The 57,671-nt window shown below is 26.3% G+C and carries 41 protein-coding genes, 2 tRNA genes and 1 other RNA gene (1 of these 44 only partly in view); 13 read left to right on the top strand and 31 right to left on the bottom strand.

Features of this window, described 5'->3' with window-relative positions:
• Positions 1-721: 721 nt before the first annotated feature.
• The 10 genes from FD727_RS01890 to hldE all read right to left on the bottom strand — a co-directional run bounded on the left by FD727_RS01890 (position 722) and on the right by hldE (position 14,868).
• Complete coding sequence (locus FD727_RS01890; RefSeq protein ID WP_159938478.1) at positions 722-2,011, bottom strand: dicarboxylate/amino acid:cation symporter; 1,290 nt, start codon at positions 2,009-2,011, stop codon at positions 722-724.
• 282 nt (positions 2,012-2,293) lie between these two features.
• Positions 2,294-3,304, bottom strand: a complete 1,011-nt coding sequence (locus tag FD727_RS01885; RefSeq protein ID WP_159938477.1) for a peptide ABC transporter ATP-binding protein — start codon at positions 3,302-3,304, stop codon at positions 2,294-2,296.
• The gene (gene dppD / locus FD727_RS01880; protein ID WP_159938476.1) at positions 3,294-4,280 is read right to left on the bottom strand and encodes a dipeptide ABC transporter ATP-binding protein; all 987 of its coding nucleotides are present in this window, start codon (positions 4,278-4,280) and stop codon (positions 3,294-3,296) included. The genes FD727_RS01885 and dppD overlap by 11 nt, the downstream gene beginning before the upstream one ends.
• A 13-nt stretch (positions 4,281-4,293) precedes the next feature.
• Complete coding sequence (gene dppC, locus FD727_RS01875) at positions 4,294-5,196, bottom strand: dipeptide ABC transporter permease DppC (protein ID WP_159938475.1); 903 nt, start codon at positions 5,194-5,196, stop codon at positions 4,294-4,296.
• 10 nt (positions 5,197-5,206) lie between these two features.
• Entirely contained in the window at positions 5,207-6,226 is a 1,020-nt protein-coding gene (gene dppB, locus FD727_RS01870) for a dipeptide ABC transporter permease DppB (RefSeq protein WP_159938474.1), read from the bottom strand.
• 184 nt (positions 6,227-6,410) lie between these two features.
• On the bottom strand, positions 6,411-7,991 hold the full coding sequence (locus tag FD727_RS01865) for an ABC transporter substrate-binding protein (protein ID WP_370515958.1): 1,581 nt from the start codon (positions 7,989-7,991) through the stop codon (positions 6,411-6,413).
• A 925-nt stretch (positions 7,992-8,916) separates the two neighbouring features.
• Complete coding sequence (locus FD727_RS01860; protein WP_236393562.1) at positions 8,917-9,813, bottom strand: VirK/YbjX family protein; 897 nt, start codon at positions 9,811-9,813, stop codon at positions 8,917-8,919.
• Between the two features lie 180 nt (positions 9,814-9,993).
• On the bottom strand, positions 9,994-10,614 hold the full coding sequence (locus FD727_RS01855) for a Fe-Mn family superoxide dismutase (RefSeq protein WP_236393561.1): 621 nt from the start codon (positions 10,612-10,614) through the stop codon (positions 9,994-9,996).
• Positions 10,615-12,323: 1,709 nt separating this feature from the next.
• Positions 12,324-13,028: a 3,4-dihydroxy-2-butanone-4-phosphate synthase gene (gene ribB, locus FD727_RS01850; RefSeq protein ID WP_159938470.1), complete on the bottom strand. Its 705-nt coding sequence runs from the start codon at positions 13,026-13,028 to the stop codon at positions 12,324-12,326.
• 415 nt (positions 13,029-13,443) lie between these two features.
• Positions 13,444-14,868 (bottom strand): bifunctional D-glycero-beta-D-manno-heptose-7-phosphate kinase/D-glycero-beta-D-manno-heptose 1-phosphate adenylyltransferase HldE, encoded by a 1,425-nt coding sequence (gene hldE / locus FD727_RS01845; protein WP_159938469.1) that lies wholly within the window; start codon positions 14,866-14,868, stop codon positions 13,444-13,446.
• Positions 14,869-15,701: 833 nt separating this feature from the next.
• Between hldE and FD727_RS01840 the strand changes: the two genes are divergently transcribed.
• Complete coding sequence (locus FD727_RS01840; RefSeq protein WP_159938468.1) at positions 15,702-16,931, top strand: multifunctional CCA addition/repair protein; 1,230 nt, start codon at positions 15,702-15,704, stop codon at positions 16,929-16,931.
• A gap of 200 nt (positions 16,932-17,131) precedes the next feature.
• Here the strand turns inward: FD727_RS01840 and folB are convergent, their stop codons facing one another.
• Both folB and tsaD read right to left on the bottom strand, forming a co-directional pair.
• Complete coding sequence (gene folB / locus FD727_RS01835) at positions 17,132-17,491, bottom strand: dihydroneopterin aldolase (protein ID WP_159938467.1); 360 nt, start codon at positions 17,489-17,491, stop codon at positions 17,132-17,134.
• 354 nt (positions 17,492-17,845) lie between these two features.
• Entirely contained in the window at positions 17,846-18,865 is a 1,020-nt protein-coding gene (gene tsaD, locus FD727_RS01830; RefSeq protein ID WP_159938466.1) for a tRNA (adenosine(37)-N6)-threonylcarbamoyltransferase complex transferase subunit TsaD, read from the bottom strand.
• A 213-nt stretch (positions 18,866-19,078) separates the two neighbouring features.
• On the opposite strand from tsaD, the gene rpsU reads away from it, so the two are divergent.
• The 8 genes from rpsU to FD727_RS01790 all read left to right on the top strand — a co-directional run bounded on the left by rpsU (position 19,079) and on the right by FD727_RS01790 (position 26,405).
• Positions 19,079-19,294, top strand: a complete 216-nt coding sequence (gene rpsU, locus FD727_RS01825; RefSeq protein WP_159938465.1) for a 30S ribosomal protein S21 — start codon at positions 19,079-19,081, stop codon at positions 19,292-19,294.
• A gap of 82 nt (positions 19,295-19,376) precedes the next feature.
• A complete protein-coding gene (gene dnaG / locus FD727_RS01820) occupies positions 19,377-21,128 on the top strand; it encodes a DNA primase (RefSeq protein ID WP_159938464.1) in 1,752 nt (583 codons plus the stop codon).
• Positions 21,129-21,429: 301 nt separating this feature from the next.
• On the top strand, positions 21,430-23,262 hold the full coding sequence (rpoD, locus tag FD727_RS01815; protein WP_159938463.1) for an RNA polymerase sigma factor RpoD: 1,833 nt from the start codon (positions 21,430-21,432) through the stop codon (positions 23,260-23,262).
• A gap of 246 nt (positions 23,263-23,508) precedes the next feature.
• Positions 23,509-23,581 (top strand) — tRNA-Ile (locus FD727_RS01810).
• A gap of 232 nt (positions 23,582-23,813) precedes the next feature.
• Positions 23,814-24,914, top strand: a complete 1,101-nt coding sequence (ddlA, locus tag FD727_RS01805; RefSeq protein ID WP_159938462.1) for a D-alanine--D-alanine ligase — start codon at positions 23,814-23,816, stop codon at positions 24,912-24,914.
• 545 nt (positions 24,915-25,459) lie between these two features.
• Positions 25,460-25,714 carry a DUF883 family protein gene (locus tag FD727_RS01800; protein ID WP_159938461.1) on the top strand — a complete coding sequence of 85 codons (255 nt, stop codon included), beginning with the start codon at positions 25,460-25,462 and terminating at the stop codon, positions 25,712-25,714.
• On the top strand, positions 25,714-26,118 hold the full coding sequence (locus FD727_RS01795; protein WP_159938460.1) for a phage holin family protein: 405 nt from the start codon (positions 25,714-25,716) through the stop codon (positions 26,116-26,118). Before FD727_RS01800 ends, FD727_RS01795 begins: the two co-directional genes overlap by 1 nt.
• Positions 26,115-26,405, top strand: coding sequence for a YqjK family protein (locus tag FD727_RS01790; protein ID WP_236393559.1), 291 nt, complete (start codon positions 26,115-26,117; stop codon positions 26,403-26,405). Before FD727_RS01795 ends, FD727_RS01790 begins: the two co-directional genes overlap by 4 nt.
• A 194-nt stretch (positions 26,406-26,599) precedes the next feature.
• Here FD727_RS01790 and rnpB read toward each other — a convergent pair.
• Positions 26,600-26,984, bottom strand: an RNA gene (gene rnpB, locus FD727_RS01785) — RNase P RNA component class A.
• 33 nt (positions 26,985-27,017) lie between these two features.
• Complete coding sequence (rsmI, locus tag FD727_RS01780; protein ID WP_159938459.1) at positions 27,018-27,908, bottom strand: 16S rRNA (cytidine(1402)-2'-O)-methyltransferase; 891 nt, start codon at positions 27,906-27,908, stop codon at positions 27,018-27,020.
• Positions 27,909-28,593: 685 nt separating this feature from the next.
• On the opposite strand from rsmI, the gene dolP reads away from it, so the two are divergent.
• The gene (gene dolP, locus FD727_RS01775) at positions 28,594-29,169 is read left to right on the top strand and encodes a division/outer membrane stress-associated lipid-binding lipoprotein (RefSeq protein WP_159938458.1); all 576 of its coding nucleotides are present in this window, start codon (positions 28,594-28,596) and stop codon (positions 29,167-29,169) included.
• A 179-nt stretch (positions 29,170-29,348) separates the two neighbouring features.
• Here the strand turns inward: dolP and pmbA are convergent, their stop codons facing one another.
• Positions 29,349-30,689: a metalloprotease PmbA gene (pmbA, locus tag FD727_RS01770; RefSeq protein ID WP_159938457.1), complete on the bottom strand. Its 1,341-nt coding sequence runs from the start codon at positions 30,687-30,689 to the stop codon at positions 29,349-29,351.
• A 607-nt stretch (positions 30,690-31,296) separates the two neighbouring features.
• On the opposite strand from pmbA, the gene FD727_RS01765 reads away from it, so the two are divergent.
• Together FD727_RS01765 and ppa are read left to right on the top strand one after the other, a co-directional pair.
• Positions 31,297-31,746 carry a DUF441 family protein gene (locus FD727_RS01765; protein WP_159938456.1) on the top strand — a complete coding sequence of 150 codons (450 nt, stop codon included), beginning with the start codon at positions 31,297-31,299 and terminating at the stop codon, positions 31,744-31,746.
• A gap of 98 nt (positions 31,747-31,844) precedes the next feature.
• Positions 31,845-32,375, top strand: coding sequence for an inorganic diphosphatase (gene ppa, locus FD727_RS01760; protein ID WP_159938455.1), 531 nt, complete (start codon positions 31,845-31,847; stop codon positions 32,373-32,375).
• Positions 32,376-32,528: 153 nt separating this feature from the next.
• On the opposite strand, the gene FD727_RS01755 is transcribed toward ppa, so the two are convergent.
• The 16 genes from FD727_RS01755 to orn form a co-directional block, all read right to left on the bottom strand.
• Positions 32,529-36,305 carry a translocation/assembly module TamB domain-containing protein gene (locus FD727_RS01755; protein ID WP_159938454.1) on the bottom strand — a complete coding sequence of 1,259 codons (3,777 nt, stop codon included), beginning with the start codon at positions 36,303-36,305 and terminating at the stop codon, positions 32,529-32,531.
• Positions 36,302-38,071: an autotransporter assembly complex family protein gene (locus FD727_RS01750; RefSeq protein ID WP_159938453.1), complete on the bottom strand. Its 1,770-nt coding sequence runs from the start codon at positions 38,069-38,071 to the stop codon at positions 36,302-36,304. Before FD727_RS01750 ends, FD727_RS01755 begins: the two co-directional genes overlap by 4 nt.
• A 531-nt stretch (positions 38,072-38,602) precedes the next feature.
• Positions 38,603-39,349 carry a 3'(2'),5'-bisphosphate nucleotidase CysQ gene (gene cysQ / locus FD727_RS01745; protein WP_159938452.1) on the bottom strand — a complete coding sequence of 249 codons (747 nt, stop codon included), beginning with the start codon at positions 39,347-39,349 and terminating at the stop codon, positions 38,603-38,605.
• Positions 39,350-39,437: 88 nt separating this feature from the next.
• Complete coding sequence (gene rplI / locus FD727_RS01740; protein ID WP_159938451.1) at positions 39,438-39,887, bottom strand: 50S ribosomal protein L9; 450 nt, start codon at positions 39,885-39,887, stop codon at positions 39,438-39,440.
• A gap of 41 nt (positions 39,888-39,928) precedes the next feature.
• Positions 39,929-40,156 (bottom strand): 30S ribosomal protein S18, encoded by a 228-nt coding sequence (gene rpsR, locus FD727_RS01735; protein ID WP_159938450.1) that lies wholly within the window; start codon positions 40,154-40,156, stop codon positions 39,929-39,931.
• Positions 40,157-40,342: 186 nt separating this feature from the next.
• Positions 40,343-40,738: a 30S ribosomal protein S6 gene (gene rpsF, locus FD727_RS01730; RefSeq protein ID WP_159938449.1), complete on the bottom strand. Its 396-nt coding sequence runs from the start codon at positions 40,736-40,738 to the stop codon at positions 40,343-40,345.
• 719 nt (positions 40,739-41,457) lie between these two features.
• Positions 41,458-42,216 (bottom strand): 23S rRNA (guanosine(2251)-2'-O)-methyltransferase RlmB, encoded by a 759-nt coding sequence (rlmB, locus tag FD727_RS01725; protein WP_159938448.1) that lies wholly within the window; start codon positions 42,214-42,216, stop codon positions 41,458-41,460.
• Between the two features lie 49 nt (positions 42,217-42,265).
• Entirely contained in the window at positions 42,266-44,479 is a 2,214-nt protein-coding gene (rnr, locus tag FD727_RS01720; RefSeq protein ID WP_159938447.1) for a ribonuclease R, read from the bottom strand.
• Positions 44,480-44,950: 471 nt separating this feature from the next.
• Positions 44,951-46,252, bottom strand: coding sequence for an adenylosuccinate synthase (locus FD727_RS01715; RefSeq protein WP_159938446.1), 1,302 nt, complete (start codon positions 46,250-46,252; stop codon positions 44,951-44,953).
• Positions 46,253-48,086: 1,834 nt separating this feature from the next.
• A complete protein-coding gene (hflX, locus tag FD727_RS01710; RefSeq protein ID WP_159938445.1) occupies positions 48,087-49,370 on the bottom strand; it encodes a ribosome rescue GTPase HflX in 1,284 nt (427 codons plus the stop codon).
• Positions 49,371-49,804: 434 nt separating this feature from the next.
• Positions 49,805-50,761 (bottom strand): tRNA (adenosine(37)-N6)-dimethylallyltransferase MiaA, encoded by a 957-nt coding sequence (gene miaA / locus FD727_RS01705; RefSeq protein WP_159938444.1) that lies wholly within the window; start codon positions 50,759-50,761, stop codon positions 49,805-49,807.
• A complete protein-coding gene (gene mutL / locus FD727_RS01700) occupies positions 50,739-52,556 on the bottom strand; it encodes a DNA mismatch repair endonuclease MutL (protein ID WP_159938443.1) in 1,818 nt (605 codons plus the stop codon). Before mutL ends, miaA begins: the two co-directional genes overlap by 23 nt.
• Positions 52,557-54,133: 1,577 nt before the next feature.
• Positions 54,134-54,616, bottom strand: a complete 483-nt coding sequence (gene tsaE, locus FD727_RS01695) for a tRNA (adenosine(37)-N6)-threonylcarbamoyltransferase complex ATPase subunit type 1 TsaE (protein ID WP_159938442.1) — start codon at positions 54,614-54,616, stop codon at positions 54,134-54,136.
• Between the two features lie 3 nt (positions 54,617-54,619).
• Entirely contained in the window at positions 54,620-56,143 is a 1,524-nt protein-coding gene (locus tag FD727_RS01690) for an NAD(P)H-hydrate dehydratase (RefSeq protein ID WP_204162634.1), read from the bottom strand.
• Between the two features lie 300 nt (positions 56,144-56,443).
• A tRNA-Gly gene (locus FD727_RS01685) sits at positions 56,444-56,519 on the bottom strand.
• 144 nt (positions 56,520-56,663) lie between these two features.
• The gene (gene orn / locus FD727_RS01680; protein ID WP_159938441.1) at positions 56,664-57,209 is read right to left on the bottom strand and encodes an oligoribonuclease; all 546 of its coding nucleotides are present in this window, start codon (positions 57,207-57,209) and stop codon (positions 56,664-56,666) included.
• 330 nt (positions 57,210-57,539) lie between these two features.
• Between orn and asd the strand changes: the two genes are divergently transcribed.
• Positions 57,540-57,671, top strand: partial view of an archaetidylserine decarboxylase gene (asd, locus tag FD727_RS01675; protein WP_159938440.1) — the beginning only. 774 nt of this gene lie beyond the right edge of the window; the window shows 132 of its 906 coding nt (coding positions 1-132); it begins with the start codon at positions 57,540-57,542; its stop codon lies beyond the right edge, outside the window.

Below are 57,671 nucleotides of genomic sequence, written 5' to 3'. Positions count from 1 at the left end.
ATTATTAAAACATTTATATATCTATTAAATAAATTTTACTTATTTATAAACATTTAAATTTTATAAATTAATTATATTCTTATAATAATTATTTTTATATTATACTATATATAATTAACTATTTAGATTAAATCTGATTCTTATTTAAATTAATTTACTTCTTTAAATAAGTAAAATTTTATCTAAATATTTTAATACATTAATAAATCAATAGATTTTTAATAAATATTAAATTTTGATAAAATACTAGATATGATTCCTACGTTAATGATTTACTTAATCATTAGTGATACTTTATATATCATCTTTAACGACTTAACTATATTATTAAGTATATAACTAAATTACACAAATAATATTTAATTTTAATATATTATTAATCGCAATACATTTATGAGTCTAATAGACTTTATTATATCAATAATATTATTTATTAATAAATAATAATCTATTTTAGCTAATAATATAAATTATATAATTTATATTATTAGCTCATGTTAATAATATAAATTATTATTAATATATACTAATACACTTGATACTGAACACAAAATTGAATTATTGTGTTCAGTATAAATATTTTATTTAAAGAAAGTAATGTACTAAAATTTTTTTAGATAATACATAATAATTATTGGCTCATTCATAACTGAGCTTTCTATTAGTAATCATTTAAATATCATAATTTATAAAGTTTAAATAAAACTTATTAAGTTTTATTTTATAAAGCTGTATATTTTGATGGATTATTCATTTGTTTTGCAGAATAAAGTATCTTTTTCATTTTTTTTTCATCCAACTGACCAACACATTTAGCTATAACTACAGTAGCTACACCATTACCAATTAAATTAGTCAAAGCACGTGCTTCAGACATAAAACGATCAATTCCTAAAACTAATGACAAACCAGCTACAGGTAAATGGCCTACAGTAGAAAGAGTCGCTGCTAACACAATAAATCCACTACCAGTTACCCCTGCAGCACCCTTAGATGAAAGTAATAACACTAATAATAGTGTTATTTGATGAGTAATATCCATATGTGCATTAGTTGCCTGAGCAATAAATATTGCTGTCATAGTAAGATAAATGGAAGTACCATCTAAATTAAAAGAATAACTAGTCGGAATAACTAAATTAACGAGTGATTTCTTGCAACCTAAATTTTCCATTTTTTTCAATATACGTGGTAATACAGCTTCAGAAGAAGATGTTCCGAGTACAATCAGTAATTCTTCTTTTATATAGTTAATAAATTTAAATATATTAAAACCAGCAATACGAGCGATGATACCAAGTATCAATACTATAAATAGTATACATGTAATATAAAAACATATCATTAATTGACCAAGTTGAACTAGAGATCCTATACCATATTTACCAATAGTAAAAGCCATTGACCCAAAAGCTCCAAAAGGAGCTAAACGCATAATTACATTGATAATCTCAAAAATTATCTTTGATAAACTTTCGATAATATTTAAAATTAAAGTACCAGCGGTATTAAGTCGATATAATGCGAAACCAAATAAAATTGCAAATAAAAGTACTTGTAATATATTACCACTAGAAAAAGCACTAACTATGTTGTTAGGAATTATATCCATTAAAAATATAATAGGATTAAATTGTTTACTTTGTTGACTATAAACTGCTACAGATTTTGCATCAAGTGTAGATGGATCTACATTCATACCCACACCTGGTTGAAGAACATTTACTACAATTATGCCGATAATTAATGCAAGAGTACTAACTATTTCAAAATATATTAACGCAATAGCTCCAGTACGACCAGTTATCTTCAAACTTTCCATACCGGCAATACCAGTTACTATCGTACAAAAAATTACTAATGTAATAATCATTTTGATTAATTTTATAAAACCATCTCCCAGAGGTTTCATTTGTATAGCTAATTCAGGATAATAATGACCTAATAAGATACCAATAGTAATAGCAATTAATACCTGAATATATAGAGTTTTAAAAAATGAGATTTTCATAATATATCCATTATTTTTATAAAGTGAACTACACGATAGAATCTGTGTTAAAGAACAGTATTACCGATAGTAAAAAAATACTGCTTTATTAAAAATATAAATATAGTCTGATATTTTCTATAAAATCTCTATTCATAACTAAAAATTATAACACTAAAACATAAAATAGTTATTAACTATATAAAATATCTAATAATTTATTCTATATTTTAAAAGTTAAATATATATATATTTCTTTATATTATCAATAATTACATATCTTATCTATATAAGCAAAGATTTTTAATATTCCCTAATATTTAATTCTTCGCGATCTATAGCAAAACAAGCAATTTGCCTATCATCATATTGCTTTAATTTAGGTGATAAATTTAGACATTGATCAAAGCAACGATGACAACGCGTGTTAAAAACACATCCTTTTGGAGGAGATAAGGGACTAGGTAACTCTCCGAACAATTTAATGCGTTTACGACGTTTATCTACATTAAGATAAGGAACTGCAGATAGTAATGCTTGGGTATAAGGATGCCGAGGATTGCTAAAAATTACTTCTTTACTGCCTTTTTCAATACAATATCCCAGATATATTACAATTATCTCATCCGCAATATGCTGTACAACTGAAAGATCGTGTGAAATAAATATATAAGACAGATCTAAGCTTTGTTGTAAATCCATCATTAAATTAAGGACTTGAGCGCGTACAGATACATCAAGCGCAGATACAGGCTCATCAGCTACTAATACTTCTGGATTAAGCATTAATCCACGTGCAATAGCAATACGTTGTCGTTGACCTCCAGAAAACATATGTGGGTAACGATTATAATATTCTATTTTCAGTCCAACTTTAGACATCATGGACAAAATCTTTTCTCGACGATCAAATTTGTTTAAAGTAGTATTAATTAGTAATGGTTCTTCTAGAATCTGACTAATTTTTTTACATGGATTAAGTGAAGCATATGGATTTTGAAAAATAATCTGAATTTTTTGCCGTCTTAATTTTTGTGCATTTCGATCATACCGTAAAAGATCTTGACCATGCCAATAAAGTTTACCTTCAGTTGGTTTTTCAATCATAGTGAGTAAACGTCCTAATGTAGATTTACCACAACCTGATTCACCTACTACTGCTAATGTTCTGCCAGAGTCAAGACAAAATGATATGCCATTTAAAGCATTAACTATTTTTTTTGGACTAAAAAAACTTTTTTGAACCACATAATGTTTCTTTAGATTAATTGCTTGAAGTAAATGATTATGCTCATTTGTATGATCAAAATGCATAACTTGGTACTCCAATATCATCTAATGGGAAATGGCATTTAGATTGACCATCTTGAATATTTTGTAATTTTGGTTCTTCATGACGACAACGATCAATTACATAAGGACAACGAGGATTTAATAAACAACCAGTTGGACGATCATATTTACCAGGTACCATACCAGGTAACGAAAATAACTGCATTTTATTAAAAGAAAATTCAGGTAATGATCGTAATAATGCTTGAGTATATGGATGTCTTGGTGTTTTAAAGATATTAATAGTTTTACCAATTTCCATAATTTGACCAGCATATAATACAATAATATAATGTGCTACTTCAGCCACTAATGCTAAGTCATGGGTAATAAATATTAATGACATATTTTCCTGCTTTTGGAAATTAAGTAATAAGTCAATAATTTGTGATTGAATAGTCACATCAAGAGCGGTAGTGGGTTCATCAGCAATTAATAACTTAGGCTTACACGCTAGTGCCATTGCTATCATTATGCGCTGACTCATACCACCTGATAACTGATGCGGATAGACAGAAAAACGTGATATTGGATCGGGAATACCAACTTGTGTAAGTAATTCAATAGTACGCTGTCGTCGAGTATATTTACTACCTCCTTGATGTATTTTTAAAGTTTCCATAATTTGAAATCCTACTGAAAAACAAGGGTTAAGACTACTTATGGGATCTTGAAAAATCATTGCAACTTCAGCACCAATTAATTTACTTCTTTCTTTTTTAGAAAGATTTGTTAAATCATATTGATCAAATTTTAATTTTTCTACTTCGACTCGACCAGGAAAATTAATTAGGTCCATAATTGCTAATGAACTAACTGATTTACCAGAGCCAGATTCACCAACAATCCCTACTACTTCCCCTTGATTGACATCATAACTAATACGATCAACAGCACGAAATGACGAATTATAATCTCCAAAATATACCGATAAGTTTTTTACCTTTAATAATGTCATATCGGTTCTCCTTTTATTGCTTGAGAGTTGGATCAATTGAATCACGTAAAAGATCACCCATAAGATTAAATAATATCACTGTTAGTAAAATACTTAATCCAGGAAAGGTTACAACCCACCAAGCATTTTGCGCATACTGTAATACATCAGAAAGCATAGTACCCCACTCTGGAATTGGGGGTTGTGCCCCCATACCCAAAAAACCTAGAGCAGCCATGTCAAGAATAGCATTAGAAAAACCTAAAGATGCTTGGACAATAATTGGTGCTAAACAGTTAGGCAAAATATTAATAAACATTTGTCGAAATGTACCAGCACCAACCACGCTGGAAGCGATAACATAATCTTGATGTACTTCTATCATTACTTTTGCACGAGTTAAACGAATATAGTTTGGTAAAGCCACAAAAATCAATGCTAATGAAGCATTAACAATAGATGGACCAAAAATAGCGACTAATACCAACGCTAATAACAAACTTGGTAAAGCGAGCATAATATCAACTAAACGCATAATAATAATATCTATTATACCACCAAAATAGCCAGATATTAAACCAAGAATCACGCCTAATGTAACTGAAAATAATACAACTAAACAACCAACGAGTAGTGATAAACGTGCACCAAACATCAAACGCGATAATATGTCTCTTCCCAAATCATCAGTACCTAGTATATAGCTCCAACTTCCGTTGTGTTCCCATACTGGAGGTAGCAATAACGCATTACGATATTGTTCTGCTGGAGGATGAGGTGCTAATACATCAGCAAAAATAGCAGTAAATATCATTAAAACTATACAAATTAAAGTAATAATAGATTTTTTATTACGTATAATATAATTCAATAATTTTCGTGTTGGAGAAGATTGTTTAAATATAAAATTTATGCTTTTAAAAGCAAAAAAAGACATGAGTTCACTCTTATTTTTTATAATATATGCATGGATTAATAATGCTATATAAAATATCAATTATTAAGTTAACCATAATAATCAAGATTGCAACTAATAACACACCACCTTGCACTACTGGATAATCGCGACTTTGTAGCGCTTCAATTAGCCAACGCCCTAAACCAGGCCAAGAAAAAATCGTTTCTGTTAAAATTGCGCCAGCTAGCAATGTGCCAACTTGTAAACCAATAATCGTTATTACTGGTATTATGGCATTTCGTAATGCATGTACTAAAATTATACGTACACACGTAAGTCCTTTAGCACGTGCAGTACGTATGTAATCTTTATTTAATATTTCTAACATCGATGAACGCATTATTTGGACTATCACTGCTAATGGTATTGTACCAAGTACAATAGCAGGTAAAATCATATGCATAACTGCATCTTTAAAATTACCTTTTTCCCCCCAAAATAAAGTATCAATTAGCATAAAACCAGTAAGAGGTTTTTGATTATCGAGAAAAACAATATCACTAATACGCCCAGAAACTGGAGTTAAATCAAGATGTACTGACACAAGCATAATAAGCATTATTCCCCACCAGAAAATAGGCATTGAATAACCAATCAGTGAGACTGCTATAGCAGTATGATCAAACATTGAACCACGCTTTACTGCTGCTAAGATTCCCATTGGAATACCAATGATAATAGCAAATAACATAGCGCAGCTACTTAATTCGATAGTAGCTTTAAAATGTGGTACAAATTCATTCCAAACTGGAATATGACTTTTAAGAGATACACCTAAATCACCACATAATATTCCACGAATATAAATGATATATTGTTTCCATAGTGGTTGATCCAGACCAAGCTGAGACATTAATTGAGCATGACGTTCAATCGAAATACCATGTTCTCCTGCCATAACAAGAATTGGATCGCTTGGAGTCCAATGGACAAATGTAAAAGTCAATAACGTAATACCAATAAATGTCGGAATGATAAAACTCAGACGTCGCAATAGAAATTGCAGCATAAGCTAAATTCTCAATCATATTCATACCTTGTCACCAAGGATTGTGTAGCTCGATAATACTTATCCACAAATGTTCGAAGAACAATATAAAATTACTTTTTTAAAAAAAGTAATTTTAAAGTGGATTATATGCTAAAGAGCATAAAAACTTTAAATATCATACTTAAATGATATAATCTTTCAATTATGATTGAATATCAACATCTTCAAAATGATGTTTACCTAATGGATCTACCATATAGTTGAGTACTTTCTTACTCACTGGTTCATAAACAGTAGAATGAGCAATAATTAAAGCAGGCACCTGTTCATGCATTATAATTTGAGCTTGTTTATAAAATTTAATACGTTTATTTTGATCAGATTCTGCACTTGCTAGTTTAATTTGTTTTTCAAATGGTTGATAACACCAGCGAGAATAGTTAGATCCATCTTTTGCAGCAGAGCAACTGAATAGATTATTAAAAAAATTATCTGGATCCCCACTATCTCCTGTCCAACCCGCCATAATAGCTTGATGTTCTCCATCTCTAGCACGTTTTAAAAATTCACCCCATTCAAAAGTAACAATCTTAGTCTTTACACCAATTTTACCCCAATCAGCCTGAATCATTTCAGCCATACGACGTGCATTAGGGTTATAAGGACGTTGCACTGGGATAGCCCATAAATCAATTGAAAAACCATTAGCTAATCCTATATCTTTAAGCATTTTTTTTGCTTTAATAGGATTATATTCATAATCCTTAACATCATCATTATAGCTCCACATGGTAGGTGGAATTAAATTTTTTGCTATTTGACCAGATCCTTGATAAATAGCGTCAATAATAGCTTGTTTATTTACTGCCATTGCCAATGCTTGGCGCACTTTTACTTGATCTAATGGTTTTTTTTGAATATTAAATGATATATATCCTACACTTAAACTAGCTTCATGTAATACATTAATTTTATTATTTTTTTTCATAGCAGCAATATCGGCTGGATTTGGATATGCCATAACTTGACACTCACCTTTTTGCAGCTTAGCATAGCGTACAGACGCATCAGGAGTAATTGAAAATACCAAATGATCAATCTTTGGTTTTTTTCCCCAAAAGTTTGGATTTGCTTTATACAGAATGCGAGAATCTTTTTGGTACTCTTCTAATATAAAAGGTCCAGTACCTACCGGATTAAGATCTAGTTTCTCCGGCACTTTTAGTTTTAATAAATTATCTGCATATTCCTTCGAAAGAATAGACGCGAAATCCATTCCTAGATCTGCAAGAAATGGTGCCTCTGCATGATTTAGATGAAATCTGACCGTGAGATCATTAATTTTTTCTATTCTATTAATTAATTTTGGCATATCCGTGCTATTAAAATACTCATAATTTCCACCAGAAATATAATGATACTTGTTATTTTTATCTAATTGTCTTTCAAAAGAAAAAATTACATCTTCTGCATTAAAATAGCGAGTTGGTTTAAAATATTTAGTGGTTTGCCATTTAACCTTTTTACGAAGATAGAATGTATAAATTTTACCGTCTTTACTTATATCCCATCTTTCTGCTAAACCTGGTTCTAACTTAATTGTGCCGGTTTTAAATTCAACTAAGCGATTATAAATTGGCACTGAACTAGCATCATAGGTAGTACCTGAGCTAAATAGTTGTGGATTAAACCCTTCAGGCGAGCCTTCCGAACAATAAACAAGTGTTTTTGCTTCAGCATTCATGCTATTAATAATAATTAAACTTATAAAGATGAATGACATTCTAAATTTAGTTAATATATTCATATACTTATCCATTGGATATTTTGTATAATCCATTTGAGTTAAAGATAATAATATACAGATATTTAAATAACTGTATATTATTATTAAATAAGCTAACTATATTAGGTACATTCGATTAATGACCTATATATCTTTCACTACATTAATTTATTAACAGCTATTAAAAAACACCAATCTAACTTTAAATTATTATACAACTTATGAATTTTAATAAACAAAGATAATAAATATATTTATTATCAATATTGTGTGTTGAAAGCGATATAAATTATATCGCTAAATCATGATGAGATATTAAATATCGAGATAATTTCCTTTGGAATCGTCGTAAAATTAGCCCATTAAGTGCAATGTACTTATAAAAACAATCATACCAAATAATACACAATTTTTATAATAAACTTTAAATAAAAAACCCAATTAGATCAATTATGATCTATTACTTAATAGTTTAATAAATGTAAATTTAATCATATTGTATAAATATTATATTAAATAATATAATAAACTCAGTTATAACAACTTTGGAAAATAAAATTATGCTTAAAATTTTTAATACTTAAATATTGAAATTTCTATGTACTTACTAAATTTTATTAAAATAGGGTATTTTATAAATCTTAAAGTATAATAAATTAATTTAATTATATATTTCATTAAATTAATTTTTATTTCTCTAAAACTTTTTAAGTGTACACTACTTACCTGTTCTTATGCAAGTCAGAAAATAGAATTTAATGATTAGAAACACTACATATGCGTCTATAATATATCATAATAAATAGATAATGTTTAGCTCATTTACTATATATAATATTTTCTTGTATTATTTTGTGTAATTGTTTATTTAATTAATTAAATATCATATTCTTATATTCAAAAATAATTTTTGAATATAATGTTATTTATCATTAAGTATAATACATACTTGATCATTTAAACTATCTAACAATTTATATCGACGGCGATATTCAGAACGTTTTTTACTGACAATTGACTGTAAATTTTTACGTTCTATACATAAGGGTAATGCAAAAAGATTATCTTTACGCATTAATCCACCCAAGGAAAACCAAAACTTATTATAACTAGCAAAAAATTGATCTTTTTTACTATATTGATATCGTAAACTACGAAAAATATGGGTAGTATCACTTACTGCTATAATTTTATTTATCTTACATAATTTAGCTAACAAAAACACAGCTTCCATAACTAAACGTTTTGGAAACAAACCATGTGCTGCCTTGGTAGCATCATGTATAACATTGTTAGATATATTTTTATTTGGTCCTTGTAAACCTCCAATTAATAAGATTCGATCTTCTTTTTCATTTAGCATAGAAAATGAAAATGAAAGTGAAGTAATTAATAATGATTCAAAATGTAGTTCAATTGTAACTTCTCCCTCTCGATCAAATCGACCTGGACAACAATAAAATAGAAAACTCTCTTCTTTTTTTCCATTTAAACTAGCTAATAAATTTCTATTAGAAGTTTGCAAACAATTACGCAAATTATAATTTTCTAATTGATTTACTAAATTATAATGATCAATAATTACTTGAGCACGTTGTATTACATTAAAATTAGTACATAAATACGGTCGATGAAGCTTTATAGGTAATAATCCCTGTGTAGATAAAATCTGTTTTATATTTGGTAATTTTAATAGTTGATTAAGATAATTAAAAGTACATAATGGAAAAATCAATGTTCTTAACACAAATTTAAGACGAAAACCCTTTTTATTCCATAATTTATTTGGTTTATATTTACCAAAAATCAAAGATAACATTAGAGATATTAATGAATAATTATTTGAATTTAGCAATCTATCAACAATCATATAAGTTATTTAACTAAATAAAAATTAATATAAAAATATGCATATTTTATTTATTAATGTTATTTTAATAATGGATATACATACAGTTAATCTAAAATAACTTACTTAATATTCTAGTGCTATTCAATTTTATTTTTCATTTAGAGCAAAACGTGTTGCAGCTTCATCCCAATTTAAAACTTTCCAAAATGCTTTGATATAATCTAATCTTCTATTATGATATTTTAAATAATAAGCATGTTCCCAAATATCTAAACCAAAAATCGGATATCCAGATACACCTGTTATATCATCTCCCATTAATGGATTATCTTGATTAGCAGTGGAAACTATATACAGTTTATTATTTTTTTTAACTAACCAAGCCCAACCAGAGCCAAAACGATTCATTGCTATTTTTTCAAATTCTTCTTGAAAGTTTACCAAGTTTCCAAAATTTTCTTCGATAGCAACTTTTAAATCACCTTTTAATATAGTACCTATTTTTAATCCTTGCCACAATAAACTATGATTAAAATGTCCACCTGCATTATTACGTAATAAATTTCTTTTCTGTTCAGGTAAACTAAAAAGTTTAGTAATCAATACTTCTACAGGCAAATCTACAAATTCAGTGTTTTTTAATATTATATTAGCATTATTAATGTACGCTTGGTGATGCTTAGTATAATGTAACTCCATTGTTTGTTTATCAAAATAAGGTTCTAAAGCATCATATGAATATGGAAGAGGAGGCAATGAATAACTCACAATTATTTTCTCCATTAGATATTATCTAATTAATATATTGATTAAATTACTTAATTTATGTTTAAACACTTTTAATAATAGTTCAATTAATTATAGTAAAACCATATTATTAACAGTAATGAATGATTAAATTTTAATAAAATTTAATAATTTTTAAGTATTAAAACAAAAACTATAATTGTAATGATAGCATCATAGACCAATAATTATACGAAGTAATCGTAAAAAATTATATTTTTTCCAACAGTTTAATTTAAATAAATTACATTATGATTTGAAAAATATTCAATAGTTATTTTAACTATAATATATTGGTCTATAAAAAACAAGAATTAAATATTTACAATTGCTCTTATATAAATTACTATATAAAATAAATATACCAATATGATTAAGATATTAATCTTAATTAATTATGTTATTTATAATTAAATTAATTTTTATTTATATTATTTATTATTTTTAACTCTATTTAAAATAGATTGTGTATGTATATTAGAAAATATAGATAATTATTTAATTATCTAATTAAATAATTTAACATAGAATACTATTATTTATAGTGTCAATATATTTTAAACTTAAAATACGTCATTATGCTTAAATACATTAAGAATACAAATAGATATATTATAAATATTTTATAAAAATTAGTTAATTATAATATTAATCTATATTAATTACTGTAAACATAGATATTATCTTCTATATAAATTATAATATATATAATGTAGATATAAATTTTACGAGTTGCATAATTAAATATGATGTTTATAAATTAAATACTTAGATTTAGATTCTAAATATTGGAGATTAATAACTCAATAGAAAATTAACAGTAGTTAATATTTTTACTTCATAAAAGCTTGTGTATCATTTATTGTACTTCTTTATTTACATTACTAATAATATCCTTAATATTTAGTTTTAATCAATTGTTATATAGCAAAATTCTACTATCTTAGAAAGATTCTAATTTTTTAACTAAGATCTACAATCTTTAAGATTTTTCTATTAGATAAAAAAATTTACTTTTTACTGAAACATACGATTTATTTCACAGTAAATTTTTTATTCAAAAAGTTACAAACTGTTATAATTTTTTGGATATGAATTTATTCAATTATAATGATTTTATCACTTTTAAAGTTATAAAATATTAATGTAGTTACTACATCAAGTTTAAAAAAAACATCAAGTAATTTTATGCATTATTTCAATATTATTTGCTTAAGATTTTCTATATTTTCTGCACAAGATAAAAAATCTATATTTACAGGATATCACGTACTCTCTTAATATTAATGCAAAGATATACATTGTATATTTGTATCTTTACATTAATAAATTATTATATGTATTAATGTAAACTTTATTTGTATAATGTAATCATAACGCATATTTTAAAATAAAAATAATTATACTTTCATTTAGTTATATTAATATTAGTAAGTAATTAATTATAAATATTAATTTAATCATTCAATTATAGAGAAAAATCACGAAAAAATTTTTTAAAATAAACGTGTACTTGCTTGTCACCAAAAAAGATATTTTAAAGTTGATAACTAATTACGTTATTCAATAAATAATATCAAAATTATTATTTTTGCTTTTTATGAAAATAAAGATTTCTTTTATATACAATACAGTTGATATATTACTTAATACTAAATTATTCATAATTATACTTTATTATAAGTTTTATATTAAACAGTCATATGATAATTATATAGATTTTTTGTAAAATTATATTGATTACCACCATACTTAAATTTTTTTATTTGTAAATATAGCAGTAAATCTGTAATAGTTACTATCGGCATATTTTGTTGTTTAGCGAATGCAATTACTTCAGGCGTACGTGCCATGCTACCATCCTTATTCGTTAATTCACATAATATACCAGCCGGCTTAAGACCAGCCAAAAAAAGCAAATCAATAGTTGCTTCAGTATGACCATTACGTTCTAATACTCCTCCTTTACGTGCACATAAAGGAAATACATGTCCTGGACAATTTAAATCAGAAGGTTTTACACCATCTGCAATAGCAGTATGTATAGTAGTGACGCGATCCTTAGCGGATACACCAGTCGTTACACCTTTTGCAGCTTCAATGGTAACTGTAAAAGCAGTAGTATAAGCGCTAGTATTATTATCTACCATCATCGGTAAAGCTAATCTTTGTCGATGATCATCGGTAATACAAAGACATACTATTCCACTACCATATCGAATACTTAATGCCATTTGTTCGACAGTTAGAGTTTCTGCTGCAAAAATTATATCACCTTCATTTTCACGATTTTCATCGTCTAATACCATTGCACCGTATCCATTACGTAATGCTTTAATAACCTGTTCTACACGCTGTATAGAGGTACCAAATTTAGAAAGTAATATATGATTCATGGTATACCTTGTTCTACCTATTACTTAAAATAAAGTTAAAATAATTAATTATTATCGAAATAATAATTAATTATTTTATATATATTTAATTTGCTAATTATAATGTAGCATATAATCATTAAAAATTAATAGCAGTTTTGAACAATTAATACAACTTAAATCAAGTTATTATTTCACATTTAATATTAAATATTTTAAATTTATTTTTATGACATAAATGTTTAATACTATTACTTAATAATAATTAATAAAAATTTAAAATTAAATAAACGTACTTATATTTTATAAAAATGGATTATAGATTTATAGTGGATATTATAGATTAAAGTTTAATTTTATTAAGATAAAAAATCTATATAACATTAAACAAAGCAAACAAATTATAAATTCTAATAAATTTATTTATTAACTTAGATTATTGATTACGAATATTTTCAATTATATTACTAGTTGAAATATGTGTTTTAAAATTAAGAACACGTACATCGCCTCCATTGTCCCAGATTTCTTTACTACCTACAATATCTTCAGGTTCATAATCACCTCCCTTAACTAAAACATCAGGTAATAATTCCATAATTAAGCGCTGTGGAGTATCTTCTTCAAAAGATACTATCCAATCAATTGATTTTAAAGCACTAAGTACACGCATTCGATTGTTTAAAGTATTTATGGGACGTTTTTTACCTTTAAGACGTTTAGTAGAATCATCGCTGTTTACAGCGACAATTAAACGATCACCAAGTTTTTTAGCTTCTTCTAAATAAGAAATATGTCCTATATGTAGAATGTCAAAAACACCATTGGTCATTACGATTTTTTCACCTCGTTGACGTGCTAACTCAATCATATTCTTAAGTTCTATTTGATTAAGTATACCGAAATTAATATTCGTATACATATGAATATTATTTTCTAACTCACTTTTATTAATAATCGATCCTCCTAATTTACCCACCACTATACCAGCTGCTATATTTGCAAAAAAACAAGATCGTTCAATACTTAATCCAGTTGCTAATATTGTTGCTAATACACTGATCACTGTATCTCCTGCACCTGTAACGTCAAATACTTCCTTTGCTTGAGTATGTAAATGTAATGGAGTTTTATATGGCTGCAGAAGTGTCATTCCTCTTTCTGATCGCGTTATAAGTAATGCTGAAAAATCATAATGTGAAATTAATTTCATACCACGATCAACAATTTCATTTTCAGTTTTACATTTCCCTACTACAGCTTCAAATTCAGTTAGATTAGGTGTTATTATAGTAGCTCCACGATATCTTTCAAAATCTATATTTTTAGGATCAATTAATATAGGTACTTTAAATTCATGAGCTAACTGAATTATAGATTGAATATAGTTTAAAGTACCTTTTGCATAATCTGAACATATCAAAACATTACTATCTACTAAATATTGACGTATACGATTATGTACTAATTGTGTAGCTACTTTTTCAAAAATTTTTTCAAAATCTATACGAATTAATTGTTGATTACATGATAATACTCGAAGTTTAGTAATAGTCGGGTAGTTTTTGACTACTATAAAATCACATTCCACTTGATTTTTACGTAATATTTTAGTTAGAGTACTTCCTTCATTATCATCTCCAATTAAACCAATTAATCGTGAATTAGCACCTAAGGCAGCAATATTAACAGCTACATTAGCTGCTCCACCTGGACGTTCTTCAACGGTATTTACTTTAACGATAGGCACAGGAGCTTCTGGTGAAATATGGTTAGTACATCCATGCCAATAACGATCTAACATTACATCGCCGACAACAAGCACTGTAATATTGCTAAATGAAGGCAACGTTAATGTCATTTAAAACTCCAAATTAAAATTTTGAATATTTATTAAATTTTATGTAATAAAAATCACCTATTATAATATAAGCTCTTGTTTACAAAGATTTATATAAAATATTAAATTAACTTAATTCATTAAATATTAATTAAAATCAATTAGATATTAATTTTGTGAAAAATTAGCTTACTTAAATAATCAAACTATTTATAGTTATATATATTTCATAGTAAAATTTTTAAAATTAGATATACTGGCTAGGTGTTTATTCATTTATTAAGTGATATTGATTTAATAATTTAACAAATTAACAGATATACATATCTTTTAATTTAGAAAATTTTATTCTTATTAACTTGAATGTTTCAAATTATTTATTTAAATACTTTATATAAAATCATATAGATGAATCATTAAATTGTAAAAAATAAGTAACTATTATATATTAAGTACAAAGTTAGATTTTTAATCAAAATCAAATATTAATTATATTTTATATATAACTATCTATTCGATAGAATACTTTTCTAATTGCATGATAAAATTTTTTTACGAAATTTTATTCTTAAAAAATTAAAAAAGTACATATATTTTAGTTTAAAAATGACTACCTTAGATCCAATTAAAATTTTAATAAAATAAATATATACATATATGTACTATAAGATCTATATATAATTTAAATTTAAAAGTTTATATTTTAATATAAATTAAAATATAATTTAAACTGTATAAATTTTACATTCTATGTATTTTATCCAAATAATTTATTTAAATAGATCATATAAAATTATTGTATTCACAGCATAATATTAATTATAATTTAATATTATAACTATTGGAATAGTAAATTGAAGATTTTTCTAGTTGGCGGGGCTGTACGAGATAAATTATTAAGTTTACCTGTAAGAGATAGAGATTGGGTTGTTATTGGTGCCACACCTGAATTAATGCTGAAAAATGGATTTCAACCAATTGGTCGTTATTTTCCAGTTTTTTTACATCCCACTACTCATGAAGAGTATGCGCTTGCACGTAGCGAACATAAAAATGGCAGAGGTTATACAGGTTTTTTAATAAAAACAACTCCTGATGTAACTCTTGAACAAGATTTGCAACGTCGAGATTTAACTATAAACGCTATTGCACAAGATGAAAATGGTGAACTATTTGATCCTTATGGAGGACGAAAAGATTTAGAAAATCGCATTTTGCGTCATGTATCTAGCTCTTTTAATGAAGATCCATTACGTGTGCTACGTGTAGCAAGATTTGCCGCACGTTTTGCTCATTTAAATTTCAATATTGCAAAAGAAACAGAAGTATTATTAGCTCAAATGACTAGTGATGGAGAATTAAAATATCTTACTGTCGAACGAGTATGGGAAGAAACAAAAAGAGCTCTTTTAACTGCTAATCCTCAGGTTTACTTTCAAGTATTAAATACTTGTAATGCATTAAAAGTATTATTCCCAGAACTTGATTATTTATACAAGATTTCATCTTCTTCTGTCAAATATAAATCTTATATTAATACCAATATACATACATTAATGAGTTTGACTATAGCTTCAAAATTTTCTAATTCTCTTGAGGTTAGATTTGCTACACTTTTTAGCCATATATCTATAAAGATGGTATCTTCAATAAAAATATATTCTAATTTGTATAATTTAGAATCCATAAATATTATCAAACAATTTTGCCAAAGATTACATATACCTAATAATCTTCGTGATTTAGCATTAATCATTACAAAATTTAATAATGTAATATTCAATATTGAACAACAATCCGCTAAAACATTAATCACTTTATTTAATCAAATCGATGCTTGGCGTAAGCCATCTCGCATAGAACACTTAGCACTACTAAGTGACGTAAATACATATAGCCGTTTTGAATTTAAAAATATAAAGTGTTGTACGCAAGGTAATTATTTACGTCAAGCTTTTAAATTAACTCAATCAATTTCAATAAAAGATGTAGTCGATATTGGTTTTAAAGGCGAAGAAATTCGAAAAGAATTAACAAAACGACGAGTTTATATTCTACAGAAAAAACTATTTAATCTTGATTAAATTTATTTAATTGTATCAATAATAAGATTAGTTATCAATATATTATGATTTTAATAAAGCTATATTTATAAATTTTATTTTATGTAAAAACATGGATTTTAGTGCTTAGACAATTGAATATATATATATATCTACAATGAAACTAGAATATTATATTTAATTAATATTAATTAAATATAATATTTGTTTGAAATCTCTATTCAAACAAAATAACCACGCTCAATTCGTACACCCACCATAGTAGCTTGAGCAATAGCACCAGGTTTACTGACTTTAATACGTACTCCAGAAGAGTGAAAACGGCTAATTAATAAATTAGCAAGTTTTTCTGCTACGTGCTCAATTAAAGTAAAATTTTGATTTTGAACATAAATTAAGATACTATCTGCAATTGTTTCATAATTTAAATATTGATTTATGTCATAATTATTTGTATTAGAACAGTATTTTTTCCATTCCATTTCAATATCAATTAATAATTTTTGTTTTATACGTTGTTCCCAATCATAAATTCCAATTTTAGTGAAAACAATAAGTTGTTCTATATATAAAATATCCATACTAAAATTTACCATCAATACATGCATGATCTCATGAACTAATTTTAATATTTTTATAAATGTAAAATGCTATATATTTATACATACTATAGAAATAACATGTTTATATTTATACCAATTGTTTTATATAAACAAGTGAAGTAATTAGATTAAATCTAATATACATATATGAAATTATAATTTGATCTTTGTACCAAATTATATAAAATGATAAATTAAGTTAAAATCTATCTTTTATATAAAATATCTTTAATATTGATATTAGTATTTATATTAATAAATACTAAATAATTCATATTGAATACACTTGATATATTTGAATATAAAGAATATAAGAATTATACTTTATTATATTTAAATAGCACTCAACTCTGTTAATGACCAATGTGGTTTAACGTTTATCTCTAGTTTTGTATCTATTTCTAATCCATTTATTAATCTAATCATTCCAACATAAGCAATCATTGCACCATTATCAGTACAAAATAATGGATGGGAATAAAATACTTCTATATTCTGAAATCTCATCATTTCAACCATACGCAAACGTAGAGTACGATTGGCGCTTACACCGCCAGCAAGGACTAATCTATTAAATCCTGTTTTTTTTAATGCACGTTTAGATTTAATTATTAAAGTATCAACTATTGCATCTTCAAATGCACGTGCAATATCGCTTCGAGTTTGCTCATCGAGATGATATTTACGAATAACATTTGCAGTAAAGGTTTTTAAACCAGAAAAACTAAAATCTAGTCCGGGACGATCAGTCATAGGTCTAGGAAAAATAAAACGTTCTGGTTTTCCTTGTTGAGCAATTTTTGATAACATAGCTCCACCTGGATATTCAATACCTAATAATTTTGCTATTTTATCAAATGCTTCTCCAGCTGCATCATCAAGTGATTCTCCTAACAAAGTATATACACCTATATCTTTAGCACTAATAAGTTGTGTATGTGCACCTGATACTAATAATACAATAAATGGAAAATTAGGAGGATTTATCTCCATTCTATGTGATAATAAATGTCCTTCTAGATGATTAACAGCTACTGAAGGTATATCCCAAGCAAATGCTAAAGCTTTACCTACAGAAGCTCCAACTAATAATGCACCTACCAAACCCGGTCCTGCAGTATAAGCTATACCATCGATCTGACATGGTTTAACATTAGCTTCTTGTAATGTTGATTTAATAAGCGGTATAATTTTACGCGCGTGATCACGAGATGCTAGTTCTGGTACTATACCGCCATAATCAGCATGTAATTTTACCTGACTATATAGCTGATTGGCTATTAATCCTAATTGAGAATCATAAATTGCAATGCCAGTTTCATCGCAAGATGTTTCAATACCTAATACCATCATAACATGAATTTAATATTATTATTCATAACATATTATATAAATTTGTACATATAATTGTACAACAAGCATTCTTTATAAACAAATTTTAAATTGAATAAAATTGATATAGCTTTTAAAGCTATATGTTTTTACTTATACTTTACAAGCTATCTAAGCTTGAACTATAATAATTAAAAGTAGATAGATTTAATATTTGAATTAAGAAGAGGTTACATGCCTGTAATTAAAGTACGTGAAAATGAACCATTTGACGTAGCTTTACGACGTTTTAAGCGCTCATGTGAAAAAGCGGGTATTTTATCTGAATTTCGTCGTCGGGAATTTTATGAAAAACCAACTACCGAACGTAAACGTGCTAAAGCTTCTGCGGTTAAACGTCATGCTAAAAAATTAGCTAGAGAAAACGCACGTCGTACTCGTCTATATTAAATATATATAAATACAAGTGAAATGCTGTGCTTCCTTGGGAAGGCACGGCTTGTCGCTGTTTATAAGATGATGAAATAGAATTATGGCTGGAAGAATTCCTAGCTTATTTATTCATGCTCTACTGAGCAGAACAAATATAGTAGAACTCATAAATAACAGAATAAAACTTAAAAAACAAGGTAAAAATTATTACGCATGTTGTCCATTCCATAATGAAAAGCATCCCTCTTTTACTGTTAGTAATGAAAAGCAGTTTTATTATTGTTTTGGATGCGGTGTTAAAGGAAATGCCATTGATTTTTTAATTCATTATGATCGACTAAATTTTGTAGAAAGCATTGAAGAACTTGCTATGCTTCATGGATTAAACGTACCAAATAAAATATCTAAAAAATATATATTGGGAACATATAATAATCTACATCAAAATTTTTATCAGATTATGGATGAATTAAATAAGTTTTATCAGTATAACTTACAACAATCAAAAGCTCAATTTGCAAAAAAATATTTACTTAACCGTGGACTTACATCAGATATAATTGATTATTTTTCTATTGGATATGCGCCTATTGGTTGGTGTAATATTTTAAAAAAATTTGGTTATAAAAAAGAAAATTTTGAATTATTAATAAAAATTGGTATGTTGGTTAGAAATAATAAAGAAAATGTTTACGACCGCTTTCGTAATCGATTGATGTTTCCAGTACGTGATAAACGTGGACGTGTAGTTGGATTTGGTGGTCGTGTACTTAATCAATCCAAACCTAAATATTTAAATTCACCAGAAACATTTATTTTTCATAAAAGTCGTCAATTATATGGATTATATGAAGTACAAAAATATTATAAACAACAACCTGCATGTTTATTAGTAGTTGAAGGATATATGGATGTAATAACATTGACACAATACGGAATTAATTATGCTGTATCATCATTTGGTACTTCAACCACTGTAGAACATATTCAATTATTATTTCGTATCACTGAACACGTTATATTTTGCTATGACGGTGATTATGCTGGACGTAAAGCAGCTTGGCGAGCACTTAAAATAGCATTACCTTATATGAATGATGGTCGTCAATTACGTTTTATGTTGTTACCTAATGGTGAAGATCCTGATACTTTAATACGTAAAGAGGGTAAAATAAATTTTGAAATACGTATAAAGTTAGCAAAATCATTATCAATTTTTCTATTTGAAAGACTTTTATCAGAAGTTAATTTAAGTACAAGTGATGGTAAAACAAAACTAGCTGTTTTAGCGTTACCATTAATTAATCAAATTCCTGGTAAAATATTACGTATTTATATGCGACAGACATTAGGTAGAAAACTAGGAATTCTTGATGATTATAAACTAGATCAAATAATACTAAAAACTAATAAAAATAAAAAATTTCCAATATCACTTTCATTAAAACCTACAAGAATGCGAATATTAATTTCATTACTGGTACAAAATCCTAGATTTGCAATTATTGTTCCTACTCTTGATGGATTTAATCAATCAAAGATAGCAGGTTTATCATTATTTATAGATTTAGTTACTTGTTGTATGAAATATCCTAATTTGTCTACTGGACAATTATTAGAATTATATCGCGGTACGAATTTAAGTCAGACCCTTGAAACATTAGCTACTTGGAACCACATGATAATAGACGAAGAAGCGGAAAGAGTTTTTCATGATTCCTTAACCAGCCTTTATGATTCTGCACTTGAACAGCGTCTTGAGGAACTTATTGCACTTGATCGAACTCAAGGTTTAAATGCTACTCAACGACGAGAATTTTGGTCTTTAAGGCAAATTTTAATAAAAAAATAAAATATATTTAATATCTAAAATATTAGATATCAATATAATAACAATTTAGCAAAATATTTTGTAATTATAATAATAGCTTATAACTATCTGTAGGATATGTATCAATTGATTTGTAATTTTAATATTAAATATACTTATTTACATAAGTAAGAGGTAAAAATAAGTTAGTGTTAATCATAAAAATGATCGAATATATTAAAACGTAACGAAGTCAGCGGACCAACATAAATTCTTCAATTATTATTGTTGGCTTATTGCTAACTGCTATCAATTAAATTAATAAAATTTTGGATATCGTCTTATGGAGCAAAACCCACAGTCACAGCTGAAGCTGCTTATTACTCACGGTAAAGAGCAAGGTTATCTGACTTATGCTGAGGTCAATGACCATCTGCCGCAAGATATCGTCGACTCAGATCAAATCGAAGACATTATCCAGATGATTAATGATATGGGTATTCAAGTAGTTGAAGAAGCTCCTGATGCAGATGATCTGATGCTAAATGAAAATACTAGTGATACGGATGAAGATGCCGTGGAAGCTGCTGCTCAAGTATTATCTGGCGTTGAAGCTGAAATTGGTCGTACTACTGATCCTGTACGCATGTACATGCGTGAAATGGGAACTGTTGAATTGCTTACACGTGAAGGTGAAATTGATATTGCTAAACGTATCGAAGATGGTATTAATCAAGTTCAGTGTTCTGTTGCTGAGTACCCAGAAGCAATTTCTTATTTGCTTGAACAATATGAATTAGTAGAAGCAGGTGAATCTAGATTATCTGACTTAATTACTGGTTTTGTTGATCTGAATGCTGAAGAAGAATTATTATTAACAGTAACTCATATTGGTTCTAATCTATCTGAGGAAATTCGTAGTAATGATGAAGAAAATGATGATGATAATTCTGAAGAGGATAATTCTATAGATCCAGAACTAGCACGTGAAAAATTTCTTGCCTTACGTAATCAATATGAAATAACACGCGATGTAATTAAAACAAAGGGACGTAATCATGCCAATTCTATTAAAGAAATTCAAAATTTATCTGAAGTATTTAAACAGTTTCGTTTAGTCCCGAAACAATTTGATTACTTAGTAAATAATATGCGTGAAATGATGAATCGTGTACGTATACAAGAAAGATTAATTATGAAGCTATGTGTTGAATTATGTAAAATACCTAAAAAAAATTTTATTACTCTTTTTACTGGAAATGAAACTAATAAGAATTGGTTTAAGAATGCAATAAATATAAATAAATGTTGTTCAGAAAAACTTCAAGCAGTAGAAGCGGATGTAATGTGTTCTTTACAAAAATTACTACAGATAGAAGGTGAAACTGGTCTTAGTATTGAGCAAGTAAAAGATATTAATCGTCGTATGTCTATTGGTGAAGCTAAAGCTCGTCGAGCTAAAAAAGAAATGGTTGAAGCTAATCTACGTTTAGTAATTTCTATTGCAAAAAAATATACTAATCGTGGTTTACAATTTCTTGATCTCATCCAGGAAGGCAATATTGGATTGATGAAAGCAGTAGATAAATTTGAATATCGTCGTGGATATAAATTTTCAACATATGCGACCTGGTGGATTCGTCAAGCAATTACCCGTTCTATTGCTGATCAAGCTCGTACTATTCGTATACCAGTACATATGATTGAAACTATCAATAAACTCAATCGAATTTCGCGTCAAATGCTGCAAGAAATAGGGCGTGAACCGACTCCAGAAGAATTGGCTGAACGAATGCTAATACCAGAAGATAAAATTCGTAAAGTGTTGAAAATTGCTAAAGAACCTATTTCCATGGAAACGCCAATTGGCGATGATGAAGATTCTCATTTAGGTGATTTTATCGAAGATACTTCTCTTGAGCTACCCTTGGATTCTGCAACTTCAGAGAATTTACGATCTGCTACCCATAATGTATTAGCTGGCTTGACAGCACGTGAAGCAAAAGTTTTACGGATGCGTTTTGGTATTGATATGAATACAGATCATACTTTAGAAGAAGTAGGCAAACAGTTCGACGTGACACGAGAACGTATTCGTCAAATTGAAGCAAAAGCACTACGCAAACTTCGTCATCCCAGTCGTTCTGAAATATTACGCAGTTTCCTTGATGATTAAAATTAATCAATTATATCATTGTTATAACATTTCACTGTAAATGATGATTATACTATGTTTTATCGCTAATATCAACAGACTTTTTAAAAAACTTACATTTATAATATGAGTACAAATGTACAAAATTATAGTAAATTAGAAAATTTAGATTGGTAATGAGTTTTCTAAAATTTAAATTTAATAACTATACAAATATAAAGAAAACTAGATTTATTGTATAAAATAATTTAAAATATTTACGTAGCTGGCCCCTTAGCTCAGTGGTTAGAGCAGGCGACTCATAATCGCTTGGCCGCTGGTTCAAATCCAGCAGGGGCCAATTATTTTTTTTGTTATCATACTAATATATATTAATCTTACTTTTGTTAGTCTTTTCATATTTAACCTATATTTATGATTATAGATTAGCATAGCATTTAAATGCTATATTTCATATATTGATTATATATCTATCTATTTATTATTGATGTATATAACTGTTGACTTTATCTATGATCCTTATATTAAAGTTATTTAAATTTATATATTTTATTAAGATTGGATAAATAATAATGTCAAGACAGTACATAGGAATAGTTTTTGGTGGCCAATCAACAGAACACGAAGTATCATTACAATCCGCTATAAATATTTTAAAGGCTATTGATAAAAATAAATACCACCCAGTATTACTTAGAATCGATAAGCAAGGAGAATGGTATTTAAATAATGTTCAACATGTACTTAATTCTGAAGAACCTGTAATAATATCTATTAGTAAATTAGATAAAACTAAAATAAATGTAAAAGATAGCAGTGTTCAATATTTCAGCAATGATTCTTTAAGATCTGTTTATGCCTTATCACAACTTGATATAATTTTTCCAATCATACATGGTAAATTAGGTGAAGATGGAACATTACAAGGTTTATTTAGAATGGCAAATTTACCTTTCGTTGGTTCTGACGTATTGGGCTCAGCAATTAGTATGGATAAGGATTTTACTAAACGCTTATTAAGTCATGCTGGATTGAAAGTAGCTCCATGGTGTAGTTTTACTAGTTCTCAGCGCATAAATATTAATCCTCAAACATTAATTAAACGTTTTGGTTTACCATTATTTGTTAAACCTGCTAATCAAGGTTCATCTATAGGAATTAGTAAAATTTATGATATTAAAGATTTTAATACAGCATTAGATTTAGCTTTTACTTTTGATCAAAAAGTATTGATTGAAAAATTTATTAAAGGTCGTGAAATTGAATGTGCAATATTAGGTAATGATAATCCTCAAGCTAGTCCATGTGGAGAAATTTTAGTAAATGATAGTTTTTATTCATATAACTATAAATATATAGAAAAAAATATTGCAAAAATAATAATACCAGCTGAAATTAATTATAAAACTAGTGAATCCATTCGCAAAATAAGTATAAATGCTTTTCAAATACTAGAATGTTGTGGCATGGCACGAATAGATGTGTTTTTAACGGATGTTGGAGAAATTATTGTTAATGAAGTTAATACCCTTCCAGGGTTTACTGATATTAGTACATATCCAAAATTATGGCAAGTGGCTGGCTTAAGTTATAAGAATTTAATTAATCGTTTGATTGAACTTGCACAAGAACATCATACTAAAAATAGTCAATTAAAAAATAGTCTTGATTAATTAATATTTTTCATATTTTTAAATTTATATGATTTCTATATTAAAAGTTTTTATTATATTTAATGTTATTTTACAAAAAATGTAATTTAATAATATTAAGAATAGTAAGCTAGTCAAAATAATAATATATTTTAAAATATCCACCATGCATAATGCTCTATATCATTATATTTCAATCAACTTACGAAAAGTATTATTCATATTTCAAATGGAAATTAAGATTCATATTTAGTTAATATTAGTTAAAAACTATAAATATTAATATTTATGCTAATATAAATATTAATATATTTAATGAAAAATTAAATATACATTTAACTAATATTATATCGTTTTTAGACTTAAAAACAAAATAAATTAATATATCAAATAGATATATATTAATTAAATATAGATACTCTTGTAAGTTTAACATTTAATATAGATTACTATATATGTTTTGAAAAACAATGGATTACATATGATAAAAGAAACAATCAAGTATAATCTTAAGCTACAAATGAACACTACAAGAAAATCCTACAAAAAACATAAAGGAGGTTTCTGTGGCTAAAGATAAATTTTTAAATCATCTAAAAGATAAAATTAAATTAAAACTTGATAAATTATATCAAAAAACACATTTTCCTATGTATAAAACATGTAATAAATTTAGTAAATCTGGAAAGTATATTAAGCAAAATACATTTAAAATAATCAAGAAAGCAGATCATTTAATACATAAAAAACCTTGGCAAAGTGCAGTTTTTAGCACAACAATAGGTGTTATTATTGGTATTTTAATTTCACGGCGTTCATAATGAGTAATTTCCGATTTAAAATGAAAAAAGGCCCTAGTAAAGGGGCCTTTGATATAGGTAAAAATATAATAACTAAGTTAATTAATATAGTTGAAACACGTCTACAATTAGCTATTTTTGAATTAGAAAAGGAAAAAAATAATCTTATCCAAATATTAATAATAAGTACTTTTACTATAGTTTTTATTATTTTTAGCTTTATAAGCTTAATAGCATTAATTATTTGGAATATAAATATACAATATCGTTTAATAGCAATTATTATTACTAATATTGTATTATTTATCTTAGCAATTATTTTTGGAATATGGACATTACGCAAAATCCGTTCTTCAACATTATTAAACTATACACGTAAAGAACTAAATGACGATCGCAAATTATTAGAGGAACATCGTTCATGATGAATGATAAATATAAAAATAAAAAATATATCAAACAATTAATTCATCAAGTACAGCAACAACGTTTAGATCTAAGTTCTGAATGCAATTCTTGGTTAAGAAGCACTGAAAAATACGATAATTATTGGATGATTATTTCTAATATACGTCGCTATTTAGCAATATATAGTAGTACCATAGCCATTTGGTCAATTCGGAGTTCTAGCCGTATTATCCGTTGGGTCAAATTTATTGTAAGTTTATGGAATAGTTGGCGTATGATTAAATTAACTTTATCGCTCCAATAATTTACTTTTAAAAAAGTAAATTTAAATTATAACTAAATTACATTTATTAAATAAAAGTCAAATAAAATTAATAGTGCATTTATTTAATATTGATAGCTTTATTTCAAGCTGAGTAATATATGTTTAATTATGCATTAGTTTGATATAGATATGATTTTTTAAAAAAATCCACAGATTTTCTGTGGATTTTAAAAAATTAGAACTGATCAATAAGCCGGGTTCTGTCGTGGACAGTCATTCATCTAGACCAGCAATTACTTACTGGTTCAAGCAACCTACCCGAGCTCTTTTAGTATGGGCCATACTTTACATAAGCTCCTATTTGGTCTTGCTCCAGGTGGAGTTTACCTTGCCGCGACTGTTACCAGTCGCGCGGTGCGCTCTTACCGCACCCTTTCACCCTTGCCTGATTTTATTAATTAATCTTCGGCGGTTTACTCTCTGTTGCACTAGTCGTAAGTTCACACTTCCCAGGTGTTACCTGGCACCTTGCCCTATGGAGCCCGGACTTTCCTCCTATTATTTTAATATAATTTAGAAAAATTAAATTTCAAATAGGCGACTGTCTATCCTAGTTCTACTTTCATAAAGTATATAATTTATTACTTTTTGTCAAGTATTTAGTTTAGATATTGCATAATTGTAAAGAGTATTTTTTTTTATTTTATGAATTGATGCTGTTAATGTTATTGCTTTTTTTAACGATAACTCTTGTTGTAATAAAGTTAAAGTGTGAATCACCTCGACAGATAACGCATTATTATTGATATTTGTTTTACAACCTTGAATAATTAATACTATTTCTCCTTTAGAACGATTTTTATCTTTTAATATCCACTGTAATAATTCATTTACTGGTGCTCCATATAAGGATTCCCAAATTTTAGTTAGTTCGCGTGCTAATACTATATAACGTTCAGGACCCCATATGTTAATTATATCATTTAGACTTTGAATTAAACGATGAGGAGATTCATAAAAAATCAACGTACGCGATTCATAACTAAGATTATATAACATATCGCAACGTGCTTTACTTTTAGTTGGTAAAAATCCTTCATAACAAAAACGATTAGATGGTAAACCTGATGCAACTAATGCAGTAATAGCTGCACAGGCGCCTGGTAATGGAACAACATTTATATTTTCTTCATGACAGCGACGTACTAAATGATAACCTGGATCATTAATCAATGGAGTACCTGCATTAGAAACTAATGCAATATTTTCTCCTCTTAATAACTTTTCTATTAATAATTTTACCTTTTGCTGCTCATTATAATTATGAAATACAAACAATTTAGCATTAATATTAAAATTCTTTAATAAAAATCTAGTATGTTTAATATTTTCTGCTGCTATTAGATCTACGTTTGATAAAACTCTCAATGCTCGCTGAGTAATATCTTCTAAATTACCGATTGGAGTAGGAATAATATAAAGTACTCCAATATAATTTATTATTTTATTTTCTATGCTGTTATTAGAATTTATTAATGACATTTTTAAATACAATTGATTTTATATTGTTTTAACATGATATAATATGTTTTATTTTATGAATTCTTTTATTTTAAAAAAATTCATAAAAATTAAATTAATAAATTTTACTGTTTTTATTTCATTCGATGTGAATAGATAGTAGTATAATTATAAGTCATAATTATATGGATTATTAGTAGATTTTAATATTAGTAAATATACTAACTATTCCAATGTCATTGTGACAATTAGATAGTTTAATAAATATACATACTTAAATTATTTTTAGGTAATTATTTTATGTTTTATCATAAAATAATGTAAATATATTTTTATATAAATCAAAATTAAAACAACTATATTACTGAATATAATTATTTATAGCTTGTAAAGCTATAATATTTTATTATTAATCTAATTGAATAGTATTTTTGTATAGTTTTTAAGATAAATATCTATTTATATTTTAATATTTAAATTTTAATTATAGTAATTACTATAATTAAGTATATACGTCTCATATCATCTACTAAGTATTAATATACTACATTAGTATTTCAATAATCCCATTTAAAAGATATAAAAATTCGTATTTTTTCATATTCTATAACTTACTAATTTTACAATATCATTTATTAATATTATATTACTTTTAATAGTTAATTAATAATACATTTTATATAAAAAGTTTATAGGGGATTTAATAATGAAAATATTAAAGATTATAACTATTTTAGTATTTACTGTCATATTACAAGGTTGTATAGCTATACTTGCTGGTAGTACAGCTGTTGCTACTAAGATTGCTCAAGATCCAAGAACATTAGGTACTCAAATAGATGATAATTTGTTAAAATTACGAGTTACTAATGAATTAGTAAAAGATCAGCAAATAAGAAAATATACACATATTATAGTAACTGCATATCAAAACAAGATATTACTAACCGGTCAATCTCCTAAAATAGAATTGATCAAGAGGGCTAAGCTAATAACTTCAAATATTAGTGGAATTAGAGAAATATATAATGAAATTCGTAATGTAAAAAAAGTAGATTTTGTTACTAAAATATTCGATACTTGGATTACAACAAAAATTTATGTTAAGTTATTGACCAATAATATAATTAAATTATGTAAGTTAAAGATTATTACTGAAAATAATGAAGTTTTTGTAATGGGAATAGTTACACAACAAGAAGCAGAATCTATAGTCAATCTTATTAGCCATATTCGAAGTATTGATTCTATAAACACTATTTTTAGTATAAAAAATATATAAACTATTTAAAATAAATATTATCTTATTTCAAGTAACTGTAATTATTAACTAAATTTTTAAATCTGATCAATTATTTTTGTTAATTTAAATTTTATAAGTTCACCGGTTTAATTATACGATATTATTGATAGAATATCATTCTCTTTAATAAGAGATTCTATTTTTAGAATAAATATTAATTATTTCCCAGAAATTTTCATTTCTGATATTAATACTGAACCACACTTTATAGGATTACGAGTTTCAATATCATTACCTATAGTTAATATATTTAACCACATATCTTTTAAATTACCTGCTATAGTAATTTCACTAACAGGATGTTGAATATGACCATCTTCTACCCAGAATCCAAAACATCCTCGAGAATAATCACCCGTTATAATATTAACACCTTGTCCCATCAATTCTGTTACTACTAAACCGCGATTCATTTTTTTTAGTAATTCTTCAAAGGAATAATTTTGTGTACTAACATACCAATTATGAATGCTACCAGCATGACCAGTACTTTTAAGACCTAATTTACGTGATGAATAACTATTCATTAACCAATTTTGAAGTATACCATTTTTAATGAATGTATATGATTTTGTACATACACCTTCGTTATCAAATGGAGCTGAAGCTAATTCTTTTAATATATGAGGATTTTCTTTAATTGTTAGCCATTCTGGAAAAATTTTTTTTCCAAGAAAATTTACTAAAAAAGTAGCTTTGCGATAGACATTATCTCCACTAATCGCACTGACTAAATGACCGAATAAGCTATTAGCTAATTCAGCAGAAAAAATTACAGGAGCATTCATAGTAAAAATTTTACGTGAAGAAAGACGAGATAGTGCACGGCGAGCAGATTCCATGCCAACCCATTTACTACTTTTTAAATCATTGATTGAACGGCTAATAGTGTATGCATAATCACGTTCCATATTTCCATTTTCTTTTGCAATAACGCAACTTACAAGAGAATGACGAGTAGAACAATAACTTTGTAACATACCATGGCTATTACCAAAAACTGTAACAGCTGCATGACTATTAAAGTTTCCACCTTCACTATTAATAATACGTTTATCGGCAGCCAATGATATAAGTTCAGCTTCTGCAGCTCGCTCAATGGCAACATTAACATCTATATTCCATGGATGATAAAGATCCAGATCCAGTGCTTTAAAAGCTAAAAGCTCTGGATCAGCCGGACCCGAATATGGATCAGCAGAAGTATAATGTGCTATATCAATTGCTGCCTGTACAGTACGTTTTATAGCATTTGGCTTTAGATCTGTTGATGAAGCGCTACCTTTACGTTTTTTATAATAAACAGTTATATTAAGTGCACCATCATTATTAAATTCAATATTTTCTACTTTTCCATATCTAGTACTGACACCCACTCCAATACTTTTAGTAATTGCTACTTCTGTTCCATCAGTATTAATTTTTGCTAATTCCAAAGCTTGTGCGACAGCTTCTTCTAAAGATTTTCGTTGGTTGGCAATTTGATTAGATACATTCATTGATTAGCCATTTAAATTTTAGTGATTAATTTATATATAATAATAAATAGTTTAGTTTTATTCAACTGAATATAAATATTTTATATATAAATAATATTTAACATTGTTATAAAACTACTATTTACAAATAGCAAGATTGTAATATGCTTCAAGGAGTATTTAAAATTTTTATATATAAACATATAATATCATCATAAAAATCTATTAATTCTTAAATTTATAATATGAACATTTTATTAAATCATATTGTATATAACTATAATGAGTTATTAAAATGAATAAAAACATTTACATTTATCAATTTTTATAATTATATTAATATATAAAATATATTTAATATTAAAAACTTTTATTTTAAATTTGTTATAATTTATATTATTTGTATTTTACAAATAGAAATATTCTACATGTTTAACAAACTTGTTTAAGTTTTAAATTGAAAACATTGTTTGTTAAACAATAACAACTTATATATTTAAAATAAATGATTAATGATATATTTTGATATCTAATTATGGTAGAAAATTAATAATATTAAAAAATATTTTACATTATAATAATGTAAAATAGATTTATTTTTAAAATAAGCAATATTAAGAGAATAATTATGCGATATGAATTTTCCATTGTAATTCTTTTTTGCTTGACTATCATTAGCTATTTAGTAAAAAATACTGCGGTGAGTATTGCAATACTAAGTCTTTTAATCATGAAATTAACACCATTGAACTATTTATTTCCCTACATAGAAAAACAAGGGATTCATGTGGGTATAATAATACTTACTATTGCAGTAATGTCACCTCTGGTAAGTGGTTCATTACCCACTTCATACTTTATGAAAAGTTTTAGTAACTGGGAATCAATTGTAGCTATTGTAACAGGAATTTTTGTAGCTTGGTTAGGTACCCGAGGTATTAATTTTATTACTTTAAAACCATCTATAGTAGGAAGTATTTTAGTAGGCACTATAATCGGTGTTGCCTGTTTTCATGGTGTACCAGTTGGACCACTTATTGCTTCAGGTATAATATCTTTATTCCTCAATACAAAGTAATTAATTAATAATTTAAATAAATTATATTTAAATAAATCCTTAATGCTGTTAAAATTGAACGTGCATCTAAAAATTATAATTAATATTAAGGTACATTAATGGACTTAAATCAAATTCCTGCAGGTAAGAATCCTCCAGAAGATCTCTATGTCATCATAGAAATTCCTGCTAATTCTAATCCAATTAAATATGAAATAAATAAAAAATTTAGTACACTATTTGTCGATCGTTTCATACCTACTGCCATGTTTTATCCATGCAACTATGGTTATATTAATAATACTTTATCTTTAGATGGCGATCCTGTTGATGTACTAATACCTACACCGTACCCTTTACTACCAACTTCTGTAATACGTTGTCGCCCAATTGGTATGTTAAAAATGAGTGATGAATCTGGAATAGATAGTAAATTAATTGCAGTACCACATAAACAATTAACTAAAGAATATGATTATATTGAAGATATAAAGGATTTACCTGAAACATTAAAATTACAGATTATTCATTTTTTTGAAAATTATAAGAAATTAGAAGAGCATAAATGGGTAAAAGTTAATGGTTGGTCTAATGTGTTTGAGGCTAAAAAAGAGATCCTTTCCTCTTTAAATCTTAATCAAAAAAATTAATGCGTTTATTAATAATAGAGTTAATAAAATATGATAATTTTAATTTGTAACTTTATATACTAAAGTTTAACAAGAGCACATATTTTATATTGTATATATTTTTTTAAATAAAATTTTTATTTATTTAAATTATTAAAAATAAAATAAATATCATCAGAAATTAAAGCGATATAGCAAATCAATTGCTCGTTCATGACTAGATACAGCTTCTAAATAAAGATTAGGTCTAAGACGATAGCGTAAAGTTAATGTACTGAATGAATCAAATATGCCAATACTATATTTTATTTGTAGATCTGGTAGAGCATAACCACTTACTTGTACCTGCTGATTATTTCCAATACCAATTGTTGCAATTGCAAGATTGCTTAGACCAAATGCTTCACCAAGTTTGTTTATAACTTGACCACTCTTTTTAACTCCTAAACCAATAATTGTAGTAGTTAATGTATTATTATCACCATTACTGTTTAATCCTTGACCTCTTAATAAATAAGAAAATGCTTCTTGTTGCGCCATTTCAGGATTAGAAAATACTTCTACCATGGGTTCATTTATTATTCCAGTTACTTTTAATCCAACAATAACATTATTTTCAGTAGTATCAGGATTACGAATTGCCTCTAAATCTACATAAGGTTGATCTAATGTTCCGACAAAATGGAGTATTCCCTTACGTACAATTAAATCTTGTCCGTATGCGTAAAAGTGACCAGATGGGATATTAATTTGTCCATTTAAACCCAATCCCATTTTATTATTTTGAACTAATTTAAGATTACCATTTGCATTTATCATTAAGTCAAATAATGATAAATGTACATCTTTACCCAAATGAATTACTACATTAGTATTAACAGGAATTATAGAATTTTTTGATTTAATATTATTATCTATATGATTATCTAAAATTACTTCATCTAATGATGCTTGAGTAAGACTTTGAGGTACTTTTTGTAATATAATACGCGCCCATGGTATATCAATACTGCCGTCTAAATTAATAGCATTAGGTGTAGCTTTAACTATTATATAAGGTGAAATATCCATACGTGCCGTAGATTCTATCGTCATTCGTACAAGACTACCTCTTATTAAACTAGATATATACCAATGATCTAGTTGATTCCATGTAGATATTCCATTAAGGGAAATATCCCCATGAGTTGTTTGCAAATGACCATTAAAAATAGCACTTTTTCCATTAAATATTAGATTAACATTTGAAGTAACAAAATTAAATGGCATAAATTTACTATTAAAATATAAATTATTTAACTTTAATTTACCAAATATATAAGGTTGTTGTAGATTACCTTTAATTTTTATATTAGCATCAAGAGCGCCTCTAATATTTTGGCAGTATGGTATTAATAGTTGAAATATTTCTAATGAAACTTTTTTTGCTTGAATATAACCTAAAATATGACAACGATTTTTTAAATCTATAACTTGTATATGACCTTTTACATGACTATTACTCATAATATCAATCAACCAATCTAATTGTAGTTGATTATTATTGATAGATAGATCAAGATTAATGTTATGAAGAACACTTGGTAATTTATTTTCTTCTATATTTTGCCTAATTTTTATTTCATTACTTTTTAAAGATAATACTAATCTAGGAAAATCATCATTTGATATCCAATTGATCCGTGCGTAACCATTAATAGTCCCACTTAAAATATTTTTATCATAAAAAAAGTGATTTATTAAAGATAAATTAAATTCATGTAATACAAAATGTAAATATCCATCTGAACCGATTTTAATATATTCAGGTACACATAGTTGTGTATTTAAATGATGCCAACAATGTGGACTAATCATAACACTATGATTATCATGCTCATAAGTAACTAAAACTGGACGATTTACACGCCACTTACCTATTACAGTATTAAATTGAGTAGTATTTACTATACCTCTCCATCGGTTATTTTTACGATTAAAATTACCATGTAAAACTAGTCGTCCAGATAATGGTGCTCCTTGAGCTTCAATGTTAAATTGATGTCTTTGTTCGTTACCTTCAATATTTAATTGTAGATGATCTAAATGTAATTTATTTTTTTGTAATTTATTTATATTTAATCTTAAATTACCAGCAATTTGCTTATTAACTTTTAAATTACTTTTTAAGATCATATTATTAATATATAACTGATGCCAATGTAATTTAGTTGCATAGTAATTTATTCCAATTTGAGGATGATGTAACGAACCACGAATTTTAAGTGTAGTATGAACAAGACCACTTAATTCTGGCAAGATATCTTTAAGTTGAGGTGCATTAATATTTAAATCAAATTTAATAAATTTACTTAATTCTCCTCGACAATTAAGATAATTATGACCTAATACAACATCGATATTAGGAAGTTCCCATTTATTAAAAATATCTTTATTAAGAGAACCGTTAACATTAATTATGTTATTATTAATGTTACCTTTTAATATTAATTGAGGTATATTTAACCTCCATCGTGTCTTATCTAAGACACCAGATGCTAAAACTTTGCCATTTATTTTTATTGGATAATTATGATTATGTGTCATATTATTGATATATGTAAAATTTAACTTACTATGCCAACTGATTTCCTTTTTATATTCTATGTAAGTTATTACATCAATATTACCATGTAATAAATTAACATGAACTCTATCAAGATTAAAATGTTTAAGATTTCCTTCCCCTTTCATATATATATTTATTGGTAATAATTCTTGATTTTTCAATATTGTTTGCAATAACATTAAAGAATTAATTTTCTTTCTTCTAAAAAGAAAATTAAGTTTTTCTCTTTTATATTCTATAAGTGAATTAGATGACCAGTGTACAGAATAAGTATTGAATATAAATGATAAAGGAACACTTGGTATAGAAGGTTGTAATAATACATTAAGTTGTGCATATATTGGACCAAATAAATTAACACATATTCTTAAAGAATTACATATCATCCCACTAAGTTCTATTTTTATTTTTTCACTTTTAATTGAATGCCAATTCAATTGACCTTGTAAATTAAATTTAATTGGCCAATTAGCTGCTAGAGTAATTTCTCCTTTGGCTGTCATTTTTGCTTGCGGCATACTAATCTCAGAAATTTTAAATTCTAGATGATTATTGATACTTTTAATTTCAAAAGATAAACGATTAATTGATAAGTCATAATCGCTAATAATATGCATGTTTTCTATTAAAAATACTTGCAAATTAATATTGAAGGGTAATCTAAAATTATATCTCTTCGATAAAAATGGATCATCAACAAAATGTTTTAATGTTTCGCTTATATTCTGTAATTTATTATGTAATTGTTGTATCTTAGATGTGAGATTTTGTTTATTAACATTTTTAATGGCAGTTGGTAAATTTATTAATAAACTTTGAATATAAGTTGGAGATATAAGTAAGATATGTTTTTTCCAGTGTAAGTCCGTATTAAGATCACGTAACGATATAATCGTATTATCTACTTTAACTCTAATATTATGTAATTTTAATTTGCTCAACATAATACTAGGATGATATATCATAAGTTTAGTACTTATTGCTTCTATTTTTTCTTCATGATTTAAATTTATTATTTTTTTATTATCAATATTGATATTAATATTATTAATTGATGTATTTTTAATACACACTAATGAATGTAATAAACATTTAAAATTAGTGGAAAAATGAAAATCTCCTATATGAACTTTAATTCCTGGTTGTTCATACTTTATTTCCTTTAATGTAAGGTTATGCAAATTACCATCTATCTGTTCAATAGATAAACCTAATATGCAACGATCAATATTTTTAAATAAAAAATTTAAACCTGTATTAGTTCCGATTAAAAACACAAAAGTAATAAATAATATTAAACTGAAAATAGCAATACCGAATAGGGCTTTTTTCCATAACTTCATAATTCAGATCCAAGTCCTACATATAATTGTATCCCATGTTTATTACGATTGATCATTGGATAAGCAATATCAAATTTAATGGCTCCTATCGGAGATAACCAACGAAAACCAAATCCTACACCAATTTTAGATTGACTGTGTTTAAAATTATTTACAGCCTCACCAGAATCAATAAATATTGCACTAGACCATTTATTATTTATATTATATTGATATTCTAAAGAGCCGGTTGCCATTTTTGAAGCACCTATCAAATCACCATTGTTATTACGTAAAGAAAGACTTCTATATCTATAACCACGTATACTATGGTCGCCTCCGACAAAAAAACGTAAACTCATAGGGATATTATCAAATTTATTAGTTATAATCCAACCTAAACTGCTACGTAATATAAAACGATGATTTTCCGCAAATGTACGAATCCATATATTTTGGGCTCTTAGAATTACAAAATCAACATTTGAACCCCATATAGTATTAGATATATTTATCCAATAATGCTGTGCATAACCATATTTTGGCATTGATATACCACTTGCATTATTTTTATATAAACTAACACCTGGATATAACAATATGGTAGTACTAGTACTTTTATGGGGACTGAAATGATCAAGGCTCCAATTTAAATCTATTGCTTTTTGCCATCCATTAATATTATCCCAATTACGTGATATTGAGAATATTGTAGTATTTGACCGAGTTTTATTATTAAAAATATTTTTTAAAGCAGCAGAAAAAGTATAATACTGTTCTAAAGGATTTTTTGGTAATGGAATTTTATAATGTATATCTATAGCTCGTTCTAATAAGGAAACATAGGCATTAGAAATTAAACTATTGCCTCTGTCATTAATCCATGGTTTCTTCCATCTTCCTTTTAATCGTGGACCAATATCGGTAGAATAACCAATTCCGCTTTCAATAATATTTTTCATTCTTGGAGACATCAAGGCGTTTAATTTTATTACTTTAGTCTGATAATTATTATTATTGACTTGTGATTTAACCATTATTGAATTAAACCAATCGGTTGCAGATAGCCGTTGATTTAATTCTAATATTTTATTATAATTGTATGGATCACCCTTTTTAAAGGGTACAATTTTTTGTAAGTAAGACTCTCTTATTTGTGTGCCTTGAAAATTAACTCCATCAAAATGATAGCGTTTTCCGCTATTATAACGAATTTCCCAAAAAGCTTTATGTCTTTTGACATATATAGCTAAACGATTATATTTAAATTCACCATCAAAGTATCCTAGACGTAATGATATATTAGACAAACCTTTTTTAAAATCATCATACTTGCCATGATTAAGTCTATCTCCAATTTTGGGTATATTATCTCTTAGCCAAGCTTGATATTCGAAGTCATATTTAGCATCTCCATCTATTATAATGCTACTACCACCAATTTTTATAGATTTACCAAGAACAACATGAACGACTAAGATTGAAGATCCTTGTTTTTTTTTAACTTGCTTGTTAGAAAAATTGGAATAAAAATTAAAAGTAATATCAGGCTCGTAATAACCGAATACACGTAAACTTATTTTAATTGCTTTTAAAATACGTTCTTGTAAATCTTCAGAATATATTATATCATCTATTTCATCAGTATTAATCATAGATAAACGTGACCTCACGTCTTCTTGCAATTCTCCTTTAATTCCTTGAAGTTGTAAGTATATTTTTTCTGCTTTAACAACATGTACTATAAATAGTAAACATATTAAATAATATCGATAGATTTTTGGCATGGTTACTTCTCTTATTAATATCTATTTGTATTTTACAAAAGTACTCATGCATTTAAAAAAAATTAAATACCATATAAATAAATTATAGTTAATTATTTAATAATGTATTAAATTACTACTAATATAAATTTAACTTTATATATATAAATATCAAATTAACTTACTATATAGATTAAGTTAAGACCTATTTAACTTATTATTTTAATAAATAATAAATTCTTATTAAATTAATAAAATCACTCACAATAAATTTAAATAGCAAATTATCTTCTTTAATTATAAAAATTAAAATTAATATCTATTAACATCATATTAACAATAATATATTGATAATTGATATTAAATTAAATGTGAATATAAAATATAGGTTTTAAACCTATATTAATTAAATGTTAAATGACAATAAAAATAAAGCTAATTTACCTATACCCATAGGTGAATATTAAAATATATGTCTATATAAAAGGAATGATGAATTTAGTTATAAATATAATTAAATTTATTTATTATTAACGATATAACTATATATAATCATATAGAAACAATGAATCCTAAATTCAAAAAAGATTTACGAGGAAAGTAGTCTAATTCTTTACCTGACCAGTCATGTACATATGCACCAGCAGCAACTGCAACAGCATGGCCAGCAGCTGTATCCCAAATATTAGTAGATCCAAAACGAGGATATATTTGTGCTTTACCTTCTGCAATTAGACAAAACTTCAAGGAAGAACCTACATTAATAATTTGATGTTCACCTATTTTATATAGAAATTCTTTTAGTTCTTTGCTATTTTTATTAGAATGTGAACGACTTAATGTTATTAATGGTGGATAAGATTTTTTTACACAAATTTTTATTTTATGACCATCTTTCTCTTTCCAAGCTTTACCAGAATTAGCAGCATATATAGTATTTAAGATAGGAGCATAAATTACACCTAATGTTGGTTTTCCATATTCAATTAATGCTATATTAATAGTAAACTCACCATTGTGTTTAATAAATTCTTTAGTACCATCCAGAGGATCAATTAACCAATATTTATGCCAATATTGACGAATTTTCCACATTGGCAATTCTTCTTCTGAAATCACTGGAATCTCTGGTGATAATATTTTTAGTCCTTTTATAATAATATTATGTGCAGCAATATCTGCTGAAGTAACTGGTGATTGATCCAATTTACGATTTATATTGATAGAATCAGCGCTATCATATATATTTCTTACAACTGTGCCTGCTTCATATACTAATTGGCAAATATTATCTAACATTTTATATTTTACCTCCGCCAATTTTGTATTTAAGCAAATATATTAATATAATAATATTCATATATAACAATTAAATTAATTTATATAATTATTGAGGTATAACATTTACTATTAATTTAGCTCCAATCTTATGTTGAAACTGAAATTCAACTAAATGTTCTCCTATACTACGTATTAAACCATTCGTCAAACGTATTTCTTTTTTCGAAACATTAATACCTGCTTTAATTAAAGCAGTAGCAATATCACGAGCTCCAATGGAGCCAAATAATTTACCCTCATTACCTACTTTAGAGACCATAGTAATAATTTTTAATTTATTAATTTGTTCTGCACGTGCATTAGCTTCAGCTAATATATTAGCTAACTTCATTTCTAGTTCAAGACGTTGAGTTTCAAAAAAATTAATATTTTTTTTAGTAGCAGGAACAGCTTGACCTTTAGGTATTAAATAATTACGAGCATAACCTGCTTTAACATTCACCTGCTCACCTAATTTGCCTAAGTTTGATACTTTATCCAGTAAAATAACTTGCATATTCTTAATTCCTTCATAAGATTTATTCAAACACTATTGAGTTACTGATGTTGATCAGTATATGGTAGTAAAGATAGATAACGTGCACGCTTAATAGCACGAGCCAATTGTCTCTGATATTTAGCACAGGTACCAGTGATACGACTTGGTACGATCTTACCACTTTCAGTAATATAATTTTTTAACATCGAAATATCTTTATAATCAATTTCTTGAATACCTTCTGCTGTAAAGCGACAGAATTTACGACGACGAAAATAACGTGACATTAATTTTTCTCCTAACTTTATTAAAATCAATTTTCAAATTTTGAAAATTTACATTATATAGTTTGTATGAAATACATAATACATTTAAAATAAATGAGAAACCGAACAATTATATATCTATAAACTTTATTTAGATAAATTTTTATCAAAAAAAAATATATAATATATGATTTTTTATCATAAAAATTAATTTTCTGAATTTTCAGTTTCTAAATGTTCAGAAGATTCATCAATAAAATGATCAGAATGTTCAATAGTATCATCTTTTGTTCTAAACATTGGGGACGATTCAGTTACGCTATATTTAACAGTCATTATCATATTACGAATAATAGCATCGTTAAAACGAAAATTAGCTTCTATTTTATCGATTGCTTCTTTTGGGACTTTTATATTCATTAGGATATAATGCATTTTGTGTAACTTATTAATTGGATAAGCTAATGAACGACGACCCCAATCTTCTAAACGATAAATAGTACCCTGAGCATTACTAATTATATTAGTATAATGTTCAATCATAGTAGGTACTTGTTCACTTTGATCCGGATGAACCATAAATATAATTTCGTAATCACGCATAAATTATTCCTTATAGAATATTTAATTTTCTTAATAAAGCGGCTAACATTATGGAAAAAATATAAATAAAAATTAATTACTTACTAATGCAAAATTTATTTTTAAAGTAATTAACGATTAAGAGCAATCATACTGTTTTTTTTTGAAAATTCAAGTATATAACTTATTATATATATAAATAGAATATGTAACTATATAATACATATATAGTTAATTAATATAATATTATATTATTAAAAAATGAGATTATTATTTTAAATAATAAACTTGAATTTATGCTATAAAATTATTTTTTCCAATAAAATTTAAATTAACTTAGACATTAGTAATGGTTTTTTAGTATAATTAATTTGCTATTATTATAAATAAATTTATCTATTTATTATTTAATAATATATTAAAGTTTTTAAATAAAATTTTACTAAATAAATACTTAATTTAAATATTCTACCTATAATTATAAAATTATATCTTATCTGAAGTACATATATGGATATATCTGTATATACACTATCAATAGAATTTTACTATATATATATTTAATTAATAATAATTAAATATATATGAAATTATAAAATAATAAAAAAATAGGATAAATAGATCTATAAATGAATATGAATTTATTTATTTAAAAAACAAAGTAATTATTACTTAATCATATTAATGATATAACAAAGTTTTAGATATTAGTATCTGACAGCATATTTTAAAATATATCTTTAATTTAATTTTGAGTTTATATTTATACAATAGCGATAACGAAATATTTCATACAAAAAAATTCCAGTAGCAACTGATATATTTAGAGAAGATACTTTTCCATTCATTGGAATTTTAATTAACTTATTACAATGTTTACGTGTAAGTTGACGTATTCCTTTATCTTCTCTACCCATAACTAATGCAAGCGCATTAGGCCATTTATTTGTGTAAATTGTATTATCGGCTTTTTCTGAAGTTCCAATAACAATAATATCATATTCTTGTAGTAATCGTATGGTACGTACTAAATTAGTTACACGAATTAATGGTACATTTTCTGCTGCACCACAAGAAATTTTTCTTACGGTAGAATTAAGTTTTGCCGAACGATCTTTAGGTATAATAACTGCATCTACACCAACAGCATCAGCAGTTCGTAAACAAGCACCAAGATTATACGGATCAGTGATACAATCTAAAATTAAAAAAAATGGATTGTTTAACGACTTAAGTAAATTAGGTAAATCACTCTCACAAGCCATTAAATTTAATTTAACATCTGCAACAATACCTTGATGAACTCCGTTGTTTGATAATTTATCAAGATGTTGTTTATTAACACGAACAATGATAATTTTGTATGTTTCTAAGGAATTTATTAAGGATTGTAGACGTCGATTATTGCGATTATTTAATACATACACTTTATGAAAACAGTTAGGATCTTTGTTAAATAAAGATTGTATAGGATGTATACCAAAGATTATTTCATTCATTTATTATTTTAATAATTTTATATTTTAACTTACAAGGTTTATATTAACGTTATTTATTTCTTACTACTTTACTAGAAAGTAATGAAAAATCTATTTTACGCTCCTCTATATTAACAGCTACTACTTGTACTTCTACTTCTTCACCTAATCGATAACTAAAACCGCTATATTCAGCAATTAAGCGTTGAGTAATTGAATCAAAATGATAAGAATCATTATCTAATGTAGAAATATGTACTAAACCATCAATAAATAAATGATTAATTCGTACAAAAAAACCAAAATTAGTTACACTAGAAATAATACCACTAAAAACATTACCTACTTGATTTTGCATGAAATCACATTTCATCCAATCGATAACATCACGTACAGCTTCATCAGCACGACGTTCTGTCATTGAACAATGTTGACCAAATTGCAACATTTGTTTCATAGTATAGTGGCATCCACCTTTAAAAGGAATTAAATTATCTTTTAATTTTACTGATATTTTTTTTCTTGATAATAAATATTTAATTGTACGATGTAATAATAGATCAGAGTAACGGCGAATAGGAGAAGTAAAATGTGCATAAGAAGATAATGCTAAACCAAAATGACCACGGTTTTCTGGATCATAAACTGCTTGTTTCATTGAGCGTATCAACATAGTTTGCAACATTTCTGCATCTGGTCGATTACTAATTTGCTTTAGTAAATCAGAATAATCAATCGATTGTGGTTTTTTTCCACCTGACAATTTTAAACCTAATTCTTTTAACACAATACGAAAATCATTTATATTATCGTCGCTAGGACGATCATGATCACGAAATAAAGATGGTTCTTTGTTTTTTTCAATAAAACGAGCTGAAGCAATATTAGCTAGAATCATACATTCTTCTATCAACTTATGTGCATCATTGCGTACAATAGGTTCTATACATTTAATACGAAGTTCAGAATTAAAAATAAACTTAGCTTCTTGGGTTTCTAAGGAAATACCTCCACGATTTTCACGTGCAGTTTTTAATTTTTTGTATAAACAATATAATTCTTTTAGATGTTTGACTAAAAAAGCATATTTTTTGCATAATTCTAAATTACCCTGTAAAATATCCCATACATTATTATAAGTAAGACGACCATATGAATGCATAACCGCTTCATAATGTTTATAACTAATAAGATTTCCATTTTCAGAAACATTCATTTCACATACAATACATAGACGATCTACTTTTAATTGAAGAGAACATAAACCATTAGATAATATTTCAGGAAGCATAGGAACTACTCTGGATGGGAAATAAATAGAAGTACCACGTTGGTATGCTTCATTATCTAGAGCAGAACCAGGTTGCACATAATAACTTACATCAGCAATTGCAACCCATAAACGCCATCCTCCATTATTTTTTTTCTCACAATAAACCGCATCATCAAAATCACAAGAATCTTCGCCATCAATAGTAATTAAAGGAAGATGACGTAGATCTATACGATTTTTTTTTACATTTTCACTAATCTCTAAATTTAATTTATTTATTTCTTTTTCAATTATTTTTGGCCAGATATATGGAATTTCATGAGTACGTATAGCCATATCTATGGCGAGAGAAGTACTCATATTTTTACCTAATACTTCGATGATTTTACCAATAGCTTTAGTATGACGCGTAGCACGTTGAATGATTTCTACTACAACTATTAAACCCATATCTTTAATATATGTTTCTTGCTGCGGAATTAAAATATCAAAATTCAATCGAGTATCACTTGGAACTACAAAATTAATTTGATTATTTATAAAATATTTACCGACAATTCGATTATTACGAGGTTGCAGTATACGTATTATTCGTGCTTCTCTACGACCTTTGCGATTTATACTACTAGGTTTTGCTAAAACAATATCACCATGTAAACATAACCTCATTTGTTCAGAGGATAAATACAAATCGTCTTTCTCTCCTTCGACACGTAAAAAACCATATCCATCACGATGTCCAATAACTTTACCTCGTAATAATTTTAACGGTCCTGGTAAGGTATAGCAGTGATGATGAGTAAAGACTAATTGTCCATCACGATCCATAGCGCGTAGTCGGCGACGCAATGCTTCTTGCTGTTTTTTAGTAGTAATGTTAATTTTCTGTGCTATTTCATAGCGATTAATAGGTGTTGCATGCTTTTTTAAAAGTGTTAAAATATATTTACGACTGGGAATAAGATCTTTATATCTTTCTTTTTCTCTTTGTTGAAAATGATCTTTTGACATGACTGTTCCTCCGATGGTCTTAAATTTAAATTTTCACCGGCGGTTCATATAATATATTTATTAAATAAATTTAACTTATTATGTAATTTTACATTTTAAATAAAAATACACTGAATTTTGATATAATATGTAGATTATAGGCCAGTATTATTATATATGAGTCATAATTTATTAATAGATTAAGATATAATTATTAATGAATGATTGCAATCAATCTTAATCCTCTATAATTTTATATATTTTAATATACTTCATTAGTTTCTAGATAAATTAATATGATAAATAATTATTATTAGAATCAATGAGAACTTTTATTTTTTAATTAATAAAATTTATACATATTATAAGTAATAATAGCGTTCGGTTGATTTTCAGAAAATTCGAAAATATAGGAAATACAGTAAAAATTTGAATCATCTAAGATGATATTATAATTATTGGATAATTTCAATTATAGTTCGATATAAAAAATTATGAATTGAATGGATCACGTAAAAAAATTGTTTCAGTACGATCAGGTCCTGTAGAAATAATATCTACAGAAATGCCTATTATTTGTTCAATACGTTTAATGTAATTTAAAGCTGAGTGAGGTAGATCTATTAATTGTTTTACTCCAAAAGTATTTTTATTCCAACCTGACATTGATTCATAAATTGGTTGAATATTTTTCCAAGTTTTAGTTGTTAATGATGGTACCGTAGTTAATTCTGTGCCATCTGGCATTCGATATCCTACACAAAGCTTTATTTCTTCTAAAGAATCTAATACATCTAATTTAGTTAAACAAAAACCCGATAATGAATTAATTTGCACAGCTCTACGTAATGCGACTGTATCTAACCAACCTACACGACGTCGACGTCCTGTAGTCGTACCAAATTCATTACCTTTTTTACATAATAAATCACCAGTTTCATCGAATAATTCTGTAGGAAATGGCCCTTCTCCTACACGAGTAGAATAAGATTTGACGATACCTAGTATATAATCAATATAACGAGGACCAATACCAGAACCGGTTGCAACACCACCTGCAGTAGTGTTAGAAGATGTTACATATGGATACGTACCATGATCAATATCCAATAAAGTGCCTTGTGCTCCTTCAAAAATTATTAAATCTGCTTGTTTATACGCACGATCTAATATCGTGGCAACATCAACTACCATACTAGATAATAGATCAGAAATTGATAAAATATCATTTAAAACTTTTGTATAATCAATTGCATTTACGTTATAGTAATTTACTAATTGAAAATTATAAAAAGCAATAAGCTCTTTCAGTTTATCTGCAAAATCTACTTTATTAAAAATATCAATAATACGTAATCCTCTACGTGCTATTTTATCTTCGTATGCTGGACCTATTCCTCTTCCAGTAGTTCCTAGAGCTTTATAACCAAGTATTTTTTCGCGTGCAGCATCCATTGCTATATGGTATGGCAAAATTAATGGACAAGATTCAGAAATTAATATACGTTCGCGTGCTGGTATTCCAGCATTTTCCAATATTTTAATTTCGCTTATTAACGCTTCAGGTGATAGTACTACACCATTACCAATAATGTTAATGACATCTTTATGTAAAATTCCTGATGGAATTAAATGAAGTATAGTTTGCTTACCATTTACTACAATTGTATGACCTGCATTGTGCCCACCTTGATAACGTACAACATACTTTACACGTTCTGTAAGAAGATCTACTATTTTGCCTTTGCCTTCGTCACCCCATTGAGTGCCTAATATTACAATATTTTTATTCATTTTATAAAAATAACCGGATTACTTAGAAGTTAAGTGTATTACTGTACTATTACAATTTCATTAATTATAATATGCAATTGTTATAATATGTATTAAGATTTCATCTTATGTGTATAAAAGCACATCATGTTAACTAACGTATAAAGAATAATATTATAATTTATTAGTTTAAAATAATATGTTTAGAAAACAGTAGAATATATTAAAATGCATATAACTTAATATATATTTAAGTAATTAAAATAACAATATTTATTTATTACAAATACAATTATAACCATGATTTTATAAATAAAAAAATAAATAATTAAATTTAAGTCTGTATTAATAGTTATTAATAAACAATAAATAGAAAATTTCATACATAAATCTAAATTTATTGACCAATAATTTTTATCTTTACTTTTTATAAAAAAAGTAAGTTTAAATTATCTATAATCAATAAATATGTAATTATTGATCAAGTTAAATAACTCCATATATAAGATATATCTTATAATTTAAGATTAGTGTAATACAGTTATTATTTAAATAATTCAATTATATTTTACATTAACATATACTACTATATCAATAGTATTATTATTATTAATTTTATATATTATTAGTCAAGTGCTTTCTAATTAAATAACAATTATTTCTAGATTCTTATTTAATAAAGAATCGTAATGATAATTTATTGTTATTTAAAAGTTATTTTATTAACAATAATGTTGTTTATAATAAATAAATTATAATAATTATAAATAGTTATATTTAATTAATTTCATAGTAATACTATGAATATAAATATGGATAATTTAATTATATTAATAAAATAATTATATAATTTAAATATATTTTTTTAAATATATTTAAATTATTTTAATACTATATTTTGCTATAAAAATTTAATTAATTTATAAAATTTTAATTAGATAAGGAATTAATCAATTTAATATGTAAATTAATACATGAATTATATATTAATCATGATAAATATTATTAATAGCTCTATTTTAAAAAATTTTAAAATATAAATTTTTATAATATAAATTAGATCGAAATGCATTTTCGCGGTAATAATTTACTTGTAAATAATATTATTTAATTAAAAATTTATAATTTAACATATAAAAAACATAATTCAATTTCAGATTTTAGAGCATTTTGCACAGTATATAATCGAGCTATAAACACTATCTTACATATTTTATATACAAAATTAATTTTTGTATAAAATACTTAAAAGTTAATAACTAAACATTAATCATATCGTTTTACATAAAATTTTAAGTGAATCATATTCAAAATTGTATAACTATAAATGGTACAATAATGAATATTATAACTAATTTTCATGTGATTATTTTTTATATCTAATTATTATTTATATAATATATCTTCTGCAAGAATTAATAATTCTTAATTAAGATGGTATCTATGCTACATTTTCATAAATTATTTTATAATTAACAATTCACATGAGAAGATTAATACAAATTAAGATTAATTATAAAATATAAATAATGTTCTTTTATATATTAGCAATATGTATTGGCAATACATTAATGAATAATGCTAAATTAGCAGCTTACATATATATTTGTTATTTTTAATATATTATAGAAAAGATAAACATCTATTGTTATTAAAAATTTATTTTAATAATACTCTATATTTTATCGATGTTTTAACATTACTAATATTAAAAGTATAAAATAATATTTTTTATTTATAGAACATTGAATGAAATCTTCTAAGCATATTTACTACTATATATATCATTATGTTAAATAAGTTGATATTTTAAAAATTAGTAATTATTAGTTAAAGCTAATATATTTTATAATAATCAAATTATATAGTTAATTAGTAATAATTCCTGCTTACACAAACGCTGCCAATCAATAATAGACATCTGTATTTGCAAAAAGATGCTACCATCAGACTCATAATATTCTTTTTTAATAGCTTCTAACTTATATAAATAACTACGTAAACGTCCACATGATGGAGGCAAACGTAAATTATACTGAACAATTTTACCCAATAACAATTCATACAAAGCTTGCCACAATAATGGAAGTCCTATGCCTGTTTTAGCAGATAACCAAACACGTATAGGTTGTTGATTTGTTGCATTACGTTCGATGCGTGGATTACAGTCTTTAAGCATATCAATTTTATTCATAATCAAAAGGGTAGGAATTTTACTGGCTTTAATATTAGTTAACACTTGATTAACTACCGCAATATTATCCATAAAATATGGATTTACTGCATCTATAACATGCAGCAATAAGATTGCTTGACATGTTTCTTGTAAAGTAGCTTTAAATGCCATTATTAAATCATGCGGTAAATGACGAATAAAACCAACAGTATCCGCTAATACTACTTCACCTACATCAGTAATTTTTAAACGACGTAAAGTAGGATCTAATGTAGCAAAAAGTCGATCTGCTGTATAAACATTAGAATGAGTTATTGCATTAAATATACTAGATTTACCTGAATTTGTATATCCCACTAATCCTATAGTCGGAACATTAGCTTTAGCACGTATATGTCGACTTTGTTCACGTTGTTTTTCTACTTGTTTTAAACGAGAAGATATATAGTTAATGCGAATACGTAATAAGCGTCGATCAATTTCTAACTGAGTTTCACCTGGTCCACGTAAATTAACACCTCCTTTTTGACGTTCAAGATGTGTCCATCCACGTACTAATCGAGTTGCAAGATAGCGTAATTGTGCCAATTCAACTTGTAATTGACCCTCATGAGTTCGCGCACGTTGAGAAAAAATATGAAGAATTAATTTAGTACGATCAATAACAGGACATCCACATAATTTCTCAAGATTACGTTCTTGAGAAGGATTCAAAACATGATTGAATAAAATAACTGATGCTTTATTTGTTTTGACCGCATCGGTAATTTCAGCTGCTTTTCCTTTACCAACTAAATACTTAGGATTAGGTATATTACATTTACCTGTAATTAGTTGCAATATTTTTAGATCTGCAGATATAGCAAGATTCTTAAATTCCTGTAAATCTTCTACGTGTTTATTTTGGGAAAAACAGATATGTACTAACACGGCCTGCTCACCGAAATTATAACCGTTAAACAAGCTACAACCTCACTTAAATAAAGTAATTAAATCAAATTTAATATTAATTAATATTTTAATAATATCTAATAATTGTGGATGAATATTTTAATTGTTTATATCATAAAATAATTATTTGTATAATTGTGTGTGGTTAGTCTGTAGTGCTATTAAAGCAATCGAAATCAATATGGATATAGCATATTTATATACCATTTAGCTAATTATATTCTTAAAAAATTCCATTTTAGTTGACGTTTAATTTACCAAATATATAGAAACCTATACTAATTTTCAATATAATTCATCCAATAATGGATATTGTAAAAGTTGTTCCTTAGGAATCGCCAACTATTCATTATATTAGTTCTTTAAATGTGTTTATTGTTTATTTTAAATATAAATTTACAAAACATTGGTTATTTCATATAACATATTATAATTATTATATAAAATTATTTGTTATTTTTATTAATTAATTTAGATACTTTTTCGTATGCTTCATTTATTTTGTTGTGATCTAACCAATGTATATTCTTCCAATTACGTAACCAAGTCATTTGACGTTTAGCTAATTGTTTAGTAGCATAATTTACTTGATAAATCATCTCATTATAATTAATTTTACCACTTAAATAAGACCACATTTGTCGATAACCAATACAACGAATCGAAGGCATATCTACATGTAAATCGCTTCGTTTAAATAAAGCAAGAACTTCCCTTTCAAATCCTGAAGTTAGCATTTGATTATATCTAAATGCAATTTTTTGTTGTAGTATCTCATTATTTATAGGAGCAATACCAAATTGGTGTATATTATAATATAATTTTCTTCTAGGCTTTTTTATTAATTCGGTTAAGGTTTTACCTGTAATTAAAAAAACTTCAAGTGCTCTTAAAACTCTTTGAGAATCATTTGGATGAATACGATTAGCAGCTACTGGATCAATTTTATGTAATTGAGAGTGTAATGATCCTATTGTTTTTTCTATCATCATATTTTTTATTCGCTCCCGAACTTTAGAATTTGCTGCAGGTAATGCTGATAAACCGCAAAGCAACGTTTTAAAATAAAACATTGTTCCACCTACAAGTAAGGGAATTTTTCCTTTTTTAGTGATATGAGACATTGCTTCCAAAGCATCATGATAAAACTCTGCAACACAGTAAATTTCCGCAGGATCACGAATATCTATCAAATGATAAGGTATTAATGCTAACTTATCTGGTGAAGGTTTTGCTGTACCAATATTCATATCACGATAAACTGAAGCAGCATCAACGTTAATAATTTCTAATGGAAGCTGTTCACAGAGTGAAAGTGCAAGTTCTGTCTTTCCGGAAGCCGTAGGTCCCATTAAAAAAATTGCTGTCGCTAGATTTTTACTATCTTCGTTTACTGGATTCATAATTCAATTTATTAATTACATGATCAATATCAATAATTTTTATTAAGTCTGAAGGAGGTGAATTTAATAATTTTGGACAGAATGTTTCTAATTCTCTTAGCAATGTAACTACCTTTGAGTCACACCAATGAACTTGTTCTGAAAAATCATGATAACTTAACCATTGAACTAATGAAGAGAGAGAAACTTCTTGTTCAATGTTACTAAGATATTGTAATAGCGCTGGAATTAAAATTTTCCAATTTTGATTTCGTAATGGAAATGGTACTTTATTCAATATAACATATTGATCTTGTTTTTGTAAATTAATACCTATTATATTTAACAATACAGATTGTTTATCTAAAATAATCATTTCTTGTTTTGTAACTTTTATCTTTATTGGAATAAATAATTGTTGAAATTTTAATTCATTTTTTCTAGGATACAATTGAACTTGTTTTAAATAACGTTCAGCATTTGATATAGATAATAATTGTAAAATATCATCACGTATTAAAAGAGCATAATTTTTACGTATAATTTTTAATATTTGACCAAAACTCTCTATTTTAGAGAAAAATAATGGTATTTTTGTGTTAATTTGATAGGATGAAGAAATACTTGGTATTAATGTAGATTGTGGTATGTCAAATAATTTTTTTTTTCTAGTGATTTTATCATTTGATTTTGTACGAATTTTTTTTTGAGATACATGTTCTAAATTTATTGGTTTTTCATATTGATTGTGTATGTTTTTATATTTATTTAAAATGTCATTATATGGTATTTGAAAAAATAATTCTGAGTTCATTAGAGCACTATTCTTTAACGTATTTATAACAGCTTGGTAAATAAAATCATGTACAAAACGTGATTGATAGAATCGTATTTCATGTTTAGCGGGATGTACGTTAACATCAACTTGATCAGGATCTATTTCTAAATGCAGTACATATGCAATTTTATTGTCGTAGCGAAGAAAAATCTTATATGCTTCTCGAACTGCATTATTTATAATTTTATCTCGTATTACTCTTCCGTTGACATAACAATACTGAAAATTTACAGATCTATATGAATTGATATCAATAGATATCCAACCATGTAAGAATAGATTATCATGTTTACAATGTATTCTTACAGAATTATTCATAAAATGAATACCACAAATTGTACTGACACGATATTCATCCTTTAAATTATTAGTTATAGCTTTATATTGACGTATAAATTTACCATTATGTTCGATAGAAAATGTCACATCAGAACGTGATAAAGCAATACGTCGAATTACTTCATCTATATGCGTAAATTCAGTTTTTTCGGTACGCATGAATTTACGACGTGCTGGTTTATTATAAAACAAATCCATTACTTCCAAAGAAGTACCTATTGGATGTGCTGCGGGTTTTAATTTTATTTCTGAAGTATTACCTTCAGTATAACCTTGCCAAGCTTGATTTTGATTGACGGTGCGAGAAGTAAGGATTAATTTTGATACTGAACTAATACTAGCAAGTGCTTCACCACGAAAACCAAAGGTGATTATTGATTCTAAATCATCTAATGATGAAATTTTACTAGTTGCATGATGTGATAATGCTAATGTTAAATCTGTTTTAGAAATACCATCACCATTATCACGCACTCTAATTAATTCCATCCCACCATTCTCAATAACAACATCAATACGTGAAGAATTAGCATCTAAACTATTTTCTAATAATTCTTTTACAACTCCTGACGGCCGTTCAACTAATTCACCTGCAGCAATTTGTCTTATTAAATGTAGAGGTAAAGTTTTTATAGCCATAACAGTAAGTAGTATCCTCTTAATGATTTAATTCAAATATGATTTTAAACGATACTGCCATTCACAGAGAATTTAAGTATTTAAATATTGATGTATGATCTTTTAAGATCATGTTGTAAACTGCAATATATGTTAACATAATAAGAATAATGAGTTTTTACGTAACTCATATCTTATTTCTTTTAAATTATTCAAAATATCTAAATTAATTAAATTAAATCTGTTTTTTATAGACATTGTCATAAGTATGTTAATTATTGAATTAAATTAAGATATAGAAACATATATTTTAATCTAATAATAGTATTAATATGCTTAGTTATAAAACTATCAGATAAATTATCAACCATAAATTAATATTTTATTTTTAAGAACAATATTTTATATGTATTTAGTAAAAAGTGATTGCGTGCTCCTTTATAAATTGATCTAGCAATTTGTTATTGATAATTTTCATTAGTAAGTAAGAGTTCTTCTTTTTTATTGCTAATAAATCCAGTTTTAATTAATAAAGATGGAATATCTGGATAACAGACTCCAAAATTAGCATATTCTAGAAAATTTTTTGTAATTACATAATATTGCTCACTCCTACAATTCTTTAAGAAGAGTATCATATTCAACACATTATGAATAACTAAATTGCAAGTAAAGAATTGTTTAATTAAAATATCTATTAGATTTTTCTTATCCAATAAGTTGCCTAATTGACTTAGTAATTTGGATGGTTTTTCTTTTTATTTAACTAATTAACCATATCGTTATTAACACGTTGATTTGATAATATTCAAATCGCTGAACCATTGGCAAAATGATTTAATGCAGCATCTGCATGAATAGAAATTAATAGGTTAGCTCAATCTTTATTTAATATTTTAGAAAGTTCAGTTACTGAAATAAAATAATTTCTGGTAAGTATCAATACCACTTTAAACATAGTATCGTGATTAATTACTGTTTTAATTGACCTACAATATTAATATTGTTTAATATGGTCTATGTTGAATAGAAGCACTAAAATCCCAACAACCATCTCCAGCATTAATAGCTATAATTATTATTATATTAAAATGAATATTTTTTATGAAATAAAATGTATGTAATTTAAATATTTTGGTATTTAAAAAGCAAATGCAATTCATCACTATAATTATTATGAAGTGTTTTTAAGTAATTTCAATTAATTGGTTTAGTGTTATTTTGAACTATGAAGAATATAAATCTTAAACATAATTCTGCATTGAATCTTTGTATTGTTAATAACAATACCATTTCGTGCATTTTGAGTAAATTTAATAATTAAATTTACATATTACTTATTTATATTCCTAATATAAGTACAGTGCATAATATTATTTGAATTAAAATTAAAAGGTAATATGTTTATCATGGAATTTTGATAAAAATCAAACATCACAAGATGAGCATTATACTGTATATAAAATATATATCCTAATTAATGATATATATTCAATATTAATTTCGCTAATTTATTATTAACTTTAACAGTAGAAGTAGAAATTAATATAGAAGTATAAAATAAACAATTTACTATCAGTAAATTAATTTATATTATTTTAATATAATATATGTTTATTATCATAAAAAAAATTATTTAATAAATTTATACCTTTATCAGAAAAAGATTTAATTTCTACTTGTCGTATATTTTCTATATATTTAAAAATTAATTTCAAATCTGGTTCTGGTAAGATTCCGATTCCATTTTGTGACCATTCTACTAAATACATTACCTCTTTATTAAAAAAATCACGAATTCCTATAAATTCTAGTTGTTTAGGATTGTTTAAATAATATAGATCAAAGTGATAAACCATATCAGATCCTAAGTTATATGATTCAACCAACATATAACTTGGACTTTTAACGTATCCACGATAACCAAGAGCCTGCAAAAAACCACGACTAAATGTGGTTTTACCAGTACCCAAACTACCATCTAGATAAATTATTATTGATTTATTACAAAGGTTAGCTAAGTTTGCGCCTAAACGTAAAGTTGCATCTTCATCAGATAAAGATATCACACAAGTTGTCATATTTTAGTATTTAAATACCTCTGGATTAATAACTTTCCAAATTAACTTGATTATATCAGTAGCTAACATTCCTCTTTTTCCACGTAAACAAGCAACTTCATCTGCTGCTGCACCGTGAATTATACAACCAGCATAAGCTGATTCCAGTAATGTAAAATGTTGAGCGACTAAAGACGCAATAATACCAGTTAATGCATCACCCATACCAGCAGAAGCCATACCTTCATTACCAACATCAGCAACAGCTATTTCACCTGTAATACTTCCAATCAAAGTACCAGCCCCTTTTAATACTACTATGCCTCCGTATTGTTTTAATAACGATTGTAACGCGCTTAAAGGATCATGTTCAATTTCAATAATTTTTATACCTAATAGACGAGATGCTTCACCAAGATGAGGAGTAATAATACGATTTATATTATAATTTTGATTAATTGCTAATAAATTTAGTGCATCTGCATCCCAAACCATTGGTTTTTTAATAGATTGAACTATATTTAAAGCATCTTTACCCCAATTACGTTTTCCTAATCCTGGTCCTATAGCAATTACATCAGCCCATTCTAATGCTTTTTGTAAAACTTCTTTATTTAGGGCATTGACCATCAATTCAGGTCGAGCAGCAACGATAGCTCCAACATTATTTTTATGTGTTAATACTTGTACAATACCTACACCGCTTCGTAAAGCAGCTTCAGCTGTTATTCGAATGGCTCCTCCCATACCTATATCTCCACCGATTACTAATAAACGTCCATTATCTCCTTTATATTGTGTGGATTTAGGTGTTTTTAGCCAATACTTTAAATTATTTGCATCATATCTGATAATTGGAGTTTTTATATCAGAAAAAAAACTATTCAAACCAAGATTATGGCAATATAAATGCCCAACATAGTCTCGTGCTCTACCAATCAGTTGTCCAATTTTTAGGCCAATTATACTAAGTGTACATTGTGCACTAACTGCTACACCAGGAACTGTACCGTTGATAGCCATTAAACCTGAAGGCATATCCACTGCTAGTACAGGAGCAATATGATAATTAATCTTTTCAATCAATTGGTTATATGGAACTACAGGTGCACTATTAAGATCTGTACCAAATAAAGCATCTACTATAAGATCTACTTTTTTAGGCCAAGAAATATCAGTATTGTAAATGATACCACCAGATAATAACCAAGCATTACGAGCTTCTTGGTTTTCTTTAGTTAGTATTTCATTTTTATCTAAACAAGCAATTACAGTTACTTTAATTCCAGCAGCTTGCGCTAATTTTGCAATTACGTAACCTTTACCTCCATTATTACCATATCCACATAATATTACCCAGTATTGAGCTTGAATCCATTTTACCCTTGCTAATTCATAACAAGCTTGTCCAGCACGATGGATTAGTTCATAAGATTTTATATTTAATGTTTTAATAGCATTACGTTCTAATTGATTAATTTCTTGTATGGAGAAAACAGAATTTGGTAAAAAATGATCATTTGATTCTATTTTTATTTGATTTTTCATTTTTTATGATGAAATTGTTGATATTATAAAATCGGCCTTGCAATTATATTAAATACATCTTTTAATCCAAAGATTAGAAATTTTCTTTAATGTATTTTATGTATCTGAATAAATATTTATGAACTTAATTGTTAATAAAGATTACATAAGGTTAAATGTATTATATAAATTTTTATAAAAAAATAAAAACTAGATAAATAATATTTTTTAAAAACTAATAATTAAAAATATGCAGAAAAGAAAATATTAAAAACAATATATGTAGTTAAATTTATTAAATAAAATTCAAATATTAGTTCATGGAGCGGGAAACGAGACTCGAACTCGCGACCCCGACCTTGGCAAGGTCGTGCTCTACCAACTGAGCTATTCCCGCACTTTATTATTTGTAAGACATTAATTGTTTGAAAAATGAAATTAATTATACAAGAAATTAATTATAGTGCAAGTGTTCTAAAATCTGTATTTCTTTTAAAGAAATTTATTTAATATTATTTAAATATTAACAATGTATATTAAATTAAAGTTGTAAAAAATGTTCACGATAATAAATCAGTTCTGCTACAGATTCTCGAATGTCATCCAATGCGCAATGATTAGATAATTTTTTAAATCCTGGCATAATCTGTGGTTTCCAAAGCTTGGCTAATTCCTTTAAGGTACTTACATCTAAATAACGATAATGGAAATAAGCTTCTAATTTTGGCATATATTTAAATAAAAAACGCCTATCTTGACAAATGCTATTACCACAGATTGGAGAAACATTCGGTGGCACCCATTGTTTTAAGAAATTAATAGTTTCTTGTTCTGCAATTTTATTATCATATTTACTTAGTTGGATACGTTTAATTAAACCACTATTAGTATGAATATCAAAATTCCAATTATTCATAATCGATAATTTTTGATCTGATTGATAAATAGCAATAACAGGACCTTCAGCTAAAATATTGAGATTAATATCAGTTATTAATGTAGCTATTTCAATTATTAAATCATGTTCTATATTTAATCCAGTCATTTCTAAATCTATCCAAATTAAGTTATTATTACTAATAATCATGCATATAGAACCCAATTAATTATTTAAGTTTAATTTTTAAGAGCTTAAATATATAATTATTGATTAAATTTATATCTAATCAAATCAATAATAAGAAAGTCAAGATAAATTACCAAAAATTATATAATAAATAATTACATATATTGTAATTTTACGGAGTTTAATTTATTTTATTTATATAATCAATAATAATTATTGATTATATAAATAAAAATTTAAGCATAAATATTTTTAGTGTATATTTATCGATATAATATCATTATTGATGATTATTCATAAAATAAATATAATTCAATATTATTGATTGGATACTCACATTGAGAAACCATAATGTTTAATAAAGTTAAATTAACTTTATGTGCTTTTTTACCTAAAAAATTATTAACTAAAATAGTTGGATGGATTGCTAATCGTGATTGCGGCTACATTACAACCATCATTATTAAAATTTTTGTATGGTTT

The sequence above is a fragment of the Pantoea sp. Mhis genome, from assembly GCF_009830015.1.
This window is presented reverse-complemented; position numbering and strand designations above follow the sequence as displayed.

Excerpts from the sequence above, each read along its gene's own strand:
- folB (WP_159938467.1), bottom strand. The coding sequence starts at position 17,491 with ATGGATATTTTATATATAGAACAACTTATTGTTTTCACTAAAATTGGA.
- FD727_RS01750 (WP_159938453.1), bottom strand. The coding sequence starts at position 38,071 with ATGCCAAAAATCTATCGATATTATTTAATATGTTTACTATTTATAGTA.
- dppD (WP_159938476.1), bottom strand. The coding sequence starts at position 4,280 with ATGACATTATTAAAGGTAAAAAACTTATCGGTATATTTTGGAGATTAT.
- FD727_RS01690 (WP_204162634.1), bottom strand. The coding sequence starts at position 56,143 with ATGAAAAATCAAATAAAAATAGAATCAAATGATCATTTTTTACCAAAT.
- FD727_RS01715 (WP_159938446.1), bottom strand. The coding sequence starts at position 46,252 with ATGAATAAAAATATTGTAATATTAGGCACTCAATGGGGTGACGAAGGC.
- orn (WP_159938441.1), bottom strand. The coding sequence starts at position 57,209 with ATGATTATTAGTAATAATAACTTAATTTGGATAGATTTAGAAATGACT.
- FD727_RS01865 (WP_370515958.1), bottom strand. The coding sequence starts at position 7,991 with ATGTCATTCATCTTTATAAGTTTAATTATTATTAATAGCATGAATGCT.
- dppB (WP_159938474.1), bottom strand. The coding sequence starts at position 6,226 with ATGCTGCAATTTCTATTGCGACGTCTGAGTTTTATCATTCCGACATTT.
- FD727_RS01790 (WP_236393559.1), top strand. The coding sequence starts at position 26,115 with ATGATGAATGATAAATATAAAAATAAAAAATATATCAAACAATTAATT.
- dnaG (WP_159938464.1), top strand. The coding sequence starts at position 19,377 with ATGGCTGGAAGAATTCCTAGCTTATTTATTCATGCTCTACTGAGCAGA.
- ddlA (WP_159938462.1), top strand. The coding sequence starts at position 23,814 with ATGTCAAGACAGTACATAGGAATAGTTTTTGGTGGCCAATCAACAGAA.
- tsaD (WP_159938466.1), bottom strand. The coding sequence starts at position 18,865 with ATGATGGTATTAGGTATTGAAACATCTTGCGATGAAACTGGCATTGCA.
- dolP (WP_159938458.1), top strand. The coding sequence starts at position 28,594 with ATGAAAATATTAAAGATTATAACTATTTTAGTATTTACTGTCATATTA.
- rpsF (WP_159938449.1), bottom strand. The coding sequence starts at position 40,738 with ATGCGTGATTACGAAATTATATTTATGGTTCATCCGGATCAAAGTGAA.
- rplI (WP_159938451.1), bottom strand. The coding sequence starts at position 39,887 with ATGCAAGTTATTTTACTGGATAAAGTATCAAACTTAGGCAAATTAGGT.
- hldE (WP_159938469.1), bottom strand. The coding sequence starts at position 14,868 with ATGACATTAACGTTGCCTTCATTTAGCAATATTACAGTGCTTGTTGTC.
- FD727_RS01755 (WP_159938454.1), bottom strand. The coding sequence starts at position 36,305 with ATGAAGTTATGGAAAAAAGCCCTATTCGGTATTGCTATTTTCAGTTTA.
- FD727_RS01890 (WP_159938478.1), bottom strand. The coding sequence starts at position 2,011 with ATGAAAATCTCATTTTTTAAAACTCTATATATTCAGGTATTAATTGCT.
- tsaE (WP_159938442.1), bottom strand. The coding sequence starts at position 54,616 with ATGACAACTTGTGTGATATCTTTATCTGATGAAGATGCAACTTTACGT.
- FD727_RS01765 (WP_159938456.1), top strand. The coding sequence starts at position 31,297 with ATGCGATATGAATTTTCCATTGTAATTCTTTTTTGCTTGACTATCATT.
- FD727_RS01795 (WP_159938460.1), top strand. The coding sequence starts at position 25,714 with ATGAGTAATTTCCGATTTAAAATGAAAAAAGGCCCTAGTAAAGGGGCC.
- dppC (WP_159938475.1), bottom strand. The coding sequence starts at position 5,196 with ATGTCTTTTTTTGCTTTTAAAAGCATAAATTTTATATTTAAACAATCT.
- rsmI (WP_159938459.1), bottom strand. The coding sequence starts at position 27,908 with ATGTCATTAATAAATTCTAATAACAGCATAGAAAATAAAATAATAAAT.
- ppa (WP_159938455.1), top strand. The coding sequence starts at position 31,845 with ATGGACTTAAATCAAATTCCTGCAGGTAAGAATCCTCCAGAAGATCTC.
- ribB (WP_159938470.1), bottom strand. The coding sequence starts at position 13,028 with ATGAATCATATATTACTTTCTAAATTTGGTACCTCTATACAGCGTGTA.
- rlmB (WP_159938448.1), bottom strand. The coding sequence starts at position 42,216 with ATGAATGAAATAATCTTTGGTATACATCCTATACAATCTTTATTTAAC.
- FD727_RS01885 (WP_159938477.1), bottom strand. The coding sequence starts at position 3,304 with ATGCATTTTGATCATACAAATGAGCATAATCATTTACTTCAAGCAATT.
- FD727_RS01860 (WP_236393562.1), bottom strand. The coding sequence starts at position 9,813 with ATGTTATCTTTGATTTTTGGTAAATATAAACCAAATAAATTATGGAAT.
- rpsR (WP_159938450.1), bottom strand. The coding sequence starts at position 40,156 with ATGTCACGTTATTTTCGTCGTCGTAAATTCTGTCGCTTTACAGCAGAA.
- cysQ (WP_159938452.1), bottom strand. The coding sequence starts at position 39,349 with ATGTTAGATAATATTTGCCAATTAGTATATGAAGCAGGCACAGTTGTA.
- rpsU (WP_159938465.1), top strand. The coding sequence starts at position 19,079 with ATGCCTGTAATTAAAGTACGTGAAAATGAACCATTTGACGTAGCTTTA.
- rnr (WP_159938447.1), bottom strand. The coding sequence starts at position 44,479 with ATGTCAAAAGATCATTTTCAACAAAGAGAAAAAGAAAGATATAAAGAT.
- mutL (WP_159938443.1), bottom strand. The coding sequence starts at position 52,556 with ATGGCTATAAAAACTTTACCTCTACATTTAATAAGACAAATTGCTGCA.
- pmbA (WP_159938457.1), bottom strand. The coding sequence starts at position 30,689 with ATGAATGTATCTAATCAAATTGCCAACCAACGAAAATCTTTAGAAGAA.
- miaA (WP_159938444.1), bottom strand. The coding sequence starts at position 50,761 with ATGAATCCAGTAAACGAAGATAGTAAAAATCTAGCGACAGCAATTTTT.
- rpoD (WP_159938463.1), top strand. The coding sequence starts at position 21,430 with ATGGAGCAAAACCCACAGTCACAGCTGAAGCTGCTTATTACTCACGGT.